Source organism: Pseudonocardia sp. ICBG1293 (genome assembly GCF_020131355.1).
Lineage (GTDB): Bacteria > Actinomycetota > Actinomycetes > Mycobacteriales > Pseudonocardiaceae > Pseudonocardia.
In genome coordinates this window covers 1-57,671 of the sequence record NZ_JAHLEL010000011.1, presented here as the reverse complement: position 1 = coordinate 57,671, position 57,671 = coordinate 1, and the positions used below count along the sequence as shown (strand labels likewise).

Genomic DNA, 57,671 nt, shown 5'->3' with positions numbered 1-57,671 from the left:
CCCGCGACTACAACGCCCTATTCGGACTCGCTTTCGCTACGGCTACCCCACACAGGTTAACCTCGCCACGAAGCATAACTCGCAGGCTCATTCTTCAAAAGGCACGCCATCACCCCGTCCGAAGACTCAAGGCTCTGACGGCTTGTAAGCACACGGTTTCAGGTACTATTTCACTCCCCTCCCGGGGTACTTTTCACCTTTCCCTCACGGTACTTGTCCGCTATCGGTCATCAGGTAGTATTTAGGCTTGACGGGTGGTCCCGCCAGATTCACAGCGAATTTCACGGGCTCGCTGCTACTCGAGAACACGCCCACAACAGAACCAGACATTTTCGCGTACGGGGCTATCACCCACTACGGCCGACCATCCCAGAGTCGTTCCGCTAACACCGGCTCTTGCTGTCCCATCCTCGGCAGAAGATGAACGACACGTCTCACAACCCCGCACCCGCAACACCTGCCGGCTTGACACGGACACGGTTTAGCCTCTTCCGCTTTCGCTCGCCACTACTCACGGAATCACTATTGTTTTCTCTTCCTGTGGGTACTGAGATGTTTCACTTCCCCACGTTCCCTCCACGCACCCTATGAATTCAGGTACGGGTAACGCCCCATGACGGGCGCTGGGTTTCCCCATTCGGACACCCTCGGATCACAGCTCGGTTGACAGCTCCCCGAGGCCTATCGCGGCCTCCCACGTCCTTCATCGGCTCCTGATGCCCAGGCATCCACCATGTGCTCTTAACAACTTGACCACAACAAGATGCTCGCATCCACTATGCAACACTCAACCCACAACCACACCAGACCAAGAAGAAGCCACCACACCCGGAACCAACCGGGGCGTTAGGACAACCCTCAACCTGAGCGGCCAAAGAAAACAACCCACAGCTCCGAAGAACCTCGGGGTGTCCCCTCAGGACCCAACAGTGTGCCAAGCCAAACGGTCCGACGACCTGCGTTCCACCCAACGCACCCGACCCACGAACGGGGCCGCAAATGCGATTCAATGAAGGAACCACAGACACCTTATGAGCAGAACTCACAGAGTATTGTGGTGCCCCATCACATGATGGGACTCCTTAGAAAGGAGGTGATCCAGCCGCACCTTCCGGTACGGCTACCTTGTTACGACTTCGTCCCAATCGCCAGTCCCACCTTCGACAGCTCCCTCCACAAGGGTTGGGCCGCCGGCTTCGGGTGTTACCAACTTTCGTGACGTGACGGGCGGTGTGTACAAGGCCCGGGAACGTATTCACCGCAGCGTTGCTGATCTGCGATTACTAGCGACTCCAACTTCACGGGGTCGAGTTGCAGACCCCGATCCGAACTGAGACTCACTTTAAGGGATTCGCTCCACCTCACGGTCTCGCAGCCCTCTGTATGAGCCATTGTAGCATGTGTGAAGCCCTGGACATAAGGGGCATGATGACTTGACGTCATCCCCACCTTCCTCCGAGTTGACCCCGGCAGTCTCCCATGAGTCCCCACCATTACGTGCTGGCAACATGGAACAAGGGTTGCGCTCGTTGCGGGACTTAACCCAACATCTCACGACACGAGCTGACGACAGCCATGCACCACCTGCACACCAACCACAAGGGAATCCCTATCTCTAGGGATGTCTGGTGCATGTCAAACCCAGGTAAGGTTCTTCGCGTTGCATCGAATTAATCCACATGCTCCGCCGCTTGTGCGGGCCCCCGTCAATTCCTTTGAGTTTTAGCCTTGCGGCCGTACTCCCCAGGCGGGGCGCTTAATGCGTTAGCTGCGGCACAGAAACCGTGGAATGGTCCCCACACCTAGCGCCCAACGTTTACGGCGTGGACTACCAGGGTATCTAATCCTGTTCGCTCCCCACGCTTTCGCTCCTCAGCGTCAGTATCGGCCCAGAGACCCGCCTTCGCCACCGGTGTTCCTCCTGATATCTGCGCATTTCACCGCTACACCAGGAATTCCAGTCTCCCCTGCCGAACTCAAGTGATGCCCGTATCGACCGCACGCTCAGAGTTAAGCCCCAAGTTTTCACGGCCGACGCGACACACCGCCTACGAGCTCTTTACGCCCAATAATTCCGGACAACGCTCGCACCCTACGTGTTACCGCGGCTGCTGGCACGTAGTTGGCCGGTGCTTCTTCTCCAGGTACCGTCAATTGCTCTTCGTCCCTGGCGAAAGAGGTTTACAACCCGAAGGCCGTCATCCCCCACGCGGCGTCGCTGCGTCAGGCTTCCGCCCATTGCGCAATATTCCCCACTGCTGCCTCCCGTAGGAGTCTGGGCCGTGTCTCAGTCCCAGTGTGGCCGGTCGCCCTCTCAGGCCGGCTACCCGTCACCGCCTTGGTAGGCCATCACCCCACCAACAAGCTGATAGGCCGCAGGCCCATCCCCCACCGAAAAAACTTTCCACCACCAACCATGCGATCAATGGTCCTATCCGGTATTAGACCCAGTTTCCCGGGCTTATCCCAGAGTGGAGGGCAGGTCACCCACGTGTTACTCACCCGTTCGCCGCTCGTGTACCCCCGAAAGGGCCTTACCGCTCGACTTGCATGTGTTAAGCACGCCGCCAGCGTTCGTCCTGAGCCAGGATCAAACTCTCCAACAAAACCCTGACAAACAAACAACTGGCCACAACACCCGACGGGGTCGAATGCTGCAACCACAATTTGGCACAAATACGCCAAACCGAATAAAAATAGCTCGGCACACTGTTGAGTTCTCAAAAGACACCCGCACTCGAGGACCGGACCTGCTGGCCGTCGCCCCGGGGCGTCAGAGTCACCTCTGCAAGGAGGCAACTTTCTTATACTACGTGTACCGGAGACCAGCGTCAAGCCTTACTCCGGGCGGCCGGATGACCACCGAAGTGGACTTCCTGGGCCGTCGCCTCCGGGCCGGATCCGCGTCCCTGGCCTTGCGGCCGGTCTCGCTCTCGTCCGTCCCGTCCTGGCGACAACGAGAAAGTTACAGGACGGCCCGGAGGCGTTTCACAGGGGGGTACCCGGACGTCGTTCTCGCAGGTCAGAGGCCGGTCAGGCCGATCCGACCCGGACTCCGGCGAGGTTGCGCTTCCCGCGCCGCACGACCAGCCAGCCGCCGGCGAGGACGCTCCCGGCGTCCGGGACCCACTCCTCGTCGACGATCTTGACGTTGTTGACGTACGCACCGCCCTCCTTCACGGCACGACGCGCGGCGCCCTTGCTGTCGGTCAGGCCGGTGGCGACGAGCAGGTCGACGATCGTGTCGCCCGGGCCGGCGTCGGCGGTCGGCACCTCGGCGAGCGCGGCGCCGAGAGTGGCCGCGTCCAGGTCGCCGAGCTCGGCCCGGCCGAACAGCGCCTGGCTCGCCGTCGTCACCTGCCGGGTCTGCTCCTCGCCGTGCACCAGCGTCGTGAGCTCGGCGGCGAGGCGTCGTTGCGCGCCACGCAGGTGCGGCTTCTCGGCGAGCTCGGTCTCCAGTGCCTCGATCTCGGCGCGGTCGAGGAAGGTGAACAGCTTCAGGTAGGTGATCGCGTCGGCGTCGGCGACGTTCACGAAGTACTGGTACCAGGCGTAGGGCGAGGTGCGTTCCGGGTCCAGCCAGACGTTGCCGCCCCCGGTGGACTTGCCGAACTTGCGGCCCTCGGAGTCGGTGACCAGCTGCAGGGTCAGCGCGTGGACGTGGTCGCCGGTGACCCGCCGGACGAGGTCGACACCACCGATGATGTTGCCCCACTGGTCGGACCCGCCGATCTGCAGCCGCACCCCGAGCTCGCGGTACAGGTGCAGGTAGTCCTGGGCCTGCAGGAGCAGGTAGCTGAACTCGGTGTAGGACATCCCGTCTGCGGCGAGACGGCGCTTCACCGTGTCCCGCGAGATCATCGTGCTGACCGGGAAGTGCTTGCCCAGGTCACGCAGGAACTCCAGGACGGTCTGCTGCCCGGTCCAGTCCAGGTTGTTGACCGCCACGGCGCCGGTCGGCCCGTCGTCGAAGGACACGAACCGCTCGAGCTGGCCCCGGATGATCGTCGTCCAGTCGGCCACGGTCGAGGCGTCGTTGAGCGTCCGCTCCCCCACGTCGCGCGGGTCCCCGATCATCCCGGTCGCCCCGCCGGCGAGGATGACCGGACGGTGTCCGGCCTCCTGGAAGCGGCGCAGGGTCAGCATCGGGATCAGGTGTCCGGCGTGCAGGCTCGACGCGGTCGGGTCGAAGCCCGCATAGATCGACACCGGTTCGTCGGCGGCGAGCTCCTTCGCGAGCGCGTCGCGGTCGGTGCTCTGCGCGATCAGGCCGCGCCACTCCAGGTCGTCGAGGATGTCGGTACCCACGGTGCCCATCTTGGTCGGGCCGTCGTGGCCCGTGCACGCGGGTGGCTCACGCGCTCCGACGACGGCGTGTCCCCGCCCGGTAGGGGCTGACCGCGGGTGAGCCGTCGACCCAGTACCGCCAGGGCAGCTCGGCCGCGGCGGCCACGCCCACCCGGGGTCCGGTCCGGATCCGCTCGGTGGCCACCGGCGCACCGGCGCGCAGCCGTACCCGTGAGGCGGGGTCGGTGACGTCGGTGCCGTCGTCCTCGCGGTGCAGCCCGAGCAGCGCGGCCAGCCGCGCGGGCCCCCGGGCCAGGTCGGCGTCGCGACGGGCGGTGGGTCGGCGCTCCCGCGCGACCCCCGGGTCGGTGAGCAGCTCGCCGCCCCGCAACAGGACCGCACCCGGCTCGCCCTCGGTGAGGCACGAGACGTTCGCGCAGAAGTGCATGCCGTAGACGAAGTAGACGTACAGATGACCGGGCGGGCCGAACATCACCCCGTTGCGTGCGGTCCGGCCGCGGTAGCAGTGCGACGCCGGATCCTCGCGGCTCCGGTAGGCCTCCACCTCGACCAGCCGCACCGCGACGGTGCCGTCGGGGGTGTCGGCCTCCAGGACGCACCCGAGCAGTCGTGCGGCGGCGGGCAGGACGTCGACCGCCAGCTCGGACCGGTCCAGCAGAGGGACGGGGCCCGGCCGGTCGTCCCGGCCGGGCCCCGCAGTGTGCTGCTCGGGCATCAGCGGCGCGCGAGCGCCAGCTGCACGCAGGTCACGACACCGGCCATGGCCTTCTCGACCTCGTCGAGCGGGGGCAGCGTCGGGGCGAGACGGATCGTCGCGTCCTGCGGGTCCTTGCCGTAGGGGTGCGTCGCTCCGGCCGGGGTCAGGACGACCCCGGCGTCCTTGGCCAGGCGCACGACCTCCGAGGCGAGGCCGTCCGGGACGGTGAGGCTCACGAAGTAGCCGCCCCGTGGCTTCGTCCAGGACACGCCCTCGACGTCTGAGAACGCCTCGGACAGCAGCCGGTCGACCGCCGCGAACTTCGGTGCGATCAGCTCACGGTGCGCGGCCATGTGTGCCCGCAGCCCGGCGGCGTCCTTCAGGAACAACGCGTGCCGCAGGTGGTTCACCTTGTCCGGCCCGATCGTCTTCTTCGACGCCAGCTTCAGCCACCAGTCGACGTTGGCCTGCGAGGCACCGAAGAACGCGACGCCCGCACCGGCGAGAGTGATCTTCGAGGTGGACCCGAAGACGAACGGCCGGTCCGGGTTGCCCGCCTCGGCGGCCAGCGTGAGGACGTCGGCGATCTCGACCTCCTCGGTGGTCAGGTGGTGCACCGCGTAGGCGTTGTCCCACATGATCCGGAAGTCCGGGGCCGCGGTCGGCATCGCGGCCAGCCGGCGCACGACCTCGTCGGAGTACACGGTGCCGTCGGGGTTGGAGTACTTCGGCACGCACCAGATGCCCTTGATCGACGGGTCGTCGGCGACGAGCCGCTCGACCTCGTCCATGTCGGGGCCGTCGGCGGTCATGCCGACGGTCACCAGGTCGATGCCGAGCCGCTCGCACACACCGTAGTGACGGTCGTAGCCCGGGACCGGCGCGATGAACGCGACCCGCCCGGCGTCCACCCAGCGGGTCGGGGCGCCGGGCAGCGCGGTCAGCAGGGCGTGCACGAGTGTGTCGTGCATCAGCTCGAGGCTGGAGTTGTTCGACGCCACCAGCTGCGCGACCGGGACCTGCAGCGACGGCGCGAAGATCTCGCGCAGCTCGGGCAGACCCTGGCCACCGCCGTAGTTGCGGGTGTCGGTGCCGTCGGCCGCGCGGAACTGCCCGGCGCCCGGCAGGCCGAGCAGCTCGTGGGACAGGTCCAGCTGCTGCGCGGACGGCTTGCCCCGCGTCAGGTCGAGCTTCAGGCCGGCGGCCTTCAGCTCCTCGTAGGCTGCGGCAGGGTCGGTCATGCGGTTCCTCCGGTGAACTCTCGCGCTGCTGCGACCGCGGAACGCAGGTCGGTGAGCTGCTCGGCGACCCGGTCGCCGGCCGTCCCACCGCGCGCGTTCCGCGATGCGATGGAGCCTTCCACGGTCAGTACGTCGCGGACACTCGGGTCGAGTGCGGGGTGCACGGCGGCCAGCTCGGCGTCGGTCAGGTCCTCCAGCCCGACCCCGCGGGCCTCGGCGGCGCGCACGCAGCCGCCCGCCGCCTCGTGCGCCACCCGGAACGGGACACCCTGCCGGACGAGCCACTCGGCGACGTCGGTGGCGAGGGTGAACCCGGCCGGGGCGAGCTCGGCGAGCCGGTCGGTGTGGAAGGTCAGGGTGGCCACCATCCCGGCGACCGCGGGGAGCAGGAGCTCCAGCTGCGCGACCGAGTCGAACAGCGGCTCCTTGTCCTCCTGCAGGTCCCGGTTGTAGGCCAGCGGGAGCCCCTTGAGGGTGGTCATGAGCCCGGCCAGGTTGCCGACGAGCCGGCCGGACTTGCCCCGGGCCAGCTCGGCGACGTCGGGGTTCTTCTTCTGCGGCATGATCGAGCTGCCGGTGGAGAACGCGTCGTCGAGGGTGACGTAGCCGAACTCGGCCGTGGCCCAGAGGATGATCTCCTCCGACAGCCGCGACAGGTCGATCCCGATCATGGCGAGGACGAACGCCGCCTCGGCGGCGAAGTCCCGCGCGGCGGTCCCGTCGATGGAGTTGGCCGAGGAGCCGGTGAACCCCAGCTCGGCGGCGACGGCCTCCGGGTCCAGCCCGAGGGACGAGCCGGCCAGCGCGCCGGAGCCGTAGGGCGACCAGGCGCTGCGCCGGTCCCAGTCGACGAGCCGGTCGACGTCGCGCAGCAGGGCCTGGGCGTGGGCGGCGAGCTGGTGGCCGAGCAGCACGGGCTGCGCGTGCTGCAGGTGCGTGCGGCCGGGCATCACCGCGCCGGGGTGCGCGTCGGCCTGCGCGACCAGGGCCTCGACGACGTCGAGCACTCCGGCGCCGACGCGGCGGGTCGCGCCGCGCAGCCACATCCGGAACTGGGTGGCCACCTGGTCGTTGCGCGAGCGCCCGGCCCGCAGCTTGCCGCCCAGGTCGGCGCCCGCCCGCTCGATGAGGCCGCGCTCCAGCGCGGTGTGCACGTCCTCGTCGCCCGGGTCGGGGCCGAACGCCCCGGAGGCCACGTCGGCGGCGAGCTCGTCGAGCGCCTTGTGCATGCCCGACAGCTCCTCGTCGGTCAGCAGACCGGCGCGGTGCAGGACCCGGGCGTGTGCCGACGAGCCGCGGATGTCGTAGGGGGCCAGAGCCCAGTCGAAGTGGGTGGACTTCGACAGGGCCGCGAGCGCGTCGGCCGGACCGGACGCGAACCGGCCGCCCCACAGCGCTCCGCCACCGGCGACCGCGTCCCGCCGGGGGTCCGCGTCGGTCATGTCGGGTCTCCTTCTCGTTCGTCGTGCGCCCCGGCACCCGCGTGGGCGCCCCGGGGCAGGTCCTGCAGCCGCTCGGCCAGCTCCGCCCCGGTGAGGGGCTCGCGGGCGACCACGATGACCGTGTCGTCACCGGCGATGGTGCCGACGACGTCGTGCAACGCGGCCCGGTCGAGAGCGCTCGCGAGGTAGTGCGCCGCACCCGGCGGGGTCCGCAGGACGGCCAGGTTCCCACTCGCGTCGGCGGACACCAGCAGCTCCCCCAGCAACCGGGCCAGCCGCCCGGTGCCGCCCTCCACCCCGCGCACGGGACTGCCGTCCTCCGGGATGCGGTAGACCGGCTGCCCGCCGTCGGCCCCCCGGAGCTTGACCGCCCCCAGCTCGTCCAGGTCACGCGAGAGGGTGGCCTGGGTGGTCTCGATGCCGTGCTGCTGGTGCAGCAGCCCGATGATCTCGACCTGGCTGCTCAGCTCGTGGTTCCAGATCACGTCGATGACGGCCGCGTGCCGTCGGGCCCGGTTGACCGGGTTCCTGCGGTCGCGGTCGGACTCACGCATGCCGCAGGAGCCAGGTGAGCAACGCCTTCTGCGCGTGCAACCGGTTCTCGGCCTCGTCCCAGACCGCGCTGGCCGGGCCGTCGAGCACCTCGTCGGTGATCTCGTCGCCCCGGTGGGCCGGCAGGCAGTGCAGCACGATCGCGTCCGGCGCGGCACGGTCGAGCAGGGCGGCGTCGACCTGGTACGGCCGGAAGGGCGCGACCCGGTCGAGGCCGTCGTCCTCCTGCCCCATGGAGGTCCAGGTGTCGGTGACCAGGACCTCGGCCCCCACGACGGCGGCAGCCGGGTCCGCGACGAGGGTCACCGACCCACCGGTCTGCTCGGCGCGGGTCTTGGCGTCGCGGAGCACCTCGTCGTCCGGGGTGAACCCGGCGGGCGCGGCGATCCGCACGTGCAGCCCGGCGGTGGTCCCGCCCAGCAGCAGCGAGTGGGCGATGTTGTTCGCCCCGTCGCCCAGGTAGGTCAGTGTCAGCCCGGCGAGCCGGCCGAACCGCTCCCGCACCGTCTGCAGGTCCGCGAGGATCTGGCACGGGTGGAACGTGTCGGTCAGCGCGTTGACGACCGGCACGGTCGCCACGGAGGCCATCTCCTCGATCCGCTCCTGGCCGCTGGTGCGCCACACGATCGCGTCCAGGTAGCGGGACAGGACACGGGCGGTGTCGGAGATGGTCTCGCCGCGCCCGAGCTGGCTGGTGGTGCCGTCGAGGATGATCGCGGTACCGCCGAGCTGGGTGATCCCGGCCTCGAACGACACCCGGGTGCGGGTGGAGGACTTGTCGAACACGACCCCCACCGCGCGGGGCCCGGCCAGCGGACGCTCGGCGAACGGGTCGGCCTTCAGCCGGTCGGCGAGGTCGAGGACCTCGGTCTGCTCGGCCGGGGTCAGGTCGTCGTCGCGGAGCAGGTGGCGGACCATCTCACCTGCCCTGCCCCTCGTGCTGCGCCACGGCGGCGGCGAGGACCGCCGGGAGGGCCGTCAGGAACTCCTCGGCCTCGTCGTCGGCCAGGGTCAGCGCCGGCGCCAGCCGTAGCCGCTCCGGGGTGGCGTTGTTGATCAGGATCCCGGCGTCCCGCGCAGCGGCGGCGGCCTGTGCCGCGACCGGCGCGGTGAGGCCGATGCCGATGTGCAGACCGGCCCCGGAGACGTCGCCGACCAGGGGGTGGCCCAGTCCCTCGACCCGGCTGCGGATCTCCTTGCCGAGCCGGTCGACGTGAGCCAGCAGCCCCTCGGCCGCGATCGTGTCCAGCACGGCGAGCGCTGCGGCACAGGACACCGGGTTGCCCCCGAAGGTCGTGCCGTGCTGGCCGGGCTCGAGCAGACCGGCGGCCGCACCGAACCCGATGCAGGCGCCGATCGGGAGACCGCCGCCGAGGCCCTTGGCCAGGGTGACGACGTCGGGGACGACGCCGTGCGCCTGGTGGGCGAACCAGTAGCCGGTACGGCCGATGCCGGTCTGCACCTCGTCCAGGACCAGCAGCGCGCCCCGCTCCGCGGTGATCCGGCGGGCCTGCGCCAGGTACTCCTCGGGCGGCACGATCACGCCGGCCTCGCCCAGGATCGGCTCCAGGAACACGGCGGCCGTGTCCTCGGTGACCGCGGCGTCGAGCGCGGCGACGTCACCGAAGGGGATGTGGTGCACCCCGGCGGGCATCGGCTCGAACGGGGCCCGCTTCGCGGGCTGCCCGGTCAGCGCGAGCGCACCCATGGTGCGGCCGTGGAACGCGCCCTCGCAGGCGATGATCTGTGGCCGCCCGGTCCGGCGCGCGATCTTGAACGCGGCCTCGTTGGCCTCGGTGCCGGAGTTGCAGAGCAGGGTGCGGGCGTCGTCGCGGCCGAGCAGTGCCTGCAGCCGCTCGGCGAGCTGCAGCGCGGGCTCGGTGATGAAGAAGTTCGAGGTGTGCCCGAGGGTGCGGACCTGCTCGGACACCGCCTCGACGACGGCCGGGTGGGCATGCCCGAGCGCGTTGACCGCGATCCCGGAGTAGAGGTCCAGGAAGCGGCGCCCCTCGGCGTCCCACACCTGCGCGCCCTCCCCGCGGACCAGGGTCAGCGGCGGGGTGCCGTAGTTGTTCATCAGCGCGGCCTGCCACCGCTGCGCGTGCGTGATCATGTCGTTCCCCCAGCTGTGGCGTCGGGCAGCACCATGGTGCCGACGCCCTCGTGCGTGAACACCTCGAGCAGGACCGAGTGCGGTACCCGCCCGTCGATCACGTGGGCCTGGCCGACGCCCGAGCGGACCGCTCGCAGGCAGGCCTCCATCTTCGGCGCCATCCCGCTCTCCAGGCGGGGCAGCATCGGCTCGAGCTGGTCCGCGGTGAGCGAGGTGATGATCGACTCCGGGTCGGGGTAGTTCGCGTAGAGCCCCTCGACGTCGGTGAGCACCACGAGCTTCGCGGCGTCCAGCGCGCCGGCGAGCGCCGCAGCGGCGCTGTCGGCGTTGATGTTGTGGACCTGGCCGTCGGCGTCCGGTGCGATGCCCGCGACGACCGGGATCCGGCCCGCGGCGATGATGTCCAGCACCGCGTCCGGGTTGACCTTCGTGACGTCCCCGACCAGGCCGATGTCCACGGGCTCGCCGCCGACCAGGGCGGTGCGCTTCTCGGCGGTGAACAGGCCCGCGTCCTCCCCGGACAGGCCGACGGCGAGCGGGCCGTGGGCGTTGATCAGCCCGACGAGCTCGCGGCCGACCTGCCCGAACAGCACCATCCGGACGATCTCCATCGTCTCCGGCGTGGTGACCCGCAGACCGCCGCGGAACTCACCGGGCATCCCGAGCCGCTTCAGCATCGCCGAGATCTGCGGACCGCCGCCGTGCACGACGACCGGGTGGATGCCGGCGAGCCGCAGGAACACCATGTCCCGGGCGAAGGCCTGCTTGAGCTCCTCGTCGATCATGGCGTTGCCGCCGTACTTGACGACGACGATCCGGCCGTGGAACCGCTGCAGCCAGGGCAGCGCCTCGGCGAGCACACCGGCCTTCTCCCCCGCGCGCTTCAGCCGGGCCGGGGTCTCCGGGGACGGCGCGATCTGCGGCTGGGGCAGCGCGTCCGGGGCGACCGGCTCAGGAGGAGTAGGCACTGTTCTCCTCCACGTAGGCGTGTGACAGGTCGGTGGTCCGGATCTCCGCGGTGTGCGCCTCGGCCCCGCCGGACAGGCCCAGCCCGACCTCGATCAGGACGTCCTTCCCGGACAGGTCGCAGTCGGCCCGGTCCCCGGCCACGGCCGCCCCCTTGCACAGCAGCACGCCGTTGATCGTGACGTCGAGGCGCTCGGGGTCGAGCTCGGCGTCGGCGTAGCCGGCGGCGGCGGCGACCCGGCCCCAGTTGGGGTCGGACCCGAACATCGCGGTCTTGACCAGGGCGTCGCGGGCGATCGTCCGGGCGACGGTGACCGCGTCGTCCTCCGAGGCGGCACCGCTGACCCGCACCGTGATCCGCTTCGTGACGCCCTCGGCGTCGGCCTGCATCTGCTCGGCGAGATCGCGGCACACGCGGGTGAGCGCAGCGGTGAACACCGCCGGGTCGGCCTCGACCCCGGAGGCGCCGGAGGCCAGCACCAGCACGGTGTCGTTGGTGGACATCGAGCCGTCGACGTCGAGCCGGTCGAAGCTGTAGCGGACGGCCTCGCGCAGCGCGGCGTCGAGCGTCGCCCGGTCGAGCACGGCGTCGGTGGTGAGGACGCTGAGCATGGTCGCCATCGACGGCGAGATCATCCCGGCGCCCTTGGTGGTGCCCCCGACCGTCCAGCCCGCGGGGTCGGTGACCACGGACTCCTTCGGGACGGTGTCGGTCGTCATGATCGCGCCGGCGACGGCGGACCCGGCCTCCGGCGTGGCGGCCAGCCCCACGGCGGCCTTCTCCACGCCGGCGAGCACCGTCTCCCGCGGGAGCTGCTCGCCGATCAGACCGGTGGAGCAGACCGCCACGTCGATCGCACCGCAGCCGAGCACCTCGGCGACCTTCTCGGCGGTGGCGTGCGCGACCTGGAAGCCCTCGGCGCCGGTGCAGGCGTTCGCCCCGCCGGAGTTCAGGACGACCGCGCGCAGCGAGCCGGTGGTCAGCACCTGCTGCGACCACAGGACGGGCGCGGCCTTGACCTTGTTGCGGGTGAAGACCCCGGCGGCCTCGGCGCGCGGACCGTCGTTGACCACGAGCGCCAGGTCGGCCCGGCCGGACTTCTTGATCCCGGCGGCGATCCCGGCCGCCCGGAACCCCTTCGCGGCGGTCACGCTCACGGTGCCACTCCCGTCGTCGGCAGGCCCAGGGTCTCGGGGAGCCCGAGGGCCAGGTTCATGCACTGCACGGCGCCCCCGGCGGTGCCCTTGGTGAGGTTGTCGATCGCCGAGACGACGACGAGGCGACCCGCGTCGGCGTCCACGGTGACCTGCAGTGCGACGTTGTTCGAGCCGAGGGTCTGCGCCGTGGTGGGCCACCGGCCCTCCGGCAGCAGGTGCACGAACGGCTCGTCCGCGTACGCCTTCTCGTAGACCGCCCGCACGGCGGCGGCGTCGGTCGCCGGATCGGCCAGCGCGGCCGAGCAGGAGGCCAGGATGCCGCGCGGCAGCGGGGCCAGCACCGGGGTGAAGCTCACCGACACCGCGGAGCCGAGCGCGGCCGAGAGGTTCTGTGCGATCTCCGGGGTGTGCCGGTGCACACCGCCGACGCCGTACGCCGACAGCGAGCCCATGACCTCGGCGCCCAGCAGGTGCGGCTTGAGCGCCTTGCCCGCACCGGAGGTCCCGGTGACGGCGGTGATCACGACCTCGGGCGCGACCAGGCCTGCGACCAGCGCCGGGAACAGCGCGAGGCTGGTCCCGGTCGGGTAGCAGCCGGGCACCGCGACGCGCCGGGTACCGGTCAGTGCGGCCCGGGCGCCGGGCAGCTCGGGCAGCCCGTAGGGCCAGTGCCCGGCGTGCTCGCCGCCGTACCACCGGTCCCAGGCGGCGGGGTCGCTGAGCCGGTGGTCGGCACCGCAGTCGACGACGAGCGTGTCCGGGCCCAGCTGCGCGGCCAGCTCGGCGGACTTCCCGTGCGGCAGCGCAAGGAACACCGCGTCGTGTCCGGCGAGGTTCTCCGCCGTGCTCTCGGCCAGGAGGCGGTCCGCGAGCGGGGCCAGGTGCGGCTGGTGCTCGCCCAGACGCGTGCCCGCGTTCCCGCCGGCCGTGAGGGCGCCGATCTCCACCTCGGGATGTGCGAGCAGCAGCCGGAGGAGCTCTCCCCCGGCGTAGCCACTGGCTCCCGCCACTGCGATGCGTACCACGTGGATGAGTATGCACGGACCCGAAAGGTCATGCAAACACGTTCGCGATCGCGATCGGGCGGTCCGGAACCGGCCCCGCGGAGGTGTGCGGTGCCTAGTTTCGCGCGGGTGCGGCGAGAGCGGGCGGGCGGGGCGGGATCCGGGGCGTCCGGGCCCGGGCGGGTGCGGGCGGTGGTGCTGCTGGCGGCGCTGTGCGTGCTGTCGTCGGCGGGGTGCGCCTCGACGGTCGCGGGGACACCGTGGCCCGCCGGGCAGGGGCCCGCGCTGCCGGAGTCGGCCACCTCGGCGCAGGGCACGACGGTGGCGCCGACCCGACGCCCACCGACGTCGTTCACCGTGCCCGGGCCGCTGTCGGGCGCGCCGCCCGCCGGCTCCGACGGCCGGTCGACGACGACGGTGCCCCCCGTACCGGTCTCCCCCGTCCCTCCGGAGGGCGCCGACGCGCCCGCGGTCACGGTGCCGCCGGTGCCGGTCGGTGACGGTGCCGCCCCCGTCCCGGAGGGCCGTGCCCGCCCCGCACCGGGCTCCACGGGCGCGGCGACCCGGCCCGCACGACCGGCGGCGGCAGCGGCCCCGCTCACCGCGGACGTGCTGGACGACGAGTGTCTGCTGGACGCGGCGTCGCTGACCGGGCTGCTCGGCGGGCCACCGGTCGCGCCGGCGGCGAACGCCGTGGTCACCCGCGCCGACGGCACCCGTACCCGCGCCTGTTTCGCGCTGGCCGACGGGGTGACCGTCTCGGTGAACGCGTACACGACCAACCGGGGCACCCCGGGCGGCTACGTCGCCGCCGCGCGGCACGGCACCGCGGTGACCCGGCTGCCGGCCGGGACGTCGGCGACGGTGCTCGACACCGTCGCCGGACCGACCCTGCAGCTGGCCACCACGCGGTACCTGCTGACGGTCGCGGTCGCGGGCCGGACGCCGACGCCCGAGCAGTGGCGGGCCGCGGCGGTGGCCGTCGCCGCGGCGGCCGCGCGCTGATCCCGCCGGGCTCCCGGTCCGCGCCGGGCCCGCCACCGGTCGTGCTCAGCGCAGCGCGGCCCCGTGCCGGGAGGTGGCCTCGGCCACCGCGGCGTCGCGGGCGGCGTTCGCCTCCTCGCTGGTCAGCGTCCGGTCCGCCGCGCGCAGGCGCAGCGAGAACGCCAGCGAGCGGCGCCCCTGTCCGACCTGGTCCCCGGTGTAGACGTCGAACAGCCGCACCGACTCCAGCAGCTCCCCCGCACCCGCGGTGAGCGCCTCGGCGAGATCGGCCGCCGGGACCGACTCGTCGGCCACGAGGGCGACGTCGACGGCGACCGGCGGGAACGGCGACACCCGGGGCACCGGCAGGTTCTCCCGCAGCGGCACCGCGTCGAGGTCGATCTCGGCGGCCGCCGTGCGGGGCGGCAGACCGAGCGCCTCGACGACCTTGGGGTGCAGCTCACCGGCGTACCCGACGACGAGGTCGGACCCGGCCACGACGAGCTCGGCGCACCGGCCCGGGTGCCAGGGCGCCCGCTCGGCGCGTCGCGGCCGCAGCTCCACCCCGGCGGCGGCACCGGTCAGCCGGGCCGCCTCGACGGCGTCGGACCAGGCCGCGGGACGGCCCCGGCCCCACCAGCCGCGCGGCTCGCGGTTCCCGGCGAGGACGACCCCGACGTGCACGGGCTGGTCGGGCAGCGCGGCGCGCAGGGCGGCGTACTCCTCGTCCGACGGGCGGCCGGTGACGGCCGGGTCGGGCATCGCGGGGGTGGTCCCCCCCGGCTGCACGACCTGCGCGATCGCGTACAGCGCGAGGTCCTCGGCACCGCGGGAGCGGTTGCGCACCAGCATGTCCAGCAGCCCGGGCAGCAGTGTCGTCGCGAGCCGGGGACGCTCGGCGTCGAGGGGGTTGGTGACGGCGACGGTGCGGCGACGCTCGTCGTCGGCGGGCAACCCCAGGTCGTCCCAGGTCCGCTCGGAGACGAACGGGAACGGCAGCACCTCGACGTGCCCGGCCTCGGCGAGTGCGCGGGAGACGGCGCGGCGGCGCTGCTGGGCGGCGGTCAGCCCGCGTCCGGCCGGGGCGGTGGGCACGACCGACGGGATCGTGTCGTAGCCCTCCAGACGCAGGACCTCCTCGACCAGGTCCGCGGCCATCGTCAGGTCCGGACGCCAGGTCGGCGGGGTCGCGACGACGACGCCTTGCCCGTCGCCGGCGGTGTCGAGCTCCACGGTGCAGCCGACCTGGGTGAGGCGGCGCACGGTCGCGCCGCGCGGGTACTCGATCCCGGCGACGCGGTCGGGCATCGACAGCGGCATCCGCACCGGCGCGACGGCGGGGACCCCGCCCTCGTCGGTGCGGCCGTCGGCCAGGGTGCCGCCGCCGAGCTCGACGAGCAGCTGCGCGGCCCGCTCGGCGGCGACCGGCGGCAGCGCCGGGTCCACGACCCGTTCGAACCGCCGGGACGCCTCACTGGGCAGCTTGTGCCGGCGGGCGGCGCGGGCGATCACCGGCGGGGAGAAGTGCGCGGCCTCCAGCAGCACGTCGACCCGGGCGCCGTCGGCGAGGTCCTCGGGTGCGGGGATCTCGGTGGACGCGCCGCCCATCACCCCGGCCAGCCCGATCGGGCCGGAGTCGTCGGTGATGAGCAGGTCGTCGGGGTCCAGGGCGCGGGTCTGGCCGTCGAGGGTCTGCAGCTTCTCCCCCGTCGCGGCCCGGCGGACCTCGACGGCACCGGTGAGCCGGGACGCGTCGTAGGCGTGCAGCGGCTGGCCGAGGTCGAGCATCACGAAGTTGGTGACGTCGACGATCAGCGAGATCGGCCGCATCCCGGCCGAGAGCAGCGCGCGCTGCATCCACCAGGGGCTGGGCGCGGCCGGGTCGACGCCGTCCACCCGGCGGGCGACGAACCGCGGGCAGGCGTCGGTGTCGGCCAGGCGCACCGGCCAGGCGTCGCCGGCGGTGTCCGGGACGGCGACCCGGGTGACCGGGTCGGTGTAGTCGGCGTCGAGGGAGGTCGCGAGCTCACGGGCGAGGCCGCGGACGGCGAAGCAGTAGCCACGGTCCGGGGTGACGGCGAGCTCGACGACGTCCTCGGCCAAGCCGAGGACGTCCCGGGCGTCGTCGCCGGGCTCGGCGGTGCCGGGCGGCAGCACCAGGATGCCGCCGCTCTCGGCGCCGAGCCCCAGCTCCTTCGCCGAGGCGATCATGCCGTCGGAGACCTTGCCGTAGGTCGTGCGCTGGGCGATCGCGAAGTCGCCGGGCAGCACCGCACCCGGTTCGGTGACGACGACGAGGTCGCCCACGACGAAGTTGCGGGCGCCGCACACCACGTAGCGGTGCCGCTCGCCCTCGAAGCCCACCCGGCAGTACCGGATCGGCTTCTTGAAGCCGGTGAGCTCGTCGATCTCCTCGACCCGGGCGACGGTCACGGGGCCGGTGACCGCGGGGGCGGGGTGGATCTCCTCGACCTCCAGGCCGACCCGGACGAAGGCGTCGCCGATCGCCTCGGGGCCGTCCGGCAGCGACGCCGGGTCGATGTGCCGGGCGAGCCAGGACGCGGACACTCGCACTGCTCAGAACTCCTCAGGTGGAAGCGGGGTGGGCCGGGTCAGACGCCGAACGCGGTCGAGAAGCGGACGTCGCCCTCGACCATGTCCCGCATGTCCGGGATGCCGTTGCGGAACATCAGGGTCCGCTCGATGCCCATGCCGAAGGCGAACCCGGAGTACACCTCGGTGTCGACGCCGCAGGCGCGCAGGACGTTCGGGTTGACCATGCCGCAGCCGCCCCACTCGACCCAGCCGGGTCCGCCCTTCTTCTGCGGGAACCACAGGTCCACCTCGGCCGAGGGCTCGGTGAACGGGAAGTACGACGGCCGCATCCGGGTCCCGGCCTCGGGGCCGAACACCGCGCGGGCGAACGCGTCGAGGGTGCCCTTCAGGTGGGCCATGGTCAGGCCCCGGTCGACGGCGAGGCCCTCGACCTGGTGGAACACCGGGGTGTGGGTGGCGTCGAGCTCGTCGGTGCGGAAGGTCCGCCCCGGGCAGGCGACGTAGACCGGCAGCTCGCGCTCCAGCAGCGACCGCACCTGCACCGGGGAGGTGTGGGTGCGCAGCACCGTGCCGGAGTCCTGTCCGCGCTCGGGGGCGCCGAGGTAGAAGGTGTCCTGCATGGTGCGGGCCGGGTGGTCCTTGCCGAAGTTGAGCGCGTCGAAGTTCAGCCAGGACGCCTCGACCTCGGGTCCCTCGGCGGCCTCCCAGCCCATCCCGACGAAGATGTCGGCGATCCGCTCGGACAGCTGGGTGATGGGGTGCCGTGCGCCGCGCGGACGGCGGTCCCAGGGCAGCGTGACGTCGACGGCCTCCTCGGCCAGCACCCGGGCGTCGCGCTCGACGAGCAGGACCTCACGACGCGCGTCGAACGCGGCCTGGGCCTCCGCACGGGCGGCGTTGACCCGCTTGCCGGCGTCGGCGCGCTCGGGGCCGGGCAGCTGCCCCAGCGACCGGCGGGCCATCGGGATCGGGGCGCGGTCGCCGAGGTGCGCGGGCTTCGCCGCGGCCAGCGCGTCGAGGTCGCCCGCCCCGTCGAACGCCGTGCGGGCGGCCTCCACCGCGGCCTTCAGCGCATCCGGGTCCAGTGGGCTCGCCGTGTCGTTCTCACTCATGGTGCCCACGATCGTAGAGGGCGGCCGCGAGCCGGTTTCAGTCGCGCGCCGGGGACAGCTGCGGGGCGACGCCGGCGCGGGCCCCGACCGTCGCGTAGAGGCAGATCGCCGCGGCGGTCGCCAGGTTCAGCGACTCGGCCCGCCCGTGGATGGGGACCCGCACCCGGTGGTCGGCCGCGGCGTGCACCTCGGCCGACGGGCCGTGCGCCTCGCTGCCCAGGATCCAGGCGACGGGCCCGGCGAGGGTCGGTGTGACCGCGGGGTCGTGCAGGTCGACCTCACCCCGGCCGTCGGCGACGAGCGTGGTCAGCCCGGCCGCCCGGCAGGTCTCGACGACGCCGAGCGCGTCACGGTCACGGGCCAGCGGCAGGTGGAACACGCTGCCGGTGGAGGCCCGCACGGCCTTGCCGTTGTGCGGGTCGACAGTCTCCCCGGCCAGCAGGACCGCGTCGCAGCCGGCCGCGTCGGCGACCCGGATCACGGTGCCCACGTTGCCGGGGTCGGAGATGCCGTCGCAGACCGTGACGAACCCGGGGACCCCGGCCAGCGCGGTCGGCACCGGCACGTCGAGCAGGTCGCAGACGGCGACGAGCCCCTGCGGGGTCACGGTCTCGGAGAGACCGGCAGCGGCCCGGTCGGTCACCGGGGACACCCGGGCACCGGACCGCTCCGCGGCCTCCACCAGCTCGGGGTGACGCCCGGCGGCCGCGGCGGTCACGAACAGCTCGTGCACCGTGACGGCGGCGAGTGCCTCGCGGACGGCCTGCGCCCCCTCGACGAGGAAACGCCCGGCCCGATCGCGTCCCGCGCGCCGCAGCAGCTTGCGTGCTGCGACGACGCGGGGAGTGCGTTCGGTACCGGGCGTGGAGCCCGCGGGGCGCTCGTCGGTGCCGCGCGGCTCGGTGTCGCCTCGGGTCACCTCAGGCCGCGGAGCCCTGCTCGGTGCCGACCGGCAGGTTCTCCTTCGCCACCGCGACGAGCGCGGCGAAGGCGGCCGGGTCGCTCACGGCGATCTCGGCGAGGTTCTTGCGGTCGACCTCGACACCGGCGGCCTTCAGGCCCTGGATGAACCGGTTGTAGGTCATGTCGTTGGCGCGGGCCGCGGCGTTGATCCGAGTGATCCACAGCTGCCGGAAGTCGCCCTTGCGCGCGCGACGGTCCCGGTAGGCGTAGTTCATCGAGTGGAGCATCTGCTCCTTGGCCTTGCGGTACAGCCGCGAGCGCTGCCCGCGGTAGCCGGCGGCCGACTCCAGCGTGGTGCGGCGCTTCTTCTGGGCGTTCACGGAGCGCTTCACGCGTGCCATGGGGTATCTCCTGGGGCTTCTCCGGCACTACCGCGATGGGGGTACGGCGCGCCGGGGTTCGTGAAAGGGGCGGAAGGTCAGTGACCGAGCAGCTTCTTGACGCGCTTCACGTCGGCCTTGGCGAGCTCCACGGTGCCCGACAGGTCGCGCTTCTCCTTGCGCGACTTGACCTCGAGGCGGTGGCGCAGACCGGCCTGCTGGCGCAGGATCTTGCCGCTACCGGTGATGCGGACGCGCTTCGCGGTCCCCTTGTGCGTCTTGTTCTTCGGCATGACGTATCCGTTCGATGTCGGCCCCCGAGGTTCCGGGGGTCGGTGCGGGTACTGCGTGTCCCTCCCGTGTCCGGCCGGGCCGGACACGGGAGCGGGACCTCACGCCTCGGCGTCGGCCGGGGCGTCGGAGCTGGCGGCGGCGGGCGCCTTGCGCGGCGTCGGCTTCTTCGTCGGTGCCAGCACCATCGTCATGTTGCGGCCGTCCTGTTTCGGAGCGGCCTCGACGACGGCCATGTCACCGATGTCCTCGGCCAGGCGCTGGAGCAGGCGGTAGCCCAGCTCGGGACGCGACTGCTCGCGACCACGGAACATGATCGTGACCTTGACCTTGTTGCCGCCCTCGAGGAAGCGGATCACGTGACCGCGCTTCGTCTCGTAGTCGTGCTTGTCGATCTTCGGCCGGAGCTTCTGCTCCTTGATCACGGTGAGCTGCTGGTTGCGCCGGGACTCCCGGGCCTTCTGCGCGCTCTCGTACTTGAACTTTCCGTAGTCCATGAGCTTGCAGACCGGCGGGCGGGCCTGGCCGGCGACCTCGACGAGGTCGAGGTCGGCGTCCTGGGCCAGCTTGAGGGCGTCCTCGATACGCACGATCCCGACCTGCTCACCGTTCGGGCCCACGAGGCGGACCTCGGGCACGCGGATGCGGTCGTTGATGCGGGGCTCTGTGCTGATGGGGTCTCCTGTGTGACTCGCTGTGTCGCTACTACCTGCTGCGCCGGCGACGACAAGCGAAGACCCGTTGATCGGCCCGCGGCACACATTTCTGCCACGAAGCCGGACCATGGACCCGGACGCCGCTACGATCGCGGCGTGGGTGGGAGCGGGGCTCCACTTGACGCCCGGAACACGCGTGTCAACGCGATCCCGGGTGGTCGCATTCCCGAGGATAACAGGCCCCCGGTGCCCCCGGGAACGCGGGGGCCGGACCTGCGCGGACCCGGCCCCGGGCGGTGCTCAGCCCGCGCTGGCGGCCTTGGCCCGGCTGCGCCGTGCGGTCGCCGTCCGCCCCGTGCCCGTGGTGCCGTTGCCGTTCGACGAGGAGGTCCGCCGCCGGACCGGCTTGACCGGGGTGTCGTCCGGGGTGACCAGGTCGCGCAGGAACCGGCCGGTGTGGCTGTCGGGGTGGGCCGCGATCTGCTCCGGCGTCCCCTGCGCCACCACGGTCCCGCCGCCCGAGCCGCCCTCGGGACCCATGTCGATGACCCAGTCCGAGGTCTTGATGACGTCGAGGTTGTGCTCGATCACGATCACGGTGTTGCCCTTGTCCGCCAGCCCCTGGATGACGGCGAGGAGCTTGCGGATGTCCTCGAAGTGCAGGCCGGTGGTCGGTTCGTCGAGGATGTAGACGGTGCGCCCGTTGCTGCGCTTCTGCAGCTCCGAGGCGAGCTTGACGCGCTGGGCCTCACCGCCGGACAGCGTCGGCGCGGGCTGCCCGAGCCGGACGTAGCCGAGGCCGACGTCGACCAGGGTCCGCAGGTAGCGGGCGATCGAGGTGATCGGCTCGAAGAACTCGGCCGCCTCCTCGATCGGCATGTCGAGGACGTCGGCGACGGTCTTGCCCTTGTAGTGGACCTCCAGGGTCTCCCGGTTGTACCGGGCCCCCTTGCAGACCTCGCACGGCACGTAGACGTCCGGCAGGAAGTTCATCTCGATCTTGATGGTGCCGTCGCCGGTGCACGCCTCGCAGCGGCCACCCTTGACGTTGAAGGAGAAGCGGCCCTCGGCGTAGCCGCGGACCTTCGCCTCGGTGGTCGCGGCGAACAGCTTGCGGACCTTGTCCCACACCCCGGTGTAGGTCGCCGGGTTGGACCGGGGGGTCCGTCCGATCGGCGACTGGTCGACCCGCACGAGCTTGTCGAGCTGGTCGACCCCGGTGATGCGGGTGTGCCGGCCCGGCACCTGGCGGGCGCCGTTGAGCCGGTTCGCGAGCACCGTGGCGAGGATGTCGTTGATCAGCGTCGACTTGCCGGACCCGGACACCCCGGTGATCGACACCAGACCGCCGAGCGGGACGTCGACGTCGATACCGCGCAGGTTGTGCTCGCGGGCACCCACGATGGTCAGCCTGCGGTCGTGGTCGAGCTCGCGGCGCTCGGGCAGCGGGATCGTCCTGCGCCCGGACAGGTAGGCACCGGTCAGCGAGGTGTCGTGCGACTCGAGGTCGGCGATGGTGCCCGAGTGCACGACACGGCCGCCGTGCTCACCGGCACCGGGACCGATGTCGACCGCCCAGTCCGAGGCGCGGATGGTGTCCTCGTCGTGCTCGACGACGATCAGCGTGTTCCCCAGCTCCTTGAGCCGGGTCAGGGTGTCGATCAGGCGCCGGTTGTCGCGCTGGTGCAGCCCGATCGACGGCTCGTCGAGCACGTAGAGGACCCCGACCAGGCCGGAGCCGATCTGGGTGGCCAGCCGGATCCGCTGCGCCTCGCCGCCGGACAGCGTGCCCGCGGCACGGTCCAGCGACAGGTAGTCGAGCCCGACGTCGAGCAGGAAGCCCAGCCGGGCCTGGACCTCCTTGAGCACCGCGCCGGCGATCATGGCCTGCCGGTCGTCGAGCACCATGCCGTTCAGGAACTGCGAGCACTCGGCGACCGACATGTTCGACACCTGGGCGATCGACCGCTCCCCCAGGTCCCGGTGCGGCAGGGTCACCGACAGCACCTCGGGACGCAGCCGGGCGCCGTGGCAGGCGGGGCACGGGATGTCGCGCATGTAGCCCTCGTAGCGCTCCCGCTGCGACTCGGACTCGGTCTGCTCCAGGCGGCGCTCGAGGAACGGCATGACGCCCTCGAAGTTCGCGTAGTACGAGCGCTCGCGGCCGTAGCGGTTGCGGTAGCGCACGTGCACCTGGTCGTCGCTGCCGTGCAGCACCGCCTTCTGCGCGGACGCGGGCAGCAGGCGCCACGGGGTGTCCATCCGGAACCCGACCGCGGCGGCCAGGCCGGACAGCAGCCGGCCGAAGTACTCCGCGTTGTGCCCGGACGACCACGGGGCGATGGCGCCGTCGCCCAGCGACAGGTCCGGGTCCGGCACGACGAGCTCCGGGTCGACCTCCTTCTTGATCCCGATGCCGGAGCAGGCCGGGCAGGCGCCGTAGGGCGAGTTGAAGGAGAACGTGCGCGGCTCGAGGTCGTCGACGGCGAGGGTGTGCCCGTTCGGGCAGGCCATCCGCTCGGAGAAACGGCGCTCGCGCTGCGGGTCGTCGTCGGGCAGGTCCACGAAGTCGAGCACGACCAGGCCGTCGGCCAGGCGCAGCGCGGTCTCCACCGAGTCGGTGAGCCGCTGCTTGGCGGTCGCCTTCACCGACAGCCGGTCGACGACGACGGCGATGTCGTGCTTCTCCTGCTTCTTCAGCTTCGGCGGGTCCGACAGCGGGTGGACCGTGCCGTCGACGAGGACCCGCGAGTAGCCCTGGGCCTGCAGGTTCCCGAACAGGTCGACGAACTCGCCCTTGCGGGTGCGCACCACCGGCGCGAGCACCTGGAAGCGGCTGCCCTGCTCCATCTCCAGGACCTGGTCGACGATCTGCTGCGGGGTCTGCTTCTCGATCCGCTCACCGCAGACCGGGCAGTGCGGGATCCCGGCACGCGCGTAGAGCAGCCGCAGGTAGTCGTGGATCTCGGTGATCGTGCCGACCGTCGACCGCGGGTTGCGGTTGGTCGACTTCTGGTCGATCGAGACCGCCGGGGACAGGCCCTCGATGAAGTCGACGTCGGGCTTGTCCATCTGCCCGAGGAACTGCCGCGCGTAGGCCGAGAGGGACTCGACGTAGCGCCGCTGCCCCTCGGCGAAGATCGTGTCGAACGCGAGGCTGGACTTGCCGGACCCGGACAGCCCGGTGAACACGATCATGCTGTCGCGGGGCAGGTCGATGTCGATGCCCTGCAGGTTGTGCTCGCGCGCGCCGCGCACGACCAGCTTCGGCCCGGCCGGGACCGGCGAGGCGCCCGGGGAGAGGGCGGTGCCGGCGTCGCGGCGGGCGGTGCTCTGGTCGCTCACGTTGCGCGCCTCCTGGGGTGGCGGTGCCGTCCGGGTCGGACCCGGTTGTGACGCCCGCGGGCTGACGGACATTCCCGGACCGGGCTCCGTGGCCGGTGAGGTTCGTCCCCTCGTCCGCCGTCGATGCTAGGTGCGACCACCGACAGGAACCCGGCGAGCGGGCCCCGCCGGCGGTCCGGCGCGGTGGATGCACCCCGGTACGCGCCGGTCGGTCCGCACCGCACGCTACTCGCACGCCCGTTCGATCCGTCAGCGGCCCCGTGCGTGCGACCGGCGGGTTCTCCCCACCGCGGGATGTCGGGGCGGGCCGCTACCCTCCCGCTCGTGGACGTCCTGGAGAACTACACCGGTCACACCGACCCGGGCGGCGCGGCCATCCGCCGCGACCTGGAGCGGCTGAGCATCAGCAAGGTCTCGGTCGGCGAGATGGACAACAACGCCTACCTGCTCGTGTGCAGGCAGACCAACGAGGCGCTGCTCATCGACGCGGCGGCCGAGCCGACCCGCATCGCCGACCTCATCGGCGCCGCCGACGAGCGTCCGGACCTGCGCCACCTGGTCACCACCCACCGGCACGCCGACCACTGGCAGGCGCTGGGCGCGATCGCGGGCATGTTCGAGCCGCGGCTGATCGCCCACCCGCAGGACGCCCCGGAGCTGCCGGCCCCGATGGACGAGTTCGTCGAGCACGGCGACACGATCACCTTCGGCGAGATCGAGCTGGAGGTGATCCACCTGCGCGGTCACACGCCGGGCTCGCTGGCGCTGCTCTACCGCGGGGAGGACCGGCCGCACCTGTTCACCGGGGACAGCCTGTTCCCCGGCGGGCCGGGGAAGACCTGGTCGGCGGAGGACAACGCGCAGCTGATCGGCGACCTGGAGGAGCGGGTGTTCGACCGGCTCGACGACGACACGTGGTTCTACCCGGGCCACGGCGACGACTCGACCCTCGGGGCCGAGCGGCCCAGCATCCCGGAGTGGCGCTCGCGCGGCTGGTGACCCCCGGGTCCCCCGCCCCGCCGCTCGGGGCCGGTCAGCGCGTGGCCGGGCCGCTGCGTGCGTAGCGGCCCGGCGTGACGCCGACCAGCCGGACGAACCGGCGGTGCAGGTGGGCCTGGTCGTGGAAGCCCACCGCCGCGGCCGCCGCGGCCGGCGGTGTCCCGCCGAGCAGCAGCGACCGCGCCCGTTCGACGCGCCGGGCGTCGAGGTACCGGTGCGGCGGGAGCCCGAAGCGCCGCGAGAAGGCGCGGACCAGGTGGCCGGGGTGGGCGTGCAGCAGCCGACCGGCCTCGGCGAGGGTCACGCCGTCGGCGAGCCGGGTGTCGAGCAGGTCCCGCAACCGGTCCGCCAGGTCCGCCGACAGCGCCGGGCCGGTCTCCGCGACCGGGTCCAGGTGGCGGGTCAGGCGTTCGGCGACGAGCGCCAGCCTGCTCTCGGCGTGCAGCTCCTCCCCCGGCACCACCAGCGCACGGTGCAGCTCGTCGAGCCTTCGCCGCAGGACCGGGTCGGCGATCCCCGGCCGGTCGACCGCGGCGCCGACCGGCCCGCCCCTGGCCGAGCCACCCGGGTCGAGCGCGGCGGGGTCGAGGTAGAGGACCCGCTTGCGGAAGCCGGAGCCGCCCGCGGCGCGTCCGTCGTGTGCGACGCCCGGGGGCAGCAGCGTCACCGGGGCCTCCTCGGTCCCGTGCGTCCGCCGGTCCAGGTCGTAGCGCACCGCACCGTCGTCGACGATCAGGACGGTCCACGTGGAGTGGGCGTGCACCGGGTACCGGTGCCGGACGAAGCGGGCGTGCAGCACCTCGGCGATGCCCGGCACGCGCTCCGGGCGCCAGGCGGTGACGGCCTCACCCGGCGCCCGCGACCCGGTCGGGGACATGTGAGGAACGTACAAGAGTCCGGCGCCGCCGGCGCCGAGGATCGACGGCGTGGACGACACCGCCCTGCTCCCCGCCCGCCCGCCCCGCCACCAAGATCGCCGTCGTGCTGCGTGCGGACCTGCTCGGCTGGCAGGTCGCGAACGTGACCGCCTTCCTCGCCGCCGGGATCGCGGCGGGTGTCCCCGAGCTGATCGGCGAGCCCTACGCCGACGCCGACGGCACCGCCTACCTGCCGACCCTCGGGCTCCCGGTGCTCGTGCGCGCCGGGGACGCCGCGACGCTCGCGGCCTGCCGGGCCCGGGCGGTCGGGCGCGGGCTGCCGGTGGCGGTGTTCACCTCGGCGATGTTCTCCACCGGTGACGACCGGGAGAACCGGGCGGTGGTCGCCGCGGCCCGGGCGCAGGAGCTCGACCTGGTCGGAGTGGCGCTGCACGGACCGCGCAACGCCGTCGACAAGATCCTCAAGCCGACGACGGCCCATCCGTGACGGCCGGCGGCGCGAGCCCGGCGTCGGCGAACAGCTCCCGCCAGCGCGCAGCGGGGAGCCGGTCCAGCGGCCGGTCGGCCGCCGCCCACGCCCCGGTGACCGCACCGGGCAGGAGGGCGTCGGGGACCAGCCCGGCGTCGGTGAGCTCGGCGAGCAGCTGCGGTACCCGGTGCCCGCCCACCCGGGCGACGGCGGCGTCCCAGTCGGCCCGGGTCAGTGGGCGGTCACGGTCGAGCAGCGCGTTGACGGTGATCTCGTAGAGGGCCTGGCTCACCGGGCCAGGATGCCTCGGTCATCGCGCCTCCCACCGTCGACGGCGCGGCCGCCGCTCCCCGGTGCACCGGCACGGTGCGCCGACCGGTACCGGACGGGCGGCGTCCGGCGGGCCCGGCGGGAGGGCAGGACGGACGGTCGTCGTGCACGGACGGTCACCGTTGCGGGGCGACCGGCCGTCCGCACTGCTCCGAACGGCCGCTGGTCGGGGGCCGTCGTGCCGCTTAGAGGTCATTTCAGAACGAGGTCGACGTGTCTGTTGTAGACGACAAGCGGCTATCTGACCTGCCGTTTGATCTGTCGTCGAGGGGTCAATGGAAACTCGACAAGTCGTTCTGAAACGACCTCTTAGCGTCCCGGACCGATGAGCGCTCCCCACGCCGACGACCGCACCCCCGCGCGCCCGGACGGCCGCCGCAACGGGCATCCGACGACGGTGCTGCCCGGGGCCGGGCCCGCCGGCGGCGGCCCGCCCGCCGGCACCACGGCACCCGCCTCCCCCACCGCACCCGCCGGGCCACCGGTCAGCCCGGTGCCGGTCCCCGCCCCGCGGACCGAGGACCCGACCGGCGGCCCGGTCGGAGCGACGCCGGAACCCGCTCCGGAACCGGTCGAGCTGACCGGGCCGGTCGACATCCGCAACCGGCCGGGCCCCCGGACCCCGCCGCTGCCCTGGCCCGCGGTGCCCGCCGCGGACGAGCCGCCGCCGGGCGGGGTCCCCGCGCAGCGGAGTGCACCCGGCGCGGGTCCGGCCGACCGGTCCGGCGGAGCCGGACCGTCCCCGGCGGGCGACCCCGGCCGACCGGGACCCGCCCGGACCGGGGAGCCGGGACCGGGGCCCACCGCAGGCCTGGGCGCGCCACCGCAGGTGGGACGTGGTGCCGGACCGCAGACGCCCCCGGGCACGGGTACGTGGCCGGCTCCCGGCCGGTGGCCCACCGGGCACGTCCGGACCGGACCGGTGCCGCGGTGGGCCACGGGCACCGGGCCGGGGCGTGCCCCCGCGCCCACCGCGCCGTGGGCGGCAGCGGCGCCGGGCGCCGGCCCGCCCGGCGGTCCGTACCTCGCCGCCCCCGTGCCCGTGGTGTACCCGCCCGGTCACGCCCCGTCCGGACCACCGGCGGGCCGGGCGGCCGCCCTGCGCGACCGGATGTCCGCGGTGCGGCTCCCCGGCGGCGGGTTGCGCGGGGCCGTACCGCACCGGGTCGCGGCGCTCGCCGTGGTCGCGACCCTCGTGCTGGCCGCGGCGGCCGCCGTCGCCTCACACCCGGGGTCCGAACGCGCCGACGGCCCGGGCCGCGGTCCGGAGGCCGGCGTCGCGCCGGTCCCGGCCCCGCCGGATCTGGTCGCGGGCACCACCGCCGCCGACCCGGCCGCGTTCGGGTCGCCGGTCTCGTTCACCTCGCCGACCGGCAACATCTCCTGCCGGATCACCGGCGGCGCCGGGGACGGCGCGGTCCGCTGCGACCTCACCTCCCGGACCTGGTCGGCGGGCGACTGCCCGGACGCGGCACTGGTCACCGGCGGGGGGTCGGGCGCCCGTACCGAGTGCGGTGGCGCGCCCGTCGGGTCCGGCGCGGCGGTGCTCGACTACGGCACCCGTCTCACCGAGGGCGACATCACCTGCGTCAGCTCGCGCGCCGGCGGCGAGTGCCGCGACGGCCGCACCGGCGCCGGCTTCTCCGCGGCCCGGGCCGCGTACCGCACGTACTGAGCCGCTACCGTCACCGACCGTGAGCACCGCCGACCCGACCGCCGTCGTCGAGATCTTCACCGACGGGGCGTGCGTCCCGAACCCCGGGCCGGGCGGCTGGGGTGCGGTCCTGCGTTACGGCAGCCACGAGCGCGAGCTGCACGGCGGCGAGCCGGACCGCACGACGAACAACCGGATGGAGCTGACCGCCCCGATCCGCGCGCTGGACGCGCTGACCCGGCGCAGCGTCGTCCACCTGCACACCGACAGCACCTACGTGCGCAACGGCATCACCCAGTGGCTGCCGCGCTGGCAGGCGCGCGGCTGGCGCACCGCAGCCGGTGAGCCGGTCAAGAACGACGACCTGTGGCGCGAGCTCGACGCCGCCGTCCGCCGGCACGAGGTCACCTGGTTCTGGGTGAAGGGCCACGCCGGGCACCCGGAGAACGAGCGCGCCGACCGGCTGGCGGCCCGCGGCTGCGAGGAGGCGGGCGGGCGCGCGTCCGGGAAGCGGCCCTCCCGCACCCGGTGACGCCGGGGGGATAGCGTCGGCCGGGTGGCCGACTCGTTCCCCCGCCTGCACGCCCGCACCCGTCGCTTCTCCCTCGGGGTCCCCCGCGGGTTCACCGTCGCCCCGGACGGGTCGCGGGCGGTGTTCCTGCGCAGCCGTTCCGGCACCGACCCGGTCACCTGCCTCTGGTCGGTCGACGCCGCGACCGGCGCCGAGCGGCTGCTCGTCGACCCGGCGTCGGTGCCCGGGCTGCCGGGCGAGGAGGACCTGCCCGCCGCCGAACGGGCCCGCCGGGAACGGGTCCGCGAGCAGGCGGGTGGCGTCGTCGGCTACACCACCGACGCCGCGGTCACCCGGGCGGTGTTCGCGCTGTCCGGGCGGCCGTTCACCGTCGCGCTGACCGGGGAGCCGGACGTGCGTCCGCTCGACGTCGGCGGGGTCGAGGCCGTGGTGGACCCGCGGATCGACCCGAACGGCGCCCGGGTGGCCTTCGTCGCCGACCGCGCGCTGCACCTGCACGACCTCACGACCGGCACGACGCGTGCCGTCCTCACCCCCGGCCACGACGACGAGTCCTGGGGCCTGCCCGACTTCGCCGCGGCCGAGGAGATGGGTCGCTTCCGCGGGTTCTGGTGGTCCCCCGACGGCGGCGCGCTGCTGGTCGCCCGGGTCGACGAGTCACCGGTCGCCCGCTGGCACATCGCCGACCCCGCGCACCCCGACCGCGTCCCGGCCACCGTGCGCTACCCCGCCGCCGGCACCCCGAACGCCGGCGTCGGGCTGGTGATCGTCGCGCTCGACGGCAGCCGTACCCCGGTGACCTGGGACGACGAGGCCTACGAGTACCTCGCCACGGCCGGCTGGGACGCCCACGGTCCGCTGCTGTCGGTCCAGCCGCGCGACCAGCGGGAGATCCACACCCTGGCCGTCGACCCCGCGACCGGGGAGACCATCACGCTGCACTCCCAGACCGACCCGGTCTGGGTGGAGAACGTGCCGGGCGTCCCGGCGCGCACCGCGTCCGGGGCGCTGGTGCGAGCGGAGGACTCCGGCGGTGCGCGCCGGCTCGTCGTCGGCGACACCGTCGTCACGGGCCCGGAGCTCCAGCTGCGCGAGGTCCTCGGCGTCGACGGCGAGACCGTCCTGTTCCGGGCCTCGACGGAGCCGACCTCGGTCGCGGTCCTCGCGGTGACCCCGGGGTCGGAGCCGGTCGCGCTCTCCCCGGCGACCGGGGTGCACGCCGCCACCGCCGCCGGGGGCACCACCGTGCGCGTCTCCCAGGACCTCGCCACGGCACCGCACGCGGTGCTGGTCACCGCCGACGGGGCGGAGCACCCGGTCGCCGGGCACGCCCTCGACCCCGGGTTCGCCCCGGCCCCGGTGCTGCACTCGTTCGGCGAGCGGGAGCTGCGCACCGCGGTGTTCCTGCCGTCCGGACACGTCCCCGGCACCCCGCTGCCGGTGCTGCTCGACCCCTACGGCGGGCCGCACTCCCAGCGCGTGCTGCAGTCCCGCAACGCGCACCTGACCAGCCGCTGGTTCGCCGAGCAGGGGTTCGCCGTCCTGGTGACCGACGGCCGTGGCTCCCCGGGGCGGGGCCCGGAGTTCGAGCGCGCGATCCACGGCGACCTGGCGGGTCCGGTACTGGAGGACCAGGTGGCGGCGCTGCACGCCGCGGCCCGCGCCTACCCCGACCTCGACCTGGGTCGGGTGGGCATCCGGGGCTGGTCCTTCGGCGGGTACCTGTCCGCACTGGCGGTCCTGCGGCGCCCGGACGTCTTCCACGCGGGCGTCGCCGGCGCGCCGGTCACCGACTGGACGCTCTACGACACCCACTACACCGAGCGGTACCTCGGGATGCCCGGCGGCGAGCCGTACACCCGCTCCTCGATCCTCGACGACGCCGCGACCCCGCCCTCGCCGGAGCGGCCGCACCGGCCGCTGATGATCGTGCACGGTCTCGCCGACGACAACGTCGTCGCCGCGCACACCCTGCGGCTGTCCTCGGCGCTGCTCGCGGCCGGACGCCCGCACCAGGTGCTGCCGCTCTCCGGCGTCACCCACATGACACCGCAGGAGGTCGTCGCGGAGAACCTGCTGCTCCTGCAGGTCGGGTTCCTCCGGGACGCGCTCGGCGCCTGAGCGCGACCACGTGTCCCATCGAATCCGACGATCACCGCGAGCGACCCGCACCTGATCTCTGCCCGCCGCGTCGTCGCAGGTGGGAACGCTGCGCCGCCGGCCGGGACCGGTCACGCGGCGGCCGGCCGCCGGCCCATCCGGGCCCCGGGCCCGCTTGCGACCCCGCTCACACTGTGGCTCCCTGGGCCTCAGGGACACCTCCGCCGGGCCCGGTCACGGGCGAGCAGGCGGGCGTGGGCGACGACGCCGTGGGGAGCAGCATGACGATGTCCGGTCCGACCACCCGGTCCCGGTGGATCTGCGAGCCGTGCGGCTTCGTCTACGACCCGGAGGAGGGCGACCCGGACGGCGGCATCGAGCCGGGCACCCCCTTCGAGGACATCCCCGACGACTGGATGTGCCCGATCTGCGGCGCCACCAAGTCGGACTTCCGTCCGTTGGAGCCGGGAGAGCAGTTCCCGGGGTGAGGACACCGAGACCATGGTCATGATCGCCGGATACGACCACTTCGTCCAGCTGGCCGAGTCGCTGCAGTGGGACGAGACCGACCTCGACCTGGGCCCGGACCGCGACGCGTGGACCCGGCTCGCGCCGGACGAGGCGGCGACCGTGCGCGGGCTGGTCGCCGGGTTCGCCGTCGCCGAGGCCTCCGTCGCCGGGCAGCTCGGCTCGTACCAGGCCGCCGCGCAGGACGACACGATGCAGGCCGCGTTCCGCGCCCAGGCCCGCGACGAGGCGCGGCACGCCCGGTTCTTCGACCTCGTCGCCGTGCAGGTGCTGGGCGTCCCCGGCGACACCCCGGCCGACCGGCTGGACGTGCTGCGCCGCGAGGTGAGCTCGGAGCTCGTCGACCTGTTCGAGCACCGGCTGCCGGCGACCGCCCGTCGCCTCGCCGAGGACCACAGCGGGCTGACCGGCGCGGTCGGGCTCTACCACATGGTGATCGAGGGCGTGGTCCTGCTGGCCGGCCAGCACGCGATGCTCCAGGCCCTCGACGGGCTGTCCGTCCCGCTGCCGGGCGTGCACCGCGGGACCGGGCTGGTCCTGCGCGACGAGCGCTGGCACATCGGCTTCGGGTCGCGGGTCGTGCAGAGCGCCGAGCTGGGCGGCGAGGAGGCCGACGCGCTGCTCGAGCAGAGGGAGACCGCGGCGAAGGTCTGGGGCGGGCTCATCACCCCCGAGGCGATCGCGCTGGCGGTCAAGCAGCACCACAGGCGGCTGAAGGCGGCGGGCATCAAGTTCTGGTGACGCCCCCGCCACGGTCACCACACTTTTCCGAAACATGTGTTGCATTCACCCGACCGAACCGCACGACCTGCACGGAATGGGTACGGACGCGTTCGGCCGGTGACGAGCCGCGGTGTCCGCACCGGAGCCCTCGCGGCCGCCCGGGGCGCACCGTCGCACGTCACGGCGGGCGCGGCGGCCCACCACCGGCCCCGGTGGTTGTCGCCGCACCGATCGTCCCGTTCAGGTCCGGCGACACCGTCCGGCATTTCTCGCCGCCATTTCCTGCCATTCCCCAGGGCGCCACGGGACAACGCGGACACAGTCCGTCGGAATTCCCGACGAATCGTTCGCGGACGGCACGACCGACCCCTGCGCGACCGGTATGACCTGCAGGAAGATCGTCCCGGTCGGCGGCGACCGACCGAGGGAGATCATTTCGCATTCACGCTCGCGCGTTCATGATCGTCGGTGCAGAATCGGATACCGGCGCGGGGTTGACGCTTACCACCGCGCGGCGTGAAGGTGATCACGTACCCGCCGACGAATTGCGCTCGGGAGGAAAGTGTCAATGACGACAACCGAAGACGAACGCGCGGAACAGCTGGCCGCCGCGGGTCTCGACGGGCAGAACCGGCTCGCGCTGGGCCGGCTGCTCGGCAGCGGGACCATCGGCTACGCCGAGGAGGGGCCCGACGGCGTGCTCCGGGCGACGATCCGGATCCCCGAGGACGAGATCTGCTACGAGCCCGGGATCCTCATCCTCCCGCACGGCGGGGACATCGAGCTGACCCTGATCAACGACGACAAGAACACCCACTGCGCGGTGCTGCCCAGCAACGGCGACCCGAAGTTCATCTGGCTGGTGAACCACTCCAAGGGCACCGCGAAGATCAACCTCGACGGGCCGGGCACCTACTACTACGGCTCCGCGAGCGGCAACGACGAGGGCCGCGGTCTCACCGGCTCCATCGTCATCGGGGGCGAGGTACCCGACCACGCCAAGCTCGACCGTCCCCCGCAGCCGCGACCGTAGGAGAGGAACCCGAGATGACCGACTACGTCGACGCGGGTGAAGCGATCCCGCACGTACAGCTCAGCAACGTCCGGGGCGAGGCCCCGGCGACCTCCGCCGTGGACTACGACCGTATCCGCGGCGCCCGCTCGGAGCCGCAGAACTGGCTGACCTACTACGGCACCTACGACGGCCAGCGCTACAGCGAGCTCGACCAGATCGACAAGGACTCGGTCCGCAGGCTGTCGCCCGCCTGGGTCTTCCAGGCCGGCGCGGTCGGGATGCAGTCCGGCGCGTCCACCTACTCGTTCGAGGCGTCACCCATCGTCGTTGAGGGCGTCATGTACGTCTCCGGCCCGGACGGCCGCGCCTGGGCGATCGACGCGAGGACCGGTGAGGAGCTCTGGCGGTACAAGCACGCCTCGCCCTACGACGTGTCGCTGTGCTGCGGCAACGTCAACCGCGGTCTGGCCGTCGGGCACGGCAAGGTCTACATGTACACGCTCAACGCGCACATCATCGCGCTGGACGCGACGACCGGGAAGGTCGTGTGGGACACCGTCAACGGCGACGTCCGCGCCGGGGAGAGCGGCTCGGTCGCGCCGCTGATCGTCAAGGACCTGGTGATCGTCGGCAGCGCCGGCGGGGAGTTCGGCGTCCGCGGTCACCTCGACGCGTTCGACGCGGAGACCGGGGAGCGGCGCTGGCGCTGCTACACCGTTCCGAAGCCGGGCGAGCCCGGCTCGGAGACCTGGCCCGACGACGGCGAGGCCTGGCAGCGCGGCGGCGCGAACTGCTGGGTGACGCCCACCTACGACCCGGAGCTGGAGCTGCTGTTCCAGGGCACCGGCAACCCGGCGCCGGACTTCGACGGCGGGGTCCGGCCGGGCGACAACCTCTACACCGACTCGACGATCGCGGTCGACGTCAACACCGGCGAGATCCGGTGGCACTACCAGTTCACCCCGCACGACCTGTGGGACTACGACTCCACGATGGAGAACGTCCTGTTCGACGCACCGGACGGGCGCAAGCTGCTCGCCCACGCGGACAAGAACGGCTACTTCTTCGTCCTCGACCGCACCGACGGCGAGCTCGTGCGGGTGTTCCCGTTCGTCGACCGGATCACCTGGGGCGAGATCACCCCCGAGGGCAAGGTGACGCCGAAGATCTACCCGGACGAGGAGGGCGTCCCGGTGCACTTCTGGCCGGGCCCGGCGGGTGGCAAGGAATGGACGCACATGTCCTACAACCCGCAGACCGGGTTGATGTACGTGCCCGTCCAGGAGGTCGGGGCGACCGCCACCCGGCGCCGCCGCGAGTTCAAGGAGTCCATCCCCTACTGGGGCGCCGGCGTCGCCGTCGACATCGAGGACTTCTACGGCTTCGTCGCCGCCATCGACCCGCTGACCGGCGAGGAGAAGTGGCGCTGGAACAACGAGTACCCGATGTGCGCCTCGACGCTGACCACCGCGGGCGGCCTGGTCTTCCAGGGCACCCCGACCGGCGAGTTCGTCGCGCTCGACGCCTCGACCGGGGAGAAGCTCTGGTCGTTCCAGTGCGGCAGCGGTCACCACTCCAGCCCGACCACGTTCGAGGTCGACGGACGGCAGTACATCGCCGTACCGACCGGGTGGGGCGGCTGGGTCGAGGGGTTCCTGCCGGGCCTGCTCGGTGCGGCTGCCGGCGACGCGTTGTTCTGCTTCGCGCTGCCCGAGCAGTAGGACCCGCTGTTCCGGGGAACCCGGACGTCGTGAGGAGGGAGGTGATCGCATGGAGTCGACCACCGAGTGGGAGGCGCCGGAGTTCGAGGAGATCGGCTGCGCGCCCGAGGTGACGATGTACATCGCCCGTACCGAGGCGTGAGTGGCCGACGGCCGGGGGTGCGCGAGCAGCGCGCCCCCGGCCGTCGCCGTGGGAACAGTGGGGGTGCGATGAGGATCCGGGTTCTGGGATCGGCGGCGGGTGGCGGGTTCCCGCAGTGGAACTGCGGCTGTCCGGGCTGCCGGGCGGTGCGCGACGGCTCACGGCCGGCGACACCGCGTACCCAGTCCTCGGTCGCCGTCTCCCCGGACAGGGAGCGCTGGTGGCTGGTCAACGCCTCCCCCGACGTGCGCACCCAGCTCGCCGACACACCGGCCCTGCACCCGACCGGTGACCGCACGACCCCGCTGCGGGGGGTGCTGCTCACCGACGCCGAAATCGACCACACCCTGGGGCTGGTGCTGCTGCGCGAGGGCCGCGGGGTGTCGCTGCACGCCACCGCGGCGACCGAGCGGACCCTGCGCGAGGGATCCGGGCTGCTGGGCACCCTGGAGCGGTTCTGCCCGGTGACCTGGACCGAGGTCGTCCCGGGCTCCGACCACGACCTCGGCGGGCTCGCCTACCGCGCGTTCGAGGCACCGACGGGCAAGCACGACCGGTTCGGGGTCGCCGAGGGACTGCCCGGCCGCGTCGTCGGGTACCGGTTCACCGACACCGCGTCCGGCCGGTACGCGGTGTACCTGCCCGGCGTGCAGGAGCTGACCCCCGCCGTCCTGGACGAGATCGACGGCGCGGACCTGCTGCTCGTCGACGGCACGACCTGGCACGACGACGAGCTGGTCCGGCTGGGGCTGGCCGCGAAGACGGCGCACGACATGGGACACCTGCACGTCGGCGGCCGGGGTGGCAGCCTGGAGGTGCTCACCGGACTCGGTGTGCCCCGGATCGTCTACGTGCACGTCAACAACACCAACCCCGTCCTGCTGGAGGACTCCGCCGAACGCGCCGCGGTCACCGCCGCCGGCGTCGTCGTCGGGTACGACGGACTGGAACTGGAGGTCTGACATGACCGCTCCGGACACCGCACTGGTGGCGCGGCTGCGGGCGCACGCCGCGCAGTACCACTCCGCGCACCCGTTCCACGTCCGCATGAACGACGGCACCCTCACCCCCGACCAGATCCGCGGCTGGGTCGCGAACCGGTTCGCCTACCAGGAGGCCATCCCGGTCAAGGACGCGGCGATCCTCTCGAACTGCCCCGACGTCGGGGTACGGCGGCGCTGGATCCGCCGGATCGTCGATCATGACGGCACCCCCGACGAGGGCGACGCCTCCGGCGGCATCGAGGCGTGGCTGCGGCTCGGCGAGGCGTGCGGGCTGAGCCGGTCGGAGATCACCGACCACCGGCACGTGCAGCCCGGCGTGCGGTTCGCCGTCGACGCCTACGTGGGCTTCGCCCGCACGCGGCCGTGGGTCGAGGCGGTCGCGTCGTCGCTGACCGAGCTGTTCGCGCCGGACCTGATGGCCGAGCGGCTGGCGGCCTTCGAGAAGTACTACACCTGGATCGACCCGGACGGGCTGCAGTACTTCCGCAACCGGTTGTTCCAGGCCCCGCGCGACTCCGAGCACGCGCTGGAGGTCGTCGTCGCGCACTGCCGCACACCGGCCGAGCAGGACGCCGCCGAGGCCGCGCTCTCGTTCAAGTGCGACGTGCTCTGGGCGATCATGGATGCGATCGACCATGCCTACGCGTGACGGGTCGACGGCCGCCGGTGCGGCGAGGGTCCCGGTGCCGCGGCGCGGCGAGCGGGCCGCCCGCACGCCCGCGGTGACCGGCGACTCCCGGCCCCGGCTGGGCAGGCACGTGCGAATGCGACCGGACCGCCCGACGGACGGCTGGGTGCTGCTGGGACCGGAGACCGTCGTGGTGCTGAACCGGACCGGGCACGCGGTGCTGCGCCTGTGCGACGGCGAGCGCAGCGTCGACGACATCGTCGCCGCGCTGGTCGCGGACTTCGACGAGGCCGACGCGCTCGTCGTCGCCGACCAGGTCCGGGACTACCTGGCCCGGCTCCTCGCCCGGAACCTGGTGGCGCTCGGATGAGCGCGCCCCGCCCGTTCGGGCTGCTCGCCGAGCTCACCTACCGCTGCCCGCTGGCCTGCGCGTACTGCTCGAACCCGATCGAGCTGGCCCGCTACGACGACGAGCTGTCCACCGCCGACTGGCAACGCGTGTTCGGCGAGGCCGCGGCCATGGGCGTGCTGCAGTGCCACCTGTCCGGCGGCGAGCCGCTGCTGCGCCGGGACCTCCCCGAGCTGGTCCGCACCGCGTGCGAGCTGGGCATGTACACCAACCTGGTGACCAGCGCGATCGGTCTGTCGCCACCGCGGGCCCGGGCGCTGCGCGACGCGGGGCTGGACCACGTGCAGGTCAGCGTGCAGGCCGACGAGCCCGCCACCTCCGACCGGATCGCCGGGATCCGCTCGTTCGACAAGAAGCTCGAGGCGTGCCGGCTGGTCCGCGAGCTGGGCTGGCCGCTGACGGTCAACGTGGTGCTGCACCGGCAGAACATCGACCGGATCGGCGCCGTCCTCGATCTCGTGGAGCGGCTCGGTGCCGACCGGGTCGAGCTCGCGAACACCCAGTACTACGGCTGGGCGTGGCGCAACCGGTCGTCGCTGCTCCCGACGCGCGAGCAGCTCGACCGGGCCGAGGAGGTCGTCGCCGACGCCCGGGCGCGGCTGGCCGGGCGGATGGAGGTCGTGCACGTGCTGCCCGACTACTACTCCCGCTACCCCAAACCCTGCATGGGCGGCTGGGCCCAGCGCCAGCTCACCGTCGCGCCGAACGGCGACGCGCTGCCCTGCCCGGCGGCGCAGACCCTGCCGCTGCCGCGGGCCTCGGTCCGCGACGCCGGCCTGTCGGAGATCTGGACCTCGGCGCCGCTGTTCACCGCCTACCGGGGCGAGGACTGGATGCAGGAGCCGTGCCGGACCTGCGACCGGCGCGAGGTCGACCTGGGCGGCTGCCGCTGTCAGGCGTTCCAGCTCACCGGCGACGCCGCGGCCACCGACCCGGTGTGCCACCTGTCGCCCGCGCACGACCTCGTCGAGGACGTGGTGGCCGGGGCGAACCGGCCGGACCGGGTGGACCTGGCGCTGACTCCCCGGCCGCACCGCTGAGCCGACGCTGCGCCCGCTCCGGGCGCCGCGCGGGCGACGCGGGCCGGGGCGACACGGGCCGGGACCGGGCGCGCCGTTCGGGCGCGGGCCGGCGCGGCCGGGCCGGCGGCGACCCGCTCAGCGGCGTCCGGGTCTGCGGCGTCCGGGTCTGCGGCGTTCGGGGCGGCGGCAACCGGGGCGGCGGCGTCCGGGGCGGCGGCGACCGGGGCGGCGGCGACCGGGGCGGCGGCGACCGGGGCGGCGGCGACCGGGGCGGCGGCGACCGGGGCGGCGGCGACCGGGTCAGCGCAGGTGCGGGGCGTCCCAGAAAAGGTACGGCCGGTCCGACGGGTCGACGACCGCGTCGTCGACCGCCGGCCCCGCGGTGATCAGCCGGCGCAGGTAGTCCCCGACGCCGGTCCCGACCACGCGACGCTCGTCCTCGTCCGGACCGGCGACGACGATCTGGCCGACGGTGCCGCCGGGCTCCGGGACGGTGTCGACGACCAGGGCGTTCCCGCCGCCGTCGACGGCCAGCGGCCACCAGCCCGCATCCCAGTAGTGGGCCAGGACCGGGTCGCCCGCACGGACGGTCACGTGGTCGTGCCCCATGTCCGCGACGACGTCGAGCCAGCCGCGGTACTCCCGCGTCGCCTCGTCCAGCGGCACGAAGCGGTACGTCGCGGGGAACAGGCTGGTCGCGACCTCCGGGTGCGGACCGGGCGCGCGGGGGTGGTCGGCCAGCTGGCCGTCGGCGAGCGCGTAGAGCGCCCGCAGCGCGGGCGGGAACTCCCGGCCGAACGCCCCCTCGGCCTCGGCGAGGGCGCCGGACGCCGCGGGGGCGCGCAGGTTGGACGAGGCCGGGATCCCGGCCCGTTCCAGGACGTCCAGCCAGCGGGGCCAGTCGGTCGCGACGCCGTCGTCGGGGGCGTCGCCGGAGGGATCACGGTCACCGGTCACGGTGTGCAGCCTGCCACGAGGGGCGGGCCCGGGACGCAGCCCTCGGCGGGTTCTGGCAGGGTCGGCGCGCACCCCCTCGGCCCGCCCCCCCGCGGGCCGTCCCCGCCCCGTGAGGAGCACGCCCGTGTCCGCACCGCAGAAGCCCGCCGTCGAGGTCGTCGACGGCCCGCTGCCCACCGACCTCGTGAGCGAGGACCTGACCGTCGGCGACGGCCCGGAGGCCAAGCCCGGGGACACCGTCGCCGTGCACTACGTCGGGGTCTCCCAGTCCACCGGCCGCGAGTTCGACAACTCCTACGACCGGGGCCAGCCGCTGCAGTTCGGCCTCGGCGCCGGCCAGGTCATCTCCGGCTGGGACAACGGCGTCGCCGGGATGAAGGTCGGCGGCCGCCGCCGGCTCGTGATCCCGCCGCACCTGGGCTACGGCGCCCAGGGCGCGGGCGGGGTGATCGCCCCGAACGAGACGCTCATCTTCGTCTGCGACCTGGTGGGCGTGCGCTGACCGCGCTCCTGCTGATCTCCGACACCCACCACCCGAGCCGCGGGGCCGCCCATCCCGGTGGGCTCCCCGGGCCGGTGTGGGAGGCCGTCGACGCCGCCGACGTGGTGGTGCACGCCGGCGACTGGTGCTCGGTCGAGCTGCTCGACCGCCTCGTCGCCCGCGCGACCCGGCTGCTCGCCTGCTGGGGCAACAACGACGGCGACGACGTGCGGGCCCGGCTGCCGGAGACGGCCCGGGAGACCGTCGACGGGGTGCGGGTCGCGGTGACCCACGAGACCGGCCCGAAGCAGGGCCGCGAACGCCGGGCGCTCGCCGCGCACCCCGGGACCGACCTGCTGGTGTTCGGGCACTCCCACATCCCGTGGGACTCGACGGTGGACGGGTTGCGCCTGCTCAACCCGGGGTCGCCGACCGACCGGCGCCGGATGCCGACCCACACCTGGATGACGCTGACCCTCGACGACGGCCGGATCGGCGACGTCGCGCTGCACCACCTGTAGGGCGCTCAGTCGTCGTCATCGTCGTCATCGGCGCCGGGCTGCTGCTCCTGCGGCGCCTGCCCGGCCGGGGCCTGCGGGCCGTCGTCGTCCACCCGGGTGGCCGACGGCGGCCCGCCCGCGTCGTCGTCGTCACCGGCGCCCTCGCCCGTGCCGAACACGAGCACCAGACCGACCACCGCGGCCACGACGACCAGCGCCGCGGTCATCCGGTCCTTGGTGAGCATCGACCCTCCCTGGGGCTCAGTCGTCGTCGACGGGGACGCCGCCGAAGACGGTGAGGCTGATGACGAAGTAGGCGATGTAGAGCACGAGCAGCACGACGCCGTGCCAGCGGCGGATCCGCCCGGTACCGAGGAACACCGCGGACAGCACGGTGAGTACGAGCAGGACGGGCAGGTGCCAGACCAGGGCCGTCGGGTCGACCACGATCGCCCCGCCGACCAGCAGGATCACGCCGAGCTTGCCGGTCACCGAGAACACGACGCTGCCGAGCACGTTCGCGACGGCGATCTCGGGTGCGCCGCGCCGCGCCGGTTCGACGGTGATCAGGATGTCCTCGAGCGACAGCGCGAGCGTCGCGATGGTGACCCCGAAGACCGTCCCGCTGATCGCCCAGGTCTCGAGGATCCCCTCGGTGCCCCGCCCGGCGATGAGCGCGCCGACGACCAGCCCGACCAGCGCGATGACGGCGAACAGGACGGTCCGCCCGGGTGGCTGCGCGCGGGCCTTGAGGAACCCGTCGTCGACCCGCAGGTCCTCGGGCAGGCGGAAGCCGGGCGTGCCGGTCGCGTCGGTCCGGGGCGGGCCACCCGCCGCGACCGTCGCGGTCGTGGTCCCGCCGGCCCCGACCCCGGCCTTCTCCAGCTGCTCGTACACCTCGGCGTTGCGCCAGACCGGGCGCCGGGCGGAGTACTCGCGGTAGGCGATCCAGCCGACGAAGGCGACGAACAACAGGATGAGCACGACGCCGGTACCCGCGGTGAGCAGGCCGCCGAGCGCGAGCAGGAACATCACCACCGGGGCGGCGACGTAGAGCGCGAGGTAGTCGCGCGGGACCTCGACCCGGGTCGGCGCGATGATCGCGGCGAGGGCCAGCACGATGCCGGTCAGCGCGATCGTGGTGCCGATGACGGCGCCGAGCGCGACGTCGCTGAGGTCCTCCATGTTCAGCACGACCCCGAACGCGAGGTCGTCGAACTCGATCCCGGTGAAGACGACGGCGATCAGGAACAGCGAGACGGCCCAGCGGCTCGCCACCCCGACCAGGTAGCCGATGAGCTTCTCCGCGCTGTAGACCAGCACGGCGACGCCCAGGACGAACTGGATCACAGGGATCATGCGTCAGCCCCTCGCCACGCTGCCGGGATCACACGATGGTGACCCCCGACACGTGACGATGCAACACTTGACACCGCAAGCGCGAGCGTTTCCGCAGCTCACAGGCACGGCGCGCCGAACGGGACGGAGACGGCTCCGCCCCGGTGTCCGGCGCGGTGCCGGACGCCGGGGCGGAGGACGGCCGTCGGGAGGGTGGGTCTCAGTCGCGCGGGGGCGCGCTCACCCGGTGGTCCGCCTGCTCGTCCCGGGCCTCGATCTGTGCGGCCTCCTCCTTGGTGCGGGCCAGCGGCGGCGCGGTGATCCCGCTGCCCTGCTCGGCCAGCTCCGGCTTCATCCGGACCGCGATCAGGCTGGTGATCGTGGTGAGCGCGAGGACGCCGACGATCACCCCGAGCGACAGCCCGATCCCGACCTCGGGGACCGGCACCGGCTGCCCGCCGTTGATGAACGGCAGCTCGTTCTCGTGCAGCGCGTGCAGGGCGAGCTTCACGCCGATGAAGGCGAGCAGGACGGCGAGGCCGTAGGACAGGAAGACCAGCTTGTTGAGCAGCCCGCCGAGCAGGAAGTACAGCTGGCGCAGCCCCATCAGCGCGAACGCGTTCGCGGTGAAGACGAGGTAGGGCTCCTGGGTGAGACCGAAGATCGCCGGGATCGAGTCCAGCGCGAACATGATGTCGGTGACGCCGATCGCGATCATCACGATCAGCATCGGGGTCAGCCAGCGCTTGCCGTCGATCTTCACCGTGGTCTTCGCACCGTGGTAGTCGTCGGTGACCGGGAAGGCCTTGCGGACCCACTGCAGGACCCGCCCCTCCTTCCACTCCTCGTCCTCGCCGCCGGCGGCCTGCTTGACCAGCGAGACCGCGGTGTAGATCAGGAACGCGGCGAAGAGGAAGAACACCCAGCTGAAGCGGTCGATGACCGCGGCGCCCGCGGCGATGAAGATGCTGCGCATGATCAGCGCGATCACGATGCCGACGAGCAGCACACGGTGCTGGTGCAGGACCGGCACCTTGAACGCGGACATGATGATGAGGAAGACGAACAGGTTGTCGACCGACAACGAGTACTCGGTGAGGTAGCCGGCGAAGAACTCGCCGGCGTAGGTGCCCCCGGCGACGAACCAGACACCGAGACCGAACGCGACGGCCAGCGCCACGTAGAACACGACCCAGCGGGTGACCTCGCCCAGGGTCACGGCGTGCGGCTTGTGGTCGTTGAGCCACAGGTCCGCGCCGATCACGAGCACGAATCCGACGATCGTGACCAACCAGACCCACAGGGGGACGTTCACGGGTGTTTCCTCCAGACCGGGGCGGCATCGAACGGCCCGAGGTCTCTCCCGCCACGGGAGCCGGTGGAGGTGGCTGCCGAGCGTGGCCGATGGTGCCGGGTCCGCCCGCGAACCACGCTCGCGACGACACCGTGCTGACGACACCACCGCGGTAGGGATACTCCCCTGCGGTGGGTGAAGTGTCCTCCCTGCACCGTTGCAAGGCGAGCCGGGGTGACCCAGGGCACCCGGTCGGTGACGGAACTCGTCCTGTGTGTCCGGTTCACCCCCGCGCGGGGCGGCTCAGCCGGACCGTGTCGATCTCCTCGCCGAGGTCGGTGACCGCGTGCACGACGAGCCGCGAGTCGGCCGCGCCGGAGCCCGGGAGCACCGTGACGCGCAGGTAGGCGTAGCCGAGGTAGCGGGTCCGCGACCAGGTGACGGTCTCGGGCTGCTTCTGCTCGTCGGGGCCGGCCAGGAAGCTGGTGACCGGGACCTGCGGCGTCTCGTGCCCGCGGTGGCTGTCGGTCTCGCCGGGCTGCCAGCGGTAGCGGGGACGTCCGCCGGACCCGACGCAGACGTAGGTGGTGCCGTCGGTCTCGGGGTGCACCGTGGACCGGTCGGGGGCCGGCCGGGTGGGCCTGCCGTCGCGGATCGGGTCGGTCCGCTCGTACTGGTGGTTGTGACCCTGTACGCACAGGTCGACCCGGTGGCGGTCGCACAGCGGGGCCAGTGCCGCGCGCACGCCGGCGTCGGAGGCGTGCGAGCCGGACGTGGCGAAGGCGCAGTGGTGGAAGAACAGCACGATCCACTCGACCTGCGGGTCGGCCCGCCAGCCGGCGAGGGTGCGCTCCAGCCAGGCCAGCTGGCCGCCACCGGAGTAGCCGGCGTTGGTGGGGATCTCGGTCGACAGGTCGTTGGCGTCGACGCTGACGACCCCGACGGTGCCGTGCACGAACGCGTACACCGAGGGGCAGCCGCGGGGGCCGGTGCCCGGCAGCGCCAGCCGGACGGCGTGGCCGGCGTAGCCGTGGGCGGGGCCGTCGGCGCGGTTCAGGTCGTAGAGCGCCTCCATGTCGTGGTTGCCGGTGGCGAACATCCACGGCGTCGACGCCGCGGAGCGCTCGATCGCGGCGAAGTAGCTGCTCCAGACCGTCGGGTCGAAGCTGTCGTGGGCCTCGTCGTCGTGTTCGGCGCCGTTGCGGACCGGCTTGCCCGCACCGGACGGGTCGGCGTAGCAGATGTCCCCGGCGAGCAGGTGGAACGCGGGCTGCTCGGCGGCGACGAGCGCGGTGAGCGCCTCGGACGGCATCGGGCTGCGGTGGGTGTCGTCGGGCGTGTAGGAGTTGGGCTCGCCGCCGGTGCCGACGCCCTGGTCGGCGAACGCGGTGAAGGTGAACCGGTGCCGGCTGCCCCGCGGCGCGGCCGTGCGGAACGTGCTGGTCGCGGTGGTCGTCTCGGTACCGCCGGTCCCGGCGACGCGGAACCGGTAGACGTAGCGGCTGCCGGGGGCGAGGGCGTCGGCGCGGGCGTGCGCGAACCACTGCCGGGTGCCCCGCAGCGAGCCGTCGGCCTGCGGGACGAGGCTCTCCAGCGGCCGGACCTGCACCGGCAGGGTGAGCCCGAACCCGGAGTCGGTGCCGACGTCGACGACCAGCCGCCCGGGCGGCGGGGCCGCGGTCAGCTCCCCGGAGAAGGACATGGAGCGCGCCGGGTCGGGACCGTAGGCGAGGTGCCGCCCGACGACGGTGACCGGCGCGGGCGCGGCGGCCGCGGCGACCCCGCGGGCCCAGGGCGAGCCGGACACGGCGAGCGTGGCCAGCACACCGGCGCCGCCGCGCAGCGCACTGCGCCGGCTGACCGGGTGCCGGCGCAGGAACGCCGCCAGCCAGTCCTGCTGGTCGGCCACGGTCATGTCGACGGAGAGTGCCCGCGGGACACCGACGCCGGGGATCTCTCCGGAGGGGTTGACGCTCACACCGGGAGACGGTGCCCCACCCCGGAGACCGATCGGCGTTGCTTGACGAAACGCATGGTGAACGGCGGACGACACCCGCGCGTGGTGCTCCGTCGGTGCGGCGTCGATGCAGGGTTGGTGCGTCGTTCATCCTCTCCGCCCGGTTCGGCGTGGCCGGGCGCACGCCCCGGCCGCCGACGCACGGTCGTCGATCTGCGTAGTTTCGAGGGCGTGCACGTGCTCCCCCGGATGCGCCGGGTCCGTTCCCCCCTCGCGGTGGCCCTGGCCACGGGTCTGGTGCTGGCCTTCGCCCCGGCCGCCGCCGCGGCGCCCGGTCCGGCCCCCACCGCCGCGGCCGCCGACGACGGCGGGTCGGTCGCCGTCGCCGAGGACCGGGTCGCGGTCCCGGCCGGCCCCGGCGACCCGGGCACGGTCGAGCTCGACACCTCCCTCTACGTCCCCGCGTCGGCGACCGCGGCCACCCCGGCGCCCGCGGTGCTCGTGGCGCACGGTTTCGGCGGCAGCAAGGCGTCGGTGGACTCCGACGCCCGCGAGCTCGCCGCCCGCGGCTACGTCGTGCAGACCTGGACCGCGCGCGGGTTCGGCGCCTCCGGCGGCAGCATCGGGCTCGACGACCCGGACCGCGAGGTGGCCGACGCCTCCCGGCTGGTGGACCGGCTGTCCCGGCGTGCGGACGTGCAGCAGGACGGTCCCGGCGACCCCCGCGTCGGGGTGACCGGCGGCTCCTACGGCGGCGGGCTGTCCCTGCTGCTGGCCGGCCACGACCGGCGGATCGACGCCATCGCTCCGGTGATCACCTGGAACGACCTGGGCCAGGCGCTGTTCCCGAACAACGTCGTCCCGGCGGGCGAGAGCCTCCCGGGCACCCCCGCGGCGGGCGCGGGCGCCGGCGACGGGGTGTTCAAGAGCGGCTGGGCCGGCGTGTTCTTCGGCTCCGGCGGCCGGGTGCCCGCGGGTGGTGACACCGCCTCCGGTGCCGGCACCGGGGCGGGGTCGCAGGACGGGACGGGCGGCGGCCTCGGCGGGGCCGGATCGACCGGAGGGTCGGACGTCGGCGCGACCGACGGGGCCGCCGGGGCCGGCTCCGGCGCCGCGCCGGACGGCTCCGATCCGGCCGGCCCCGGCACGTCCGCGGGCCGCCCCGGCGCGGCCCCGGCACCCGGCGCCCCGTCGGACCCGGTCTGCGGCCGGTTCGCCCGCGACGTCTGCGACGCCTACGGCGAGGCCGCACGGACCGGGCGGGTATCCCCCGCACTGGCCGAGCTGCTGCGCCGCTCCTCCCCCGCGACGGTCACCAACCGGATCACCGCGCCGACGCTGCTGGTCCAGGGCGAGCAGGACACCCTGTTCGGCCTGGACCAGGCCGACGCGAACGCGCGCCAGATCGCCGCGAACGGCACCCCGGTCTCGGTCCTGTGGTTCGCCGGCGGCCACGACGGCGGCGGCCCCGACTCCGAGGTCCGCTCCCGGATCGGCGACTGGTTCGACCAGCACCTGCGGGGCAGGCCCGCCACCGACGGCGTCACCGGCGCGCTCGCCTCGGCACCGTTCGCCTACCAGGTCCGCAGCACGGTCCGCACCCGCGGGGACACCCCCACCGGGCGCACCGTGCTCGCCGACGCCTACCCGGGCCTCACCGCCGGGTCCGCCCCGGCCGCGACGACCACCGTGCCGCTCGCCGGGGGCGAGCAGACCGTCGTGCACCCGCCGGGCGGCAACCCGGCCGCGCTCACCTCGCTGCCCGGGCTCGGGGCCGCACTCGGCTCGCTGGGGTCGCTCGGCGGGCTGTCCGGGCTGACGACGCCGGGCCAGTCCGCGCGGTTCACCGGCGAGCCCGTCGCGGCCGCGATGCAGCCGTCCGGCGCGGCGCGGGTCACCGTGCGCGTCGCCCGGGTGCCGGGGCAGCCCGCCCCGTCCACCGCGGTGCTGTTCGCCTCGCTCACCGTGCTCACCCCGGACGGACGGTCCACCCTGCTCGGCAACGCCGTCGCCCCGGTGCGGGTGGCGGTGCCCGCCGACGGCACCCCCGCCGAGGCGGCGGTGACGCTGCCCGGCGTCGTCGCGCCGGTGCAGGCGGGCAGCCGCCTGGTCCTGACGCTGGCGACGACCGACCAGGGCTTCGACTCCGGCACCGACCCGGCGGTGTGGCGGGTCGGGCTCGCCGGGGACGGCGCGCTGTCGGTCCCGCAGGTCCCCGGGCGCACCGAGTCCGCCGGGACCGTGCCGCTGTGGCCGGTGCTGGGGATCGTCGCGGTGCTCGCCGGCGCGCTGGCGGTGTGGCTGGTGGCCCGCCTGCGGTCGCGGCGCACCGGCGGCACCGCCGACGTGCCGGCCGAGGCACCCCCGCTGGTCGTCGGCGGTCTGGCCAAGACCTACCGCAACGGGTTCGCCGCGGTCTCCGACGTGTCGTTCACCGTGCCGCGCGGTGCGGTGCTGGGTCTGCTGGGCCCGAACGGCGCGGGCAAGACGACCGTGCTGCGGATGCTGATGGGGCTGATCAGCCCCACCGCAGGCACCATGACGGCCTTCGGCCACCCGATCCGTCCCGGCGCCGCGGTGCTGTCGCGGATCGGCGCGTTCGTCGAGGGACCGGGCTTCCTGCCGCACCTGTCCGGCGCGGAGAACCTGCGGCTGTACTGGGAGGCCACCGGGCGCCCGCCGGAGCAGGCCCGGATGGAGGAGACGCTGGAGATCGCCGGGCTCGGCGGGTCGGTGCACCGCCGCGTCGGCACCTACTCCCAGGGGATGCGCCAGCGGCTCGCGATCGCCCAGGCCATGCTGGGCCTGCCCGAGCTGCTGATCCTCGACGAGCCGACCAACGGGCTCGACCCGCCCCAGATCCACGCGATGCGCGAGCTGCTGCGCCGCTACGCCGCGGGCGGGCGGACGGTGCTCGTGTCGAGCCACCTGCTCTCGGAGGTGGAGCAGACCTGCTCCGAGGTCGTCGTCATGCACCGGGGCACGGTCGTCGCGTCGGGCACGGTCGCCGAGCTGATGGCCTCGGGCGGCGGATCGTCGTTCACCGTCGACGACACCACGCGGGCGTCCGCGCTGCTGGCCGCGCTCGACGGCGTCACCGAGGTCGTGACCGGCGACGAGCCGGGCGTGGTGCACGCGCACCTCGACGGCACCCCGCGCGCCGACGCCGTCGCCGCCCTGGTGGGCGGCGGGGTCGCGGTCAGCGCGGCGGGCCCGCGCGGCCGGCTGGAGGACGCGTTCCTGGAACTGGTGGGACCCGAGGGTCGTGACGTGGGAGGCTCGCAGTGAGCGACGACCGGCAGCTCTCGACCCGCCGCGGGCACGTGGGCGACCTCGTGACCGGTCCGGCCGCGCCCCCGGCCGTCCCGGGCCGTCCCGGGCCGGACGATGCCACTGCGCACGGAGCTGGTCCGCCAGCTCCAGCGCCGCCGCACCCAGGTGGCGTTCGCGCTGGTCGTGGCGATGCCGCTGATCCTGGTCGCGGCGTTCTCCCTCGGTGGCGACGAGCCCGGCGCGCGCGGCCCGAGCCTGGTCGACCTGGCGTCGGGCAGCGCCGCGAACTTCGCGGTGTTCACCCTGTTCGCCTCGGCGAGCTTCCTGCTGGTGGTGCTGGTCGCGCTGTTCTTCGGCGACACGGTGGCCTCGGAGGCGTCGTGGTCGTCGCTGCGCTACCTGCTCGCGGTGCCGGTGCCCCGCGCGAGGCTGCTGCGGCAGAAGGCCGTCGTCGCAGGGCTGCTGTCGGTGGCGGCGCTGCTCCTGCTGCCGGTCGCGTCGCTGGTGGTCGGGGCGATCGCCTACGGCACCGGGGACCTGGTCTCGCCGATCGGGGAGTCGCTGCCGTTCTGGACCGCGGCCGGCCGGGTCATGCTCGGCGCGCTGTACGTGACCGTGCAGCTGAGCTGGGTGGCCGGGCTGGCGCTGCTCCTGTCGGTCGGCACGGACGCGCCGCTGGGCGCGGTCGGGGGCGCGGTGATGGCCTCGATCGTCTCCCAGATCATCGACCAGATCGAGGACCTCGGCGTGCTCCGCGACTTCCTGCCCACCCACTACGGCGACGCCTGGTCGGCCCTGCTGGCGACCGACGTCGACTGGTCGGACATGACCTACGGCGCGTTCTCCGCGGTCTGCTACGCGACGGTGTTCCTCGGTCTCGCGGCCTGGCGGTTCCAGCGCGCGGACATCACCAGCTGAGCCGTCCGGGCCGGGGGCGTTCCCCGGCCCGGGTCGGGCTCAGACCATGACCACCCCTCCGTCGATCATGACGGCCTGCCCGGTCATGTAGTCCGAGTCCGGACCGGCGAGGTAGGAGACGAAGGCGGCGACGTCCTCGGCGGTCTGCACCCGCCCGAGCGGGATCCCGGCCGCGTACTGCTTCAGGCTCTCGCCCCTGCCGGCGCCGCTGCGGGCGCCCATCTGCTCGTCGATGAGGTCCCACATGTCGGTGCCGACGATGCCCGGGCAGTAGGCGTTGACGGTGATCCGGTGCGGCGCGAGCTCCTTGGCCGCGGCCTGGGTGATCGCACGGACGGCGAACTTCGTGGCCGAGTAGTGGCCGAGCAGGTCGAACCCCTGGTGCCCGGCGATCGACGCGGCACTGACGATCTTGCCCCCGGTCCCCCGGTCGATCATCACCCGGGCGGCGGCCTGCAGGCAGTAGACGACGCCGAACACGTTGACGTCGAAGATCGTGCGCAGGTCGTCGGGGGTCACCTCGAGCAGCGGCTTGACCTGCGCGATGCCGGCGTTCGCGACCATCACGTCCAGCCCGCCCAGCTCCTCGGCGACCTGACCGGTCATCGCGGTGACCGCGTCCGGGTCGGTGACGTCTGCCGGGTAGGCCACCGCGGTCCCGCCCGCCGCGCGGATCTCCTCGGCGACGGCGGTGGCGCCGTGCGCGTCCCGGTCGTTGACGGCGACGGCGTGCCCGTCGCGCGCCAGGCGCAGGGCGATGCCCCGCCCGATCCCGCGTCCGGCTCCGGTGACCACGGCGACACCCATGTCGGTCCTCCCAGTTCGCTCGCGCGGGTCGCCGGGGGCGGCGTCCCTGCCGCGGCGGGTCGTTCCCGCGACCGCCAGTCCACCCGGTGACGCGGGTCACGGACAGCGTTGCAGGCCGGTTGCAGCGCCCGTCGCACCGTCGGGGCCCCGGTGCGGGACCGGCCCGCGCCGGGTGGCGCCGCCGGGCGGCGGTCGGTCGCGACGCACGGCGGCGGTCGGTCGCGACGCAGCGCGGGAGTCAGTCGCGACGCAGGGCGACGACGCCGGTGCGGTCGACTCGCGCACCACCCGGCTGCTGGCCAGACCGGTCAGGTCCAGCTCGACCTCGGGCGCGATCCGGTACGGGCGGGCCAGCAGGATGCCACCCAGGTTGCGGCGCAGCCGCGACATCTCGGCACGGACGGTCACCAGGTGTGCCCGGTCGCCGTAGAGCCCCTGGGACAGGGTCGCCGCGTCCAGCCCGGTCGCCCCGGCACCGGCGAGCAGCGCCAGGACCTCGGCGTGCCGGGTCGAGAGCGGGTGCACCCAGCGGGTGGTGCCCTCGATCACGGCCTGCGGCGGACGGCCGTCGAGGTCCAGGCGCAGCCGCATCCGCCTGCTCCCGCCGGACGCCGGACGCCGGACGCAGCAGCCAGCCCCCGGGCACCGGCTCGGGCAGGCACGGCCCCAGCCCGTGCACCGCGATCAGCCGCTCCGCGGCCGGTGCGGCGACCCGTTCGACGCGGGCAGCCCGGACGCGGCGGCGACCCAGCCGTGGTCGTCGACGACCAGACCCGGCCGGTGTCGCGGGCGAGCATCGGGGCACCGATGGGCGCAACGCGTCGAGGCGCGCCTCGTGGCGCTGCCACAGCCCGGCCTCCGCCAGCCGCACCGCGGTGTCGACGAGCGCGACCGTGGTCGGGTGGATGGTCTCCGCGGGCCCGGACAGGTCGACCACCCCGAGGAGCTCGCCGCTGCGCGGGTCGTGCACGGGTGCCGCGGTGCAGGTCCAGCCGTGGTGGCTGCGCACGAAGTGCTCGGCGGAGAAGATCTGCACCGGTCCGCCCTCGGCGAGCGCGGTGCCGATCGCGTTGGTCCCGACCGACTGCTCGGACCACTCGGCGCCCTCGGTGAACCCGAGTGCGTCGGCGCGGCGGCGGACCGCGGTCGACCCCTCCCGCCACAGCAGGACCCCGTCGGCGTCGCAGACGACCATCACGTGCCGGGCGTCCTCGGCGACCGAGGTCAGCGCGGCCCGCAGCGCGGGCAGCACCGGGACCAGCGGCGAGGTCGCCCGCCGCTGCTCGACGACGGCGGCGTCCAGCGGGCCGGGCGGGTCACCGGCGTCGGGGTCCACCCCCTGGGCCCGGACCCGGTCCCAGGACCGGGTGACCAGGCGGCGTCCGCGCGCCGTGTCGCCGGGGCGGGCGTCGCCGGAGAGCACCGCGTCGTGCAGCCGGGACAGCATCCGGGCGTGACGGCCGAGATCGGTCCCGGTCGCACGGCGCACACGCCTGCCCGGCTCCGGTCGTCGTCGACTGGCTCCAGCGCCACCTCCGGCTCCCACAGTAGGCGCGGGAGTGTGGCCTGCGCCATGTTCCCGGCGGGTCGCCGCCCGGGTCGGACCCCACCGGAGGGTCAGGAACCGGTGTGCAGCCGCTCGGGTCGCGGGGCCCGCGGGCCACCGGGACGCCCCGGGCCCCGGGTGACGTACCAGCAGCCCAGCCCGAGCGTGAGGGCGGCGGGGATGACGTAGCTGGCCCCCAGGACCTGCTCCCAGAGGCTCCACTTCATCTCGACGCCCCACACGTTGGGCATCCAGCGGAACGGCGCGATGTAGAAGATCGCGGCGATCACCGCGCCGACCGCGGCCCACCCGGCGCTGCGGTACCGCAGGGCGTGCGCCCCGATGCCGATCAGCGCGGGCACGACCCACACCCAGTGGTGCGACCAGGCGGTCGGCGTCGCCATCAGCACGACCGCGGCCGTCGCCGACATCGCGATCACCGGCTCGGTGCGCCGGATGATCGGCACGGCCAGTGCCAGCAGGACGGCCACGATGCCCAGCCACAGGATGTGGAACAGGGATCGGGGACCTCCTGGCGGGCGAGCACGGCCTGCACCGTCTCGTTGGAGAAGAACGTCGACCCGCTGACCCCGGCGGCCGGGCCGCCGACGAACCAGTAGCGGAACGAGGAGTCCGGGTCGACGACGAACCCGAGGCCGGTCGCCAGGGCGCCGGTGACGACGGCGACACCCGCGGCCTTCCAGTCCCGGCGGACCAGGAAGTACAGGACGAACCCGCCCGGGGTGAGCTTGATCGCCGCGGCCAGGCCGAGCAGCAGCCCGCGCGGCCACCAGGTCCGGGGGGCGAGCAGGTCGGCCAGCACGAGCAGCATCAGGACCAGGTTGATCTGGCCGAAGGCGAAGGTCTGTGCGACCGGCTCCATCAGCAGCACCGCGGCCAGCACCGGGACGCCCAGCAGGACCGGGGCCCGCCGGCCGCCCGCGGGCCACGCGACGCGGATCGTGAGCGCGATGCAGATCGCCAGCGACAGCACCGAGGCGACGAACTGCGCGGTGAACGCCACGACGTAGGGCACGACGGCCAGCGGCACCATCGTGATCGCCGCGAACGTCGGGTAGATGAACGGCAGCACCGGCCCGTGCAGCGGCGGGGGCAGCGTGCCGTACATGTCGCCGCCGGCCAGCCAGACCTGCACACCGATCCGGTAGACGTCGAGGTCCAGCGCGTAGTCACGCAGCCGGAACCAGGACCAGTACAGCGCCGCCGCCAGCAGCGGCACCGTGACCACGAGCGTCCAGCGGGAGAGCACCGCCGTGCGCACCCGCCCGACGAGGACCGCGGTACCCCCGCCGGGAGCGGCGGGCACGTCCGGGTCGGGCGTGGTACGGGTGACGGTCACGCGGGGCTCCTCCGTGTGCGGCCGGGCCGGACGGGTACGGGCCGCGCGACGGGCGGAGCCCGGCGGCCGCTGGGGGACGACGGTGGACCACGGTAGCGGGGCCCGCACGCGCGCCCCGCCGCGGGACCCGCCTACGACACCCCGGCCGCGTCCATCCCCCGCAGCTCCTTCTTCAGGTCGGAGATCTCGTCGCGGAGCCGGGCCGCGAGCTCGAACTGGAGGTCCCGTGCGGCGGTGAGCATCTGGTCGTTCATCTGCTGGATGAGGTCGGCGAGCTCGGCGCGCGGCATGCCCGCCGTGTCCTTCGCCGCCACTCCCGAGCTGCCGGCCGGGGCCGGGGCGCGGCCCTTCTCCCCCGCCGCCCGCTTGCCGCGCGAGGCGTTGCGTCCCGAGCCGCCGACCGGCACGGCATCGGTGTCCTCGGCCTCGCGGTAGACCTGGTCGAGGATGTCGGCGATCTTCTTGCGCAGCGGCTGCGGGTCGATGCCGTGCTCGGTGTTGTAGGCGACCTGCTTGGCCCGGCGCCGGTCGGTCTCGTCGATGGCATACCGCATCGAGTCGGTGATCCGGTCGGCGTACATGTGCACCTGACCGGAGACGTTGCGCGCCGCGCGGCCGATGGTCTGGATCAGCGAGGTGCCGGAGCGGAGGAAGCCCTCCTTGTCCGCGTCGAGGATCGCGACCAGGGACACCTCGGGCAGGTCCAGACCCTCGCGGAGCAGGTTGATGCCGACCAGCACGTCGTACTCGCCCGACCGCAGCTGGCGCAGCAGCTCCACCCGGCGCAGCGTGTCGACCTCGGAGTGCAGGTAGCGGACCTTGATCCCCAGCTCGAGGACGTAGTCGGTGAGGTCCTCGGCCATCTTCTTGGTCAGCGTGGTCACCAGGACCCGCTCGTCGCGCTCGGTCGGTCGCGGATCTCGGCGACCAGGTCGTCGATCTGGCCCTTGGTCGGCTTGACGACGACCTCGGGGTCGACCAGACCGGTCGGGCGGATGACCTGCTCGACGAACTCGCCACCGGTGCGGTTGAGCTCGTAGGGGCCGGCGTCGCCGACAGGTAGACCGTCTGGCCGATCCGGTCGGCGAACTCCTCCCAGGTCAGCGGCCGGTTGTCGACCGCGGACGGGAGGCGGAAGCCGTACTCGACCAGGTTGCGCTTGCGGGACATGTCGCCCTCGTACATGCCGCCGATCTGCGGCACCGTCACGTGCGACTCGTCGATGACCAGCAGGAAGTCGTCCGGGAAGTAGTCGATCAGGGTGGCCGCGCGGTACCGGCCCCGCCCCCGCGGCCGTCGATGTGGCGCGAGTAGTTCTCGATGCCCGAGCAGAAGCCGACCTGGCGGATCATCTCGATGTCGTACTGCGTGCGCATCCGCAGCCGCTGGGCCTCCAGCAGCTTGCCCTGGTTCCCGCGCGGCAGCTGTCGCCCTCCAGCTCGGCCTCGATGGCGCGCGCACCGCCCGCTCCATCGCCTCCGGGCCCGCGACGTAGTGCGTCGCCGGGAAGACCCTGATCTCCTCGACCTGCTCGACCTCCTCCCCCGTCAACGGGTTGAGGTAGTAGAGGGCCTCGATCTCGTCGCCGAAGAACTCGATCCGCAGCGCGAGCTCCTGGTAGGCCGGGATGATCTCGACGGGTCCCCGCGGACCCGGAAGGTGCCGCGGGTGAAGGACATGTCGTTGCGGGTGTACTGCACGTCAGACCAGCAGCCGCCAGCCCCCCGACCTCCCGCACCGACTCCCGCCAGCGCACACCGACCGGTCGAGGTAGGACTGCGGGGTACCGAGGCCGTAGAGATGCACGACACCGACGCGACCACGACCACGTCGCGCCGGACAGCAGGTTCATTCATCGTCGCCGAGTGCCGCAGCCGCTCGACGTCGTCGTTGATCGAGCTGCTTCTCGATGTAGGTGTCGGTCTGCGCGATGTAGGCCTCGGGCTGGTAGTAGTCGTAGTACGGATACGAGAAGTACTACGCGCCGTCGTTGTTGGGCAGCATCTCTCGCGGAGCTCGTTCGCCAGCTGCGCGGCGAGGGTCTTGTTCGGCGCCATCACCAGCGTGGGCCGCTGCTGCTGCTCGATCAGCCAGGCCGTGGTGGCCGACTTGCTCGGTACCGGTGGCGCACCAGCACGGCTCCCTCCTCACACGACGCGCAGCCGCCGCCGCGCCACGCTCGCCGGTCCAGCTCCGCGCCGCGGGGACGTGCTCGCTGACCACCCGGAACGGTGCCGGCGTGCTGCTCGCTCGACCGACCACGGGGCGTGCTCGGAGTGTGTGCGCTCGACCGCGTGGGTCGGGTCCGGGTCCGGGGTGGTACCCGCGTCCGGGTGCGCAGCGTCCTCCCGGGCACGGGAGTCCGCCGCGCTGCCCGGGACCTCGGTCGCGAATGCCATGACACCAGGGTACGAGCGACCCCCGACACTTCGCCGCCGAGCGCCCCGTGTGCGCCCCCGGGACGGCAGGATGGGCGACCGTGCACCCGCCCAAGACACACAGACCTTCGACCCCGAACGGGGCGTCCAGGTCGACACCAAGGGGACCCACCGCGAGATCGCCACACGCTGACTGCGCGGACGGAGGACTGGGGGATCTACCTCCCGGGCCCAACCGTGCCCACCGGTGGATCGAGACCGGGCTGGGCGTGGCTGTCCGAAACTGGGCGGTGGGCCCCGGGCAAGATGGACGAGACGTCGACATCGCGCGCGATCACCCTGAGGGCAGGCGGCTGCGGATGACCGACCTCTACCTGGACCTCGTGGTGCGCCGCGGGCGCGGGACCGACGTCATCGACCTCGACGAGTTCGTCGCCGCCGTCGCGCAGGGGCTGGTCGGGACCGACCTCGCCGAGTACGCGCTGGAGCGCTCGCACGCGGTCCTCGACGGGCTGGTGCGCCACGACCACGACCACGTGGCGTGGCTGGCGTCGCTGGGCGTCGACCTGGGGCCGCGGGACCGGCCGGAGGACGCTCCCGGCTGACCGACGGGGCCCGGCCGGGCAGAGGGGCCGCCGCCCCTCCGCCACGGGGCCCGCCACGGGGGCCGGCCCGGGTGTCTCAGAGCGCGGAGGACTGCGCCGGGCCGAGGCCCACGGCGCTGGTCGAGGTCTCCGAGGTCGTGGTGCTCGTGGTCGTCGTGGGCTCGGTCGAGGTGGTCGTCGGCGCGGCCGAGTTGCTCGTCGTCGGGGACGGGGCGGTGGTCGTCGGCTCCGGGGTTCCCTCGTCGGTCGGCTTCGGCGTCGTCGTCTCCGGCGGCGTCGTCGTCTCCGGCGGCGGCGTGGTGGTCGGCGGCGGCTTCGGGGTGGTCGGCTCCGGCGAGCCCTCGTCGGTCGGCCGGGGGTCGGTGGGCGGGGTCTGCCCGCCACCGCCCGAGCCGCCACCGGGGTTGCCGCCACCGGGCTCGCCACCGCCACCGGGCGGCGGGAGGACCGGCGCACCCGGGGTGCCGGGCACGCCCGGGCGACCCGGGTCGGCGGGGTCGCCGGCGCCGCCGGGCAGCGCGCCGCCCTGGGTCGCCGCCACGGTCGGGTCGAACGCCGGCGGCAGGCTGCCGTCCCCACCGCTCGCGGCACCGCTCTGCACCGGCTCGGGGGGGGGCCGCTCGCCTGGGGTGCGGCGATGGCGAAGGGCGGGCCGATGAAGCTGCCGTCGGGTGCGGCCGCGGTCGCGACGGCCGTGACCCCGCCCAGCGAGCCGACGGTGAGCACCGCGGCGGCCGCGGCCGAGGTGGCCCGGCGCGCGCCGGCGGCGCGCGAGATCACGTCGTCGACCGCCGGCGGCGGCACGGCCGCCGCCAGGACGTCGTCGAGCCGGTGGAACTCCCGGTCGATGTCGGCGAACCCGTTCATACCCGTCCCCCTCGGTGGCGGGTGGGTACCGCCCACGCAGGTCGTACTGCGGCGCGACGTGACCCGGCGGCGGTCCCCCGACCGCGCCACCCGCCGGTCCGATGATCTCTTCCAGCACCTCGGCCATGCCCTCGGTCACGACCTCGCGACCGCGGACGAGCCGGCGCCGGACCTCGTGCTCGGTGACCCGCTCGAGCTCGGCGATCGCGCCGGTCGACAGGCCGGCCATGTGGTGCAGCACCACGGCCCGGCGGTCGACGGCGGCGAGCCGCCCGAGCGCCTCGAGGAGCGCGCCGGTGCGCGGGTCGGTCTCCTCCGGCGACGGTCCGCGCCGGCGGCGTCGCATCCGCACCCGCATCGACGAGCGGATCGCGACCCGCCGGACCCAGCCGACGGCCGCGTCCTCGTGCTCCGGGCCGGCCGGCTCGGCGCGCAGCGCGGCCCAGCGGCGCCAGGCGCGCGAGTAGGCGTCCTGCACCGCCTCGTGCGCGTCGTGCGGGTTGAGCGTGATCGCGTAGAGCTGGGCGACCAGCCGCGGGTAGTGGGCCTCGAGGTGCGAGCCGAAGTCCGCCCGCAGCTCACCGTGCGGGAGCGTGCGGTGCTGCCGGACGACCGCCCCGCTGATCGGGGCGGCCTCGTACTCCGCGCCGGTCCACGGGTCCGGGTCGCCGGCACCCGGTCCCTCCGGCGCGACCGGGCCGCCGTAGTGGTCCGTGTGGGGGAACGCAGGCGCGCGCCCGGGCTCGACGAACCCGCCGTCCGCCCCCGTAACGCTGGGCCATGGTGCTCAACCCCGTGTCCTCTCGTCGCCGTCGCCGGGCCGCGCGGCCCGGTGCCGATCACCCGGGCGACCTGCCCGTTCGACGGGTACCCGCAGGTACCGCAGCCGATCCGGGCACGAACACCCTCTGCCCCGCCTGATCGACCAACGAGCGTGCGGCGTTACAGAAACGGGTTCGCCGCGACCCGATCGTCACGTTCCGCGTGATCTGGGTCCCGGCCCGGTCACTCGTCCGGGTCGATGGCCCACGACGCCGTGTACACACGGTAGTGGCGCGGGTCCGGCTCGTCGCCGTGCCGGGCGGCCGCCGCGCGCTTGTGCCCGGCGTAGCCGGAGCGGGCCGCCGCGTCGGCGCGCAACCGGTCGCGCCGCTCGATCGCGTGCCGCCACGCCGGTGAGCCCTGCACCCGCACGGCCACCACGGCGGCGCGCCCCGGATCCGCCGAGCGGTGCACCCGGACGGTGCCCGCCGCCCGGTCCACGGCGGCGTCGTCGACCGGGAGACCGACCGCGGCCAGTGCGCCGGTGACCGCGTCGGCATCGGCGGGCGCCTCCACTGCCAGCTGGAGGTCGAGGCCGTCGCGGGCCGGGAGGCCGGGGACGGCGGTCGACCCGATGTGTTCCACCCCCCGGCCGACCGGCCCGCGGCGCGCGCGACCCGCTCGTGCGAGACGGCGGGACTCGCTCCGCCAGGTCGGTCGTGCTCGACGAGCCGGGGCGGGCCGTCGACGGCCGGGCGGCCCGTGC

At 73.6% G+C, this 57,671-nt stretch carries 50 protein-coding genes, 2 rRNA genes and 1 pseudogene (1 of these 53 running past the window's edge); 20 read left to right on the top strand and 33 right to left on the bottom strand.

Features of this window, described 5'->3' with window-relative positions; translation table 11 throughout:
• The 12 genes from KPF47_RS08130 to argC form a co-directional block, all read right to left on the bottom strand.
• Positions 1-755, bottom strand: a 23S ribosomal RNA gene (locus KPF47_RS08130); it reaches 2,341 nt to the left of the window's first position.
• 331 nt (positions 756-1,086) lie between these two features.
• Positions 1,087-2,606: ribosomal RNA gene (locus KPF47_RS08125) — 16S ribosomal RNA — on the bottom strand.
• The 16S and 23S rRNA genes sit together here, the layout of an rRNA operon.
• A gap of 427 nt (positions 2,607-3,033) precedes the next feature.
• Positions 3,034-4,317, bottom strand: coding sequence for a tyrosine--tRNA ligase (gene tyrS, locus KPF47_RS08120; protein ID WP_255659328.1), 1,284 nt, complete (start codon positions 4,315-4,317; stop codon positions 3,034-3,036).
• Positions 4,318-4,354: 37 nt separating this feature from the next.
• Entirely contained in the window at positions 4,355-5,023 is a 669-nt protein-coding gene (locus tag KPF47_RS08115; protein ID WP_224387901.1) for a DNA-3-methyladenine glycosylase, read from the bottom strand.
• A complete protein-coding gene (locus KPF47_RS08110; RefSeq protein WP_224387900.1) occupies positions 5,023-6,246 on the bottom strand; it encodes an aminotransferase class I/II-fold pyridoxal phosphate-dependent enzyme in 1,224 nt (407 codons plus the stop codon). Before KPF47_RS08110 ends, KPF47_RS08115 begins: the two co-directional genes overlap by 1 nt.
• Positions 6,243-7,688: an argininosuccinate lyase gene (argH, locus tag KPF47_RS08105; protein ID WP_224387899.1), complete on the bottom strand. Its 1,446-nt coding sequence runs from the start codon at positions 7,686-7,688 to the stop codon at positions 6,243-6,245. Before argH ends, KPF47_RS08110 begins: the two co-directional genes overlap by 4 nt.
• Positions 7,685-8,242, bottom strand: coding sequence for an arginine repressor (locus tag KPF47_RS08100; protein WP_224387898.1), 558 nt, complete (start codon positions 8,240-8,242; stop codon positions 7,685-7,687). Before KPF47_RS08100 ends, argH begins: the two co-directional genes overlap by 4 nt.
• Positions 8,235-9,158, bottom strand: coding sequence for an ornithine carbamoyltransferase (argF, locus tag KPF47_RS08095; protein WP_224387897.1), 924 nt, complete (start codon positions 9,156-9,158; stop codon positions 8,235-8,237). The genes KPF47_RS08100 and argF overlap by 8 nt, the downstream gene beginning before the upstream one ends.
• A gap of 1 nt (position 9,159) precedes the next feature.
• On the bottom strand, positions 9,160-10,353 hold the full coding sequence (locus KPF47_RS08090; protein ID WP_224387896.1) for an acetylornithine transaminase: 1,194 nt from the start codon (positions 10,351-10,353) through the stop codon (positions 9,160-9,162).
• Positions 10,350-11,270 (bottom strand): acetylglutamate kinase, encoded by a 921-nt coding sequence (argB, locus tag KPF47_RS08085; RefSeq protein WP_224387912.1) that lies wholly within the window; start codon positions 11,268-11,270, stop codon positions 10,350-10,352. Before argB ends, KPF47_RS08090 begins: the two co-directional genes overlap by 4 nt.
• Positions 11,271-11,304: 34 nt before the next feature.
• Positions 11,305-12,477 carry a bifunctional glutamate N-acetyltransferase/amino-acid acetyltransferase ArgJ gene (argJ, locus tag KPF47_RS08080; RefSeq protein ID WP_224387895.1) on the bottom strand — a complete coding sequence of 391 codons (1,173 nt, stop codon included), beginning with the start codon at positions 12,475-12,477 and terminating at the stop codon, positions 11,305-11,307.
• Positions 12,474-13,508 (bottom strand): N-acetyl-gamma-glutamyl-phosphate reductase, encoded by a 1,035-nt coding sequence (argC, locus tag KPF47_RS08075; protein ID WP_224387911.1) that lies wholly within the window; start codon positions 13,506-13,508, stop codon positions 12,474-12,476. The genes argJ and argC overlap by 4 nt, the downstream gene beginning before the upstream one ends.
• Before the next feature lie 84 nt (positions 13,509-13,592).
• Between argC and KPF47_RS08070 the strand changes: the two genes are divergently transcribed.
• A complete protein-coding gene (locus tag KPF47_RS08070) occupies positions 13,593-14,486 on the top strand; it encodes a hypothetical protein (RefSeq protein WP_224387894.1) in 894 nt (297 codons plus the stop codon).
• Between the two features lie 45 nt (positions 14,487-14,531).
• Here KPF47_RS08070 and pheT read toward each other — a convergent pair whose 3' ends face one another.
• From pheT to uvrA, 7 genes are all read right to left on the bottom strand, one after another.
• On the bottom strand, positions 14,532-17,039 hold the full coding sequence (gene pheT / locus KPF47_RS08065; protein ID WP_224387893.1) for a phenylalanine--tRNA ligase subunit beta: 2,508 nt from the start codon (positions 17,037-17,039) through the stop codon (positions 14,532-14,534).
• A gap of 38 nt (positions 17,040-17,077) precedes the next feature.
• On the bottom strand, positions 17,078-18,133 hold the full coding sequence (pheS, locus tag KPF47_RS08060; protein ID WP_224387892.1) for a phenylalanine--tRNA ligase subunit alpha: 1,056 nt from the start codon (positions 18,131-18,133) through the stop codon (positions 17,078-17,080).
• Positions 18,134-18,170: 37 nt separating this feature from the next.
• Positions 18,171-19,052 carry an RNA methyltransferase gene (locus KPF47_RS08055; protein ID WP_224387891.1) on the bottom strand — a complete coding sequence of 294 codons (882 nt, stop codon included), beginning with the start codon at positions 19,050-19,052 and terminating at the stop codon, positions 18,171-18,173.
• Between the two features lies 1 nt (position 19,053).
• Positions 19,054-19,437, bottom strand: coding sequence for a 50S ribosomal protein L20 (rplT, locus tag KPF47_RS08050; protein WP_020623392.1), 384 nt, complete (start codon positions 19,435-19,437; stop codon positions 19,054-19,056).
• Between the two features lie 77 nt (positions 19,438-19,514).
• Positions 19,515-19,709, bottom strand: coding sequence for a 50S ribosomal protein L35 (gene rpmI, locus KPF47_RS08045; RefSeq protein ID WP_224387890.1), 195 nt, complete (start codon positions 19,707-19,709; stop codon positions 19,515-19,517).
• A gap of 99 nt (positions 19,710-19,808) precedes the next feature.
• Positions 19,809-20,381, bottom strand: coding sequence for a translation initiation factor IF-3 (infC, locus tag KPF47_RS08040; RefSeq protein WP_224387910.1), 573 nt, complete (start codon positions 20,379-20,381; stop codon positions 19,809-19,811).
• A gap of 282 nt (positions 20,382-20,663) precedes the next feature.
• Entirely contained in the window at positions 20,664-23,621 is a 2,958-nt protein-coding gene (gene uvrA / locus KPF47_RS08035; protein WP_224387909.1) for an excinuclease ABC subunit UvrA, read from the bottom strand.
• Positions 23,622-24,032: 411 nt separating this feature from the next.
• Here uvrA and KPF47_RS08030 point away from each other — a divergent pair, with 411 nt between their 5' ends.
• Positions 24,033-24,707, top strand: a complete 675-nt coding sequence (locus KPF47_RS08030; RefSeq protein WP_224387889.1) for an MBL fold metallo-hydrolase — start codon at positions 24,033-24,035, stop codon at positions 24,705-24,707.
• A 34-nt stretch (positions 24,708-24,741) separates the two neighbouring features.
• Here the strand turns inward: KPF47_RS08030 and KPF47_RS08025 are convergent, their stop codons facing one another.
• The gene (locus KPF47_RS08025) at positions 24,742-25,584 is read right to left on the bottom strand and encodes an AraC family transcriptional regulator (RefSeq protein ID WP_224387888.1); all 843 of its coding nucleotides are present in this window, start codon (positions 25,582-25,584) and stop codon (positions 24,742-24,744) included.
• Between the two features lie 104 nt (positions 25,585-25,688).
• On the opposite strand from KPF47_RS08025, the gene KPF47_RS08020 reads away from it, so the two are divergent.
• Positions 25,689-26,072: a DUF2000 domain-containing protein gene (locus tag KPF47_RS08020; protein ID WP_224387887.1), complete on the top strand. Its 384-nt coding sequence runs from the start codon at positions 25,689-25,691 to the stop codon at positions 26,070-26,072.
• Here the strand turns inward: KPF47_RS08020 and KPF47_RS08015 are convergent.
• A complete protein-coding gene (locus KPF47_RS08015; protein ID WP_224387886.1) occupies positions 26,047-26,346 on the bottom strand; it encodes a hypothetical protein in 300 nt (99 codons plus the stop codon). The two genes, KPF47_RS08020 and KPF47_RS08015, sit on opposite strands and share 26 nt — an antisense overlap.
• A gap of 363 nt (positions 26,347-26,709) precedes the next feature.
• On the opposite strand from KPF47_RS08015, the gene KPF47_RS08010 reads away from it, so the two are divergent.
• From KPF47_RS08010 to pqqE, 12 genes are all read left to right on the top strand, one after another.
• Entirely contained in the window at positions 26,710-28,059 is a 1,350-nt protein-coding gene (locus KPF47_RS08010) for a hypothetical protein (RefSeq protein WP_224387885.1), read from the top strand.
• Positions 28,060-28,078: 19 nt separating this feature from the next.
• Complete coding sequence (gene rnhA, locus KPF47_RS08005) at positions 28,079-28,570, top strand: ribonuclease HI (protein WP_224387884.1); 492 nt, start codon at positions 28,079-28,081, stop codon at positions 28,568-28,570.
• Between the two features lie 24 nt (positions 28,571-28,594).
• Positions 28,595-30,691 carry a prolyl oligopeptidase family serine peptidase gene (locus KPF47_RS08000; RefSeq protein ID WP_224387883.1) on the top strand — a complete coding sequence of 699 codons (2,097 nt, stop codon included), beginning with the start codon at positions 28,595-28,597 and terminating at the stop codon, positions 30,689-30,691.
• Positions 30,692-30,924: 233 nt separating this feature from the next.
• Complete coding sequence (gene rd / locus KPF47_RS07995) at positions 30,925-31,158, top strand: rubredoxin (protein ID WP_374108813.1); 234 nt, start codon at positions 30,925-30,927, stop codon at positions 31,156-31,158.
• 19 nt (positions 31,159-31,177) lie between these two features.
• The gene (locus KPF47_RS07990; protein ID WP_224387882.1) at positions 31,178-31,939 is read left to right on the top strand and encodes a ribonucleotide-diphosphate reductase subunit beta; all 762 of its coding nucleotides are present in this window, start codon (positions 31,178-31,180) and stop codon (positions 31,937-31,939) included.
• A 550-nt stretch (positions 31,940-32,489) separates the two neighbouring features.
• Positions 32,490-32,954 carry an MSMEG_3727 family PQQ-associated protein gene (locus tag KPF47_RS07985; RefSeq protein WP_224387881.1) on the top strand — a complete coding sequence of 155 codons (465 nt, stop codon included), beginning with the start codon at positions 32,490-32,492 and terminating at the stop codon, positions 32,952-32,954.
• A 14-nt stretch (positions 32,955-32,968) separates the two neighbouring features.
• On the top strand, positions 32,969-34,657 hold the full coding sequence (locus KPF47_RS07980) for a PQQ-dependent dehydrogenase, methanol/ethanol family (RefSeq protein ID WP_224387880.1): 1,689 nt from the start codon (positions 32,969-32,971) through the stop codon (positions 34,655-34,657).
• A 49-nt stretch (positions 34,658-34,706) separates the two neighbouring features.
• Complete coding sequence (gene pqqA / locus KPF47_RS07975; RefSeq protein WP_060712366.1) at positions 34,707-34,799, top strand: pyrroloquinoline quinone precursor peptide PqqA; 93 nt, start codon at positions 34,707-34,709, stop codon at positions 34,797-34,799.
• A 68-nt stretch (positions 34,800-34,867) separates the two neighbouring features.
• Positions 34,868-35,761 carry a pyrroloquinoline quinone biosynthesis protein PqqB gene (pqqB, locus tag KPF47_RS07970; protein WP_224387879.1) on the top strand — a complete coding sequence of 298 codons (894 nt, stop codon included), beginning with the start codon at positions 34,868-34,870 and terminating at the stop codon, positions 35,759-35,761.
• 1 nt (position 35,762) lies between these two features.
• Positions 35,763-36,452, top strand: a complete 690-nt coding sequence (pqqC, locus tag KPF47_RS07965) for a pyrroloquinoline-quinone synthase PqqC (RefSeq protein ID WP_224387878.1) — start codon at positions 35,763-35,765, stop codon at positions 36,450-36,452.
• A complete protein-coding gene (gene pqqD / locus KPF47_RS07960; protein ID WP_224387877.1) occupies positions 36,439-36,801 on the top strand; it encodes a pyrroloquinoline quinone biosynthesis peptide chaperone PqqD in 363 nt (120 codons plus the stop codon). The genes pqqC and pqqD overlap by 14 nt, the downstream gene beginning before the upstream one ends.
• The gene (gene pqqE, locus KPF47_RS07955) at positions 36,798-37,880 is read left to right on the top strand and encodes a pyrroloquinoline quinone biosynthesis protein PqqE (protein WP_224387876.1); all 1,083 of its coding nucleotides are present in this window, start codon (positions 36,798-36,800) and stop codon (positions 37,878-37,880) included. Before pqqD ends, pqqE begins: the two co-directional genes overlap by 4 nt.
• Positions 37,881-38,162: 282 nt before the next feature.
• Here pqqE and KPF47_RS07950 read toward each other — a convergent pair whose 3' ends face one another.
• On the bottom strand, positions 38,163-38,819 hold the full coding sequence (locus KPF47_RS07950) for an SMI1/KNR4 family protein (protein WP_224387875.1): 657 nt from the start codon (positions 38,817-38,819) through the stop codon (positions 38,163-38,165).
• Positions 38,820-38,943: 124 nt separating this feature from the next.
• Here KPF47_RS07950 and KPF47_RS07945 point away from each other — a divergent pair, with 124 nt between their 5' ends.
• Both KPF47_RS07945 and KPF47_RS07940 read left to right on the top strand, forming a co-directional pair.
• Entirely contained in the window at positions 38,944-39,321 is a 378-nt protein-coding gene (locus tag KPF47_RS07945; protein WP_224387874.1) for an FKBP-type peptidyl-prolyl cis-trans isomerase, read from the top strand.
• On the top strand, positions 39,318-39,821 hold the full coding sequence (locus tag KPF47_RS07940; RefSeq protein ID WP_224387907.1) for a metallophosphoesterase: 504 nt from the start codon (positions 39,318-39,320) through the stop codon (positions 39,819-39,821). The genes KPF47_RS07945 and KPF47_RS07940 overlap by 4 nt, the downstream gene beginning before the upstream one ends.
• A 5-nt stretch (positions 39,822-39,826) precedes the next feature.
• On the opposite strand, the gene KPF47_RS07935 is transcribed toward KPF47_RS07940, so the two are convergent.
• The 4 genes from KPF47_RS07935 to KPF47_RS39940 form a co-directional block, all read right to left on the bottom strand.
• Positions 39,827-40,045, bottom strand: coding sequence for a hypothetical protein (locus KPF47_RS07935; RefSeq protein ID WP_224387873.1), 219 nt, complete (start codon positions 40,043-40,045; stop codon positions 39,827-39,829).
• Between the two features lie 16 nt (positions 40,046-40,061).
• Positions 40,062-41,159, bottom strand: coding sequence for a sodium:calcium antiporter (locus KPF47_RS07930; RefSeq protein ID WP_224387872.1), 1,098 nt, complete (start codon positions 41,157-41,159; stop codon positions 40,062-40,064).
• A 199-nt stretch (positions 41,160-41,358) separates the two neighbouring features.
• Positions 41,359-42,453, bottom strand: a complete 1,095-nt coding sequence (locus KPF47_RS07925; protein WP_224387871.1) for a TerC family protein — start codon at positions 42,451-42,453, stop codon at positions 41,359-41,361.
• Between the two features lie 262 nt (positions 42,454-42,715).
• Positions 42,716-44,410 carry a metallophosphoesterase gene (locus tag KPF47_RS39940; RefSeq protein ID WP_224387870.1) on the bottom strand — a complete coding sequence of 565 codons (1,695 nt, stop codon included), beginning with the start codon at positions 44,408-44,410 and terminating at the stop codon, positions 42,716-42,718.
• Between the two features lie 228 nt (positions 44,411-44,638).
• On the opposite strand from KPF47_RS39940, the gene KPF47_RS07915 reads away from it, so the two are divergent.
• Together KPF47_RS07915 and KPF47_RS07910 are read left to right on the top strand one after the other, a co-directional pair.
• Positions 44,639-47,677, top strand: a complete 3,039-nt coding sequence (locus tag KPF47_RS07915; protein WP_255659332.1) for an ATP-binding cassette domain-containing protein — start codon at positions 44,639-44,641, stop codon at positions 47,675-47,677.
• Positions 47,678-47,776: 99 nt separating this feature from the next.
• A complete protein-coding gene (locus KPF47_RS07910; protein ID WP_224387868.1) occupies positions 47,777-48,580 on the top strand; it encodes an ABC transporter permease in 804 nt (267 codons plus the stop codon).
• Between the two features lie 39 nt (positions 48,581-48,619).
• Here KPF47_RS07910 and KPF47_RS07905 read toward each other — a convergent pair whose 3' ends face one another.
• The 5 genes and pseudogenes from KPF47_RS07905 to uvrB all read right to left on the bottom strand — a co-directional run bounded on the left by KPF47_RS07905 (position 48,620) and on the right by uvrB (position 54,692).
• Positions 48,620-49,387, bottom strand: a complete 768-nt coding sequence (locus tag KPF47_RS07905; protein ID WP_224387867.1) for an acetoin reductase — start codon at positions 49,385-49,387, stop codon at positions 48,620-48,622.
• A 238-nt stretch (positions 49,388-49,625) separates the two neighbouring features.
• On the bottom strand, positions 49,626-50,876 hold the full coding sequence (locus KPF47_RS07900) for a GAF domain-containing protein (protein WP_224387866.1): 1,251 nt from the start codon (positions 50,874-50,876) through the stop codon (positions 49,626-49,628).
• A gap of 128 nt (positions 50,877-51,004) precedes the next feature.
• Entirely contained in the window at positions 51,005-51,424 is a 420-nt protein-coding gene (locus KPF47_RS07895) for a hypothetical protein (protein ID WP_224387865.1), read from the bottom strand.
• The gene (locus KPF47_RS07890) at positions 51,370-52,293 is read right to left on the bottom strand and encodes a glycosyltransferase family 87 protein (protein ID WP_224387864.1); all 924 of its coding nucleotides are present in this window, start codon (positions 52,291-52,293) and stop codon (positions 51,370-51,372) included. The genes KPF47_RS07895 and KPF47_RS07890 overlap by 55 nt, the downstream gene beginning before the upstream one ends.
• A gap of 131 nt (positions 52,294-52,424) precedes the next feature.
• Positions 52,425-54,692: pseudogene (gene uvrB / locus KPF47_RS07885) on the bottom strand (excinuclease ABC subunit UvrB).
• A gap of 47 nt (positions 54,693-54,739) precedes the next feature.
• On the opposite strand from uvrB, the gene KPF47_RS40755 reads away from it, so the two are divergent.
• Positions 54,740-55,276, top strand: coding sequence for a DUF402 domain-containing protein (locus tag KPF47_RS40755; RefSeq protein WP_374108812.1), 537 nt, complete (start codon positions 54,740-54,742; stop codon positions 55,274-55,276).
• Between the two features lie 76 nt (positions 55,277-55,352).
• Here KPF47_RS40755 and KPF47_RS07870 read toward each other — a convergent pair whose 3' ends face one another.
• On the bottom strand, positions 55,353-56,621 hold the full coding sequence (locus KPF47_RS07870) for a sigma-70 family RNA polymerase sigma factor (protein WP_308015356.1): 1,269 nt from the start codon (positions 56,619-56,621) through the stop codon (positions 55,353-55,355).
• Between the two features lie 527 nt (positions 56,622-57,148).
• A partial coding sequence (locus KPF47_RS07865) for a GrpB family protein (RefSeq protein WP_224387861.1) occupies positions 57,149-57,671 on the bottom strand: 523 nt, incomplete at its 5' end.

Excerpts from the sequence above, each read along its gene's own strand:
- tyrS (WP_255659328.1), bottom strand. The coding sequence starts at position 4,317 with ATGGGCACCGTGGGTACCGACATCCTCGACGACCTGGAGTGGCGCGGC.
- KPF47_RS08115 (WP_224387901.1), bottom strand. The coding sequence starts at position 5,023 with ATGCCCGAGCAGCACACTGCGGGGCCCGGCCGGGACGACCGGCCGGGC.
- KPF47_RS08110 (WP_224387900.1), bottom strand. The coding sequence starts at position 6,246 with ATGACCGACCCTGCCGCAGCCTACGAGGAGCTGAAGGCCGCCGGCCTG.
- argH (WP_224387899.1), bottom strand. The coding sequence starts at position 7,688 with ATGACCGACGCGGACCCCCGGCGGGACGCGGTCGCCGGTGGCGGAGCG.
- KPF47_RS08100 (WP_224387898.1), bottom strand. The coding sequence starts at position 8,242 with ATGCGTGAGTCCGACCGCGACCGCAGGAACCCGGTCAACCGGGCCCGA.
- argF (WP_224387897.1), bottom strand. The coding sequence starts at position 9,158 with ATGGTCCGCCACCTGCTCCGCGACGACGACCTGACCCCGGCCGAGCAG.
- KPF47_RS08090 (WP_224387896.1), bottom strand. The coding sequence starts at position 10,353 with ATGATCACGCACGCGCAGCGGTGGCAGGCCGCGCTGATGAACAACTAC.
- pheS (WP_224387892.1), bottom strand. The coding sequence starts at position 18,133 with ATGAGTGAGAACGACACGGCGAGCCCACTGGACCCGGATGCGCTGAAG.
- rplT (WP_020623392.1), bottom strand. The coding sequence starts at position 19,437 with ATGGCACGCGTGAAGCGCTCCGTGAACGCCCAGAAGAAGCGCCGCACC.
- rpmI (WP_224387890.1), bottom strand. The coding sequence starts at position 19,709 with ATGCCGAAGAACAAGACGCACAAGGGGACCGCGAAGCGCGTCCGCATC.
- KPF47_RS08025 (WP_224387888.1), bottom strand. The coding sequence starts at position 25,584 with ATGTCCCCGACCGGGTCGCGGGCGCCGGGTGAGGCCGTCACCGCCTGG.
- KPF47_RS08010 (WP_224387885.1), top strand. The coding sequence starts at position 26,710 with ATGAGCGCTCCCCACGCCGACGACCGCACCCCCGCGCGCCCGGACGGC.
- KPF47_RS07990 (WP_224387882.1), top strand. The coding sequence starts at position 31,178 with ATGATCGCCGGATACGACCACTTCGTCCAGCTGGCCGAGTCGCTGCAG.
- KPF47_RS07985 (WP_224387881.1), top strand. The coding sequence starts at position 32,490 with ATGACGACAACCGAAGACGAACGCGCGGAACAGCTGGCCGCCGCGGGT.
- KPF47_RS07980 (WP_224387880.1), top strand. The coding sequence starts at position 32,969 with ATGACCGACTACGTCGACGCGGGTGAAGCGATCCCGCACGTACAGCTC.
- pqqA (WP_060712366.1), top strand. The coding sequence starts at position 34,707 with ATGGAGTCGACCACCGAGTGGGAGGCGCCGGAGTTCGAGGAGATCGGC.
- pqqB (WP_224387879.1), top strand. The coding sequence starts at position 34,868 with ATGAGGATCCGGGTTCTGGGATCGGCGGCGGGTGGCGGGTTCCCGCAG.
- pqqC (WP_224387878.1), top strand. The coding sequence starts at position 35,763 with ATGACCGCTCCGGACACCGCACTGGTGGCGCGGCTGCGGGCGCACGCC.
- pqqD (WP_224387877.1), top strand. The coding sequence starts at position 36,439 with ATGCCTACGCGTGACGGGTCGACGGCCGCCGGTGCGGCGAGGGTCCCG.
- pqqE (WP_224387876.1), top strand. The coding sequence starts at position 36,798 with ATGAGCGCGCCCCGCCCGTTCGGGCTGCTCGCCGAGCTCACCTACCGC.
- KPF47_RS07935 (WP_224387873.1), bottom strand. The coding sequence starts at position 40,045 with ATGCTCACCAAGGACCGGATGACCGCGGCGCTGGTCGTCGTGGCCGCG.
- KPF47_RS07930 (WP_224387872.1), bottom strand. The coding sequence starts at position 41,159 with ATGATCCCTGTGATCCAGTTCGTCCTGGGCGTCGCCGTGCTGGTCTAC.
- KPF47_RS07915 (WP_255659332.1), top strand. The coding sequence starts at position 44,639 with ATGCGCCGGGTCCGTTCCCCCCTCGCGGTGGCCCTGGCCACGGGTCTG.
- KPF47_RS07910 (WP_224387868.1), top strand. The coding sequence starts at position 47,777 with ATGCCACTGCGCACGGAGCTGGTCCGCCAGCTCCAGCGCCGCCGCACC.
- KPF47_RS07905 (WP_224387867.1), bottom strand. The coding sequence starts at position 49,387 with ATGGGTGTCGCCGTGGTCACCGGAGCCGGACGCGGGATCGGGCGGGGC.